This is a genomic window from uncultured Methylobacterium sp. (genome assembly GCF_964242245.1).
Classification (GTDB): Bacteria; Pseudomonadota; Alphaproteobacteria; order Rhizobiales; family Beijerinckiaceae; genus Methylobacterium.
The window spans coordinates 56,071-111,375 of record NZ_CAXTBY010000001.1 but is presented as its reverse complement, the minus strand read 5'-3'; the positions used below and the strand labels follow the sequence as shown (position 1 = coordinate 111,375).

Genomic DNA, 55,305 nt, shown 5'->3' with positions numbered 1-55,305 from the left:
TCGGCGGCCTGTTCCAGGACGGCGGCCGGAAGGCCGCCGAGCAGAACGCCTTCGCCTGCTTGGCCGACACGGCCGTGGCACCGCTCGCCGCCCTCGCGCCCGGCACGGTGCTGGCGCCGATCTTCATGGGCCCCGCGATCCTGATGCTGACCCCGCACGCGGTGGTCGCGGCGCCCTACCACCGGGCGATTCCGGGTCTCACCGCAGCGCTCGAAGGCCTCGGCGGCATCGAGGCGGATCTGCGCCGGCAGGTCGAGGCCCACGGCGTCCGCTACCTCGTCGCCTGCCTCTCGCAGCCGGCGGCCGACCTCCGCGGCGAGACCGCCTTCGCGACGCGCCTCGCGCGGGGCGAGACGCGCGCGGACTGGCTGGAGCCGCTCCCGCTCGACGGAAGTGTCCTGAAGGTCTGGCGCGTGCGATAGGGCGCAGGTCCCACGAGGCGCCCTCACCATGACCCGGTGCGGGCGAGATGCGAGGACGGGCCGAGCGGTTACTTCACGATCCGGTCGAGCCGGCCGTTCACGAAGAAGTACAGCTCCTTGGCGCCGGGCTCGGTGTAGAGCACCTGGACCTCGCGGCCGGAGCGCCCTTCGCCGACGAGCACGTCGGTCGGCGGCCGGCCCTTCAACCGAACGAGCTCGCACTCGCCGATGCCGGGCGCGATCGCCGCCGCGCCGGTCGGGACAGGGCCGGTGCAGGACCCGTCCGGCGCGAGCACCGGACCGATGAGGCTCTGCGCCGCCGGGCGCGGCGGGATCGGCACGATCCCGGACGGAGCCGGCGGGGCGCGCTCGGTCGCGGTGCAGCCGGCAAGCAGCCCGGCGATGAGCAGGGCTGGAAGCGGACGCAGCGTCAAGGCGTCCCCCTCGGACGTTCGGGCTGCGGTGCGGGCGGCCCGGCGCCAGCCTCGCGCGCCTTCAGGGCCGCCGCGTAGAGCGCGGCCACGTCGCGGTGGAACGCGAGGCGGGCGTCGGGGCGGGAGTAGAACATGTGGCCGCCGGGGTACACGGCCAGGCTCAGCCGCTTCTCCGGCCCGTAGGCCGGGATCTGGTCGATCAGGAGCTTCGAGGCGAAGTACGGCGTGACGAGGTCGGTGAAGCCGTGCGCCACCAGCACGCGGACGTTGCCGTCGAGCGCCAGCACGCCGCGCAGCGCGCCGACCGCCTCCGGGGCCGAGCGTCCCGACCCCCAGCTCCAGCTTCGATTCACTGCGGCGTTGAGCAGTTCGTAGCGCAGGTTCGTCACCCGCCAGTTCAGCGTCCGCGCGTAGAGGTCGATCATCGCGCTCGTCAGCGGCGCCTGGAGGGCGGTGAGCAGCGGGTCCTCGAAGCCCGAGAACGCAGCGGTGGGGTCGGGGTCCCAGCCGGTCACGCCGGTGTCGTAGGCGCTGGCGACCCGGCCCGAGCCGCGATCGACCTCGCGCTGGACGCTGTTGGACGAGAGCCGGCCGGCCTGCTGGCGCACGAAGGCCGGGTCGAGCCCGGTCAGCGCCGCGACGCGCTCGGCGAGCCGCGCGACGGCCCCCGCGTCGCCCGGTCCCTTGAGCAGGTCGGCGAGGTAGGGGCCGGTCGCGTAGGCCTCGGTCTCGGCCATCGTCTCGCGGGTCGGGGGCTTGCCGGCGCGCTCCAGGGCACCCGCCGCGTAGGAGGGCAGGCGGATCACGTTGCCCCACGGGTTGGCGCGGGATTGCTGCAGCGTGGCGAAGTCGAGCACCGGCGAGAGCAGGACCAAGCCCGACAGGCCGACGCCGATATCCTCCTGGAGCTTGCTCGCGATCAGCGGCCCGCGAAACCCGCCGTAGCTCTCGCCGACGTAGAACTTCGGGTCGGCCATGCGCGCGTTGACGCGCAGGTAGCGGGCGATTCCTGCCGCGAGCACCGCGGCGTCGGACTCGACGCTCCAGTACGTCTTGCCGTCCCCATCCGCCGCCCGGCTGTAGCCGGTGCCGACCGGATCGATGAAGACGAGGTCGGTGAAGTCGAGCCACGTGCCGTCGTTGGGCACCAGCGCCACGGGGCGCGACGGGCTGATGCTCGGGCCGTCCGCCGGCAGGCGCCAGGGTCCGATCGCGCCGATGTTCAGGTAGGCCGAGGCCGCGCCGGGGCCGCCGTTGATCGCAAAGGTGATCGGCCGCGACCTGCCGGCTTGCGCCGGTCTCGTGTAGGCGACGAAGGCGAGTTCGGCCTGGAGCTTGCCCGCCTCGTCGACGAGCGGCAGGCTACCGGCAGTCGCGGTGAAGTCGAGCGTCTGCCCGCTCGGCAGGGTGACGCTCTGCTCGGTGGCGGCGTCGGGCGGGAGCTTCCGGCCCTCCGCGCCGCGCGCCTCCGACGGGCTGCGCTGGGGCGCCTGAGCCATCGCCGGGAGGGGCACGAGGAGGGCGAGGAGCGCGAGGACGACCGCGCGCGCCCTCTCCCACCTGCGGGATAGGGTGGCCCTCGCGTGAGCGAGGGTCGGGTGAGGGGAGCGCCGGTTCCGGACAGCGCGCTCCCCTCCCCCGTAGAGGGGGGAGGAGGGCGCGTCGCGCGTGACTTCAGGCAAACCATCACTGACGTCGTCCGGCGTCGGTATCATGGCAGATCCCGGGTCCGAGTGTGTTGCGCGCAGGATGAAAGGCCTCACGCCTTCTTCTGCCAGCGGCCGGCCGCGTCCTGCTGCCAGTAGGCGACCGCGTGCCCGGCCTCCTTGGCCGCGCGCCACTGCTCGCGGGCGCGCAGGAGCGCGTCCTGGTCGGTGCCGTCGAACAGCACGCAGATGCGCTGGTATTCGCCCGCGTCCGGCGGCAGGTCGGCGCCCTCGACGAGGAAGCGGATCGAGGCGGTGTTGGGATTGGCGTCGCGCAAGGTCAGCACCACCGGCTGGCTCGCCGCGTCCGGGTCGCGGTCGGTGCCATGGGGCAGGAAGCTGTCCTCGCGAAACGTCCAGAGGTGATCGTCCAGCGCCTGGAGACGCTCCTCGCTCGCGGTCTGGATGGCCGCCTGCCAGCCGCGCTCCCGCGACTTCTCGACGAGGTTCGGCAGCACCGCTTCGAGCGGCTGGTTCTGGAGGTGGTAGAACAGGATTTCGGTCACGGCCGCTCACATAGGCCGGGGCCGCCGCGTTTGACAGCGCGGCATCCGGGCGCTCAGCCCGGCTCGATGACGTGGGGGACGAACAGGGCGGCGTCCGTGGTGATCGGCCCCGCCTCCTCGCGCAGGCAGATCCCGACCGATTCCGCTCCGACGATCCACGAGCCGACGAGGGCGTGGCGGCCGTCGAACTCCGGGAGCACCGCCAGCGCCTGCCGGACGTAGCCCTCGGCGCCGTAAGGCCCGTGATCCTGGGCGAGCACGGCCCCGTCGCGCACCATCAGGACGTTGGCGCCCTCTCGCGAGAACAGCGGCTTCTTGACGAAGGAGGTGCCGAGCCGCGCCTTCCGCGGATCGCTCTCGAAGTAGGCGGGCAGGAGGTTGGGGTGCCCCGGCTCCAGGGCGAAGAGGTGCGCCAGCAACCCCTTGTTGGACAGGATCGCCTTCCAGGGCGGTTCGAGGAAGCGCGTCCGGGTGCCCGCGAGCGCCGCGCCGAACGAATCCCGGAACGCCCACTCCCAGGGGTAGAGCTTGAACAGGGTCGCGATCGGCGCTCCCAGTCGGTCGACGAAGCCGCCATCAGCGCTGAGGCCGATGTCGCTCAGGTCGAGGAAGCGGGTGGACAGTCCCGCCTGGCGCGCGCAATCCTCGAGGTAGGCCACGGTGCCGCGATCCTCGGTCGCGTCGGCGTAGGCCGTCAGCGCCAGGGCGCCGTCGCCGACGATCTCCCGGAACTGGGCGATCAGGCGCTCGTGGACGGTGTTGAACTGGTCCGATCCCGTCGGCAGCCGGCCGGCCTTCAGCAGGTTCTCGAACCACAGCCACTGGAACACCGCGGTCTCGTAGAGGGCCGTCGGCGTGTCGGCGTTGTATTCCAGGAGCTTCGCCGGTCCCGTGCCGTCGCCACCGTAGGCGAGGTCGAGGCGTCCGTAGAGGGAGGGGTCGCCCCGCCGCCAACTGTCGCGCACCACGTCCCAGGCGGCTTCGGGAATCGCCAGCGAAGCCAGGATGCGCTCATCCTCGACGGCGCGGGCGACGAAGGCGAGGCACAGGGCGTGGAGCTCGGCGCTCGGGCCCTCGATGTCGCGCTCGATCTCTTCGAGCGTGAAGGCGTAGGCGTGGCTCTCGTCCCAGTAGGGCGCGCCGCCGATCGTGTGGAAGGTGAAGCCGCTGGCGCGCGCCCGCTCGCGCCAGTCCGGCCGCTCGCCGACGGCGATGCGGCGCATCAGCCGCCGCTCCCGTGACCCGACCCGCCATGCGCGGAGAAACCCCGACCCGTGCCGCCGAACCCGCCGAAGGAGGCCGTGCGCACCGCCGCGGAGGAGACGCGCGCGCTCGACGACGCGCCGCCGTGCGCGGTGACGATGCGGCCGCCCCAGCTCGTGCAGTAGCCGCCGCCCGAGCCGGAATACGCCGCGCTCGATGGGTTCGGCGCGTGGTCGTAGACCGGCTGCGGGTCGAGGTCCTGCTCGGCCCGGCGACCGATCACGTAGCCCGCCAATATCGGCACGAAGCGGCCGGTGGCGCTCTCGGCGACGACGGACCCGGTCAGGCAATGGCCGGCACCGTGATGGGCTTCGCAGCCGGCCTCGGACTCGTAGCGCGGCGCTGCCTCCGGGTAGGCCGCGCGGGCGCCGGCGTACGCGCTCCGGCACTCCGGCTCGGTGCGGATGCCGCCAGCGATGCAGGCGTCGGGATTGAGGTAGACGAGAACGTCCTCCTCGCGCTGCGAGGGATCGCACCGCCCGAGGGCCAGCGCCGTGGCGCCCGCTCCGGCGACGAGGACGAGGGTGACCGTGGTCGAGCGCTTCCGCGGCGGGTCGGGTTGCGAGGACATCGTCGTTCGGACCGTCGCGAACGGCCCGGCTCCCACACGGCAGCATGCCGCAGACGCGAGACTTAAGGACCCGCTCCATCGTTGAGAAGGTCGCCGATCGCGATGATCGGACGCTCAGTACGTCATCGACGCCGCGTCGATGACGCCGCCCGCGAGCGATGCGGCGGCGAGCAGGATCGCTGCGGACAGTTCCCCGGCCGCGATGCGGCGCGACAGGTCCGGCAGGACGAGGCGCACGGCGAAGTAGACCAAGATCTGCACGACGAGGGCGACGAGGCCCCAGATCACGCAGTCGAGGGCCGATTGCGCGTTGTAGATCGCCACCGCCAGCGGCAGCGAATAGCCGATCAGGCTGCCGCCGAGCGCGATCGCGGCGGCCACGTTGTCGGCCCGGATCAGCGCGATTTCCCGATGCGTCGTCGCCGTGAGGTAGACGGCGAGGTAGAGCGCCACGAGCCCGGAGGCGATCGCGCCGTAGCCTAGAAAGGCCGGCAGCCCGGAGATCGAGACCATGGCGACCGGTCCCCCTCAGACGAGCCGGCTCTGCTCGATCGCAGCCCCCACGAAGCCCCGGAACAGCGGGTGCGGCGCGAACGGCCGGGATTTCAGCTCCGGGTGGAACTGCACCCCGATGAACCACGGATGGCCGACGTGCTCCACCGTCTCCGGCAGCAGCCCATCCGGCGAGAGGCCGGAGAAGCGCAGGCCCTGCGCCTCCAGCCGGGCGCGATAGGCCATGTTGACCTCGTAGCGGTGCCGGTGGCGCTCGGAGATCGTCGTGGTTCCGTAGACCTGCGCGATCTTCGTATCGGGCGCGAGATGGGCGTCGTAGGCGCCGAGCCGCATGGTGCCGCCGAGGTCGCCCGCCGCCGCGCGCTGCTCCAGCGCGTTCCCGCGCAGCCACTCGGTGAGCAGGCCGACCACGGGCTCGGCCGTCTCCCCGAACTCGGTGGAGTTCGCCGCCTCGACGCCGGCGAGCGAGCGCGCCGCCTCGATCACCGCCATCTGCATCCCGAAGCAGATCCCGAAGTACGGGATCTTGCGCTCCCGGGCGAAGCGGGCTGCGCGGATCTTGCCCTCGGCGCCGCGCTGGCCGAAGCCGCCGGGCACGAGGATGCCGTGGATGCCCTCCAGGAACGGCGCCGGGTCCTCGCGCTCGAACACCTCGGACTCGATCCATTCGAGGTTGACGCGGCAGCGGTGCGCGATGCCGCCGTGGGTCAGCGCCTCGGTGAGCGACTTGTAGGCGTCCTTCAGCCCCGTGTACTTGCCGACGATGGCGATCGTGACCTCGCCCTCCGGGTTGCGCACGCGCTCGGAGATCGTGCGCCAGCGCGTCAGGTCCGGCTCGCCCTGCGCTTCGATCATGAAGTGCGCCAGCACCTCGCGGTCGAGGCCGGCCTCGCGGTAGGAGAGCGGCACGTCGTAGATCGAGGCGACGTCGCGGGCCTCGATCACCGCGGTCTCGCGCACGTTGCAGAACAGGCCGAGCTTGCGCCGCTCGTCGGCCGGGATCGGCCGGTCGCAGCGGCAGAGCAGGATGTCGGGCTGGATGCCGATCGAGCGCAGCTCCTTGACCGAGTGCTGTGTCGGCTTGGTCTTCAACTCGCCCGCCGACGGGATGAACGGCAGCAGCGTGAGGTGGACGTAGGCGCAGGTGCCGCGCGGCTGCTCCTGGCCGATCTGGCGGATCGCCTCGAAGAACGGCAGGCCCTCGATGTCGCCGACCGTGCCGCCGATCTCGACCAGCACGAAGTCGAAGCCGTCGTTGCCGTCGAGCACGAACGCCTTGATCGCGTTGGTGACGTGGGGGATCACCTGGATCGTCGCGCCGAGGTAGTCGCCGCGCCGTTCCTTGGCGATGATGTCCTGGTAGATCCGGCCCGTGGTGATGTTGTCGGCGCGCGTGGCCGGAACGCCGGTGAAGCGCTCGTAGTGGCCGAGATCCAGGTCGGTCTCGGCGCCGTCGTCGGTGACGAAGACCTCGCCGTGCTGGGTCGGGCTCATCGTGCCCGGATCGACGTTGAGGTAGGGGTCGAGTTTCCGCAGGCGGACCGCGTAGCCGCGGGCCTGAAGCAGCGCCGCCAGCGCTGCCGAGGCCAGACCCTTGCCGAGGGAGGAGACCACGCCGCCGGTGATGAAAACGTACCGCGTCATGGGCCTCGGTCCATAGAGAAGGCGGGGCGATTCGCCAAACCGCGCGCTCTACCGCGATCGCACGACGCCGGATGCGGCCGGCTTACGGCGCGCGCGTTAAGATTGCTTGCCGGAGGATGACGGAGGCTGCCGGGCCTCGGCGCGCAGGCCTCAGCGCGACTGCGGAGCCTCGGGCACGCCCGGCTGCGTCGGCGGTGCGGCGTTGTTCTGCTGGCGCAGGGTGTTGAGCAGGGTGTCGGCGCCCGCGGGCTGGCCCGCCGGCTGCGCCGGGCCGCCGGCGCCGTCGAGGATCGATTTCGGCGCGGCCGAGCGGTGCGATAGGACGGCCAGCGTCAGGCTGGTGGCGAAGAACAGGGCGGCCAGAATCGCGGTGGCCCGCGTCAGCGCGTTGGCTTGGCCCCGCCCGGTCATGAAGCCCGAGACGCCGCCGCCGCTGCTGCCCGCCCCGAGCCCGAGCCCGCCCTCGGAGCGCTGGAGCAGCACTACGCCGATCAGCGACAGCACGATGATGAGGTGGACGACGATCAGAACGGTCTGCATCGGGGTTCCGGACTTCTTTTCGTAGGCGCCGGACTCGCCGGGAACGCGCCCGCGTCGCGGCGGCGCGCGGGGCACGCCTGCTCATGGCGCCGGGCCTTACACCAGATGCCGCCTTGCGCCAAACGGATCGGCTTCGCCAAAGTGACAATTGGCTGGCCGTGGAGTGGCATGAACTACCTGGCTGCGCTGCCTGAGAGCCGAATTAAGCTGTGCAGAAATCAGGGTTTTCGCACGGGCCAAGGTGTCTTGGAAAGGTGTCTTGGGCAAGCACCGTTTTCCTGGTGCGTAAGTCTCATGCAAAGATCGTCAAGCCGAAAGGCTCACGCGTAGGCGGCGCAGATCCCCAGAAAGTCCTCCGCGACCAGACTGGCGCCGCCGACCAACGCCCCATCGACGTTCTCAACCGACATCAACTCGCGGGCGTTGCCGGGCTTGACCGAGCCGCCGTAGAGGATGCGGATCTTGGCCGCCTCCTCGCCGACGAGCTTGTCCAGCATCTCGCGCAAGCTCGCGTGGACCTCGGCGATGTCGCGGGGGGTCGGGGTGAGGCCGGAGCCGATCGCCCAGACCGGCTCGTAGGCGATCACCGTGTCGGCGGCCTTGGCGCCCTTCGGCGTGCCGATGGCGAGCTGCGCCCGGACGATGTCCAGGGCGCGACCCTGCTCGCGCTCCTCCATCGTCTCGCCGACGCAGATGATGCCGCACAGGCCCGCCCGCCGCGCGCCCAAGGCCTTGGCGTGGACGCCGTCGTCGGTCTCGTGGTGGTAGGCCCGGCGCTCGGAATGGCCGACGATCACGTAGGTCGCGCCGAGGTCGGCCAGCATCTCGGCGGAGATCGAGCCGGTGAAGGCGCCGCTCGCCTTGGCGTGGAGGTTCTGGCCGCCGATGGCGATGGGCGAGCCGTAGGCGGCGGCCACGCAGGTCGAGATCAGCGTCGAGGGGGGGCAGATCAGCAGGTCGAGCTTCTCGGACAAGGCCGGCGAGAGACCCTGGCGCACCGCCTCGACCACGGCGGCCGAGGCCCGCGTGCCGTTCATCTTCCAGTTGCCGGCGACCAGCGGCCGCCGTTCCGAACCCGTCATCGAAGTCCTCGTCGCCGCGCCGCACGCGGGTGCTCTGGGAGAGCGCCGGGGCTACCAGAGCAAGCTTGAGGGCGCAAATCGGCGCCGGTCCTCAGGGCGATCGCTTGAAAGCGATCACCCTGTTTTTCTTTTCGCCTCAAGCGCCGGCGACCGCATCCGCGGCCTTAGCTTGCGCTCGGAATGCGGAACGATCGCTCTTCGAGCGATCGTCCTGGCCGGTGCCGGTGCCTACCTTTGCCTGCACGCGCGGATGGGCTATCGCGGGCGGATTCGAGGGCGGCGGGTCTCCGGCGCCCGCCGGCAGCCCGACGCGCGTGAGACATGCTGCAGAACATCCGCAACGCCAGCCAGCACTGGCTCGGCAAGATCGTGCTCACCGTGATCTTCACCTTCCTGATCGCCGGCGTGGCGATCTTCGGGGTCGAGGAGTTCTTCCGCGGCGGGTCGAGCACGGCGGTCGCCACCGTCGGCAGCACGCCGATCACGGCGGACGCCGTGCGCACCGCCTACCAGAACCAGCTTCAGCGCTACCAGACGCAGATGCGCCGGACCCTGACGCCCGATCAGGCCCGCGCCCTCGGCGTCGACCGGCAGGTGCTGGCCCAGCTCGTGACCGAGGCGTCGCTGGACCAGAAGACGCGCGACCTCGGCCTCTCCGTGCCGGACGCCTCGGTGATCCGCGCGATCCACGACGAGAAGAGCTTCCAGAACGCGCAGGGGCAGTTCGAGCCGGCCCTGTTCTACCAGACTCTCCAGCGCGCCGGCCTGAACGAGCCGATGTTCGTGCGCGAGCAGCGCGCCGTCATCGCGCGGCTCCAGCTCGCGGAGGCGGTGTCGGCCGACCTGCACGTGCCCGAGGCGATGCGCGCGGGCGTGCACCGCTACAGTACCGAGCGGCGCAAGGCGGGATACCTGATGCTGACGCCCTCGGCCGCGGGCGAGATCGCGGCGCCGGACGAAGCGGCGCTGAAGAGCTACTACGAGGCCAACAAGGCCGCCTACCGCGCGCAGGAGTACCGGACCGCCAGCCTGCTGGTGCTCGATCCGGCCGCCATGGCCAAGCCCGACGCGGTCGGCGCCGACGCGGTGCAGGGCGCCTACGACGGCCAGAAGGGCCGCTTCGGTTCGCCCGAGCGCCGCACCATCCAGGAGATCGTCTTCCCCGACGCGGCCGCGGCCGAGGCCGCCCGCAAGACGATCGCGGACGGCGCGAAGACCTTCGAGGGTGTCGCGGCCGAGCGCGGCACCGACGGCCGGGACCTGACGCTCGGCACCCTGACGAAGCCTGAACTGTTCGATCCGGCGGTGGCCGACGCCGCCTTCGCGTTGGCGAAGGACGGCACCAGCGCTCCGGTCAAGGGCCGGTTCGGCACGGTGCTGCTGCACGTCACGGCCATCGAGCCGGAGACGGTCAAGCCCTACGCCGAGGTCGAGGGCGAGATCCGCAGGCAGATCGCGCTGGGGCAGGCCCGGGCGGACATCGACAAGCTCCACGACGCGATCGAGGACCAGCGCGCGGGCGCCAAGTCGCTCGCCGACATCGCCCGGGAGCGCGACTTGCCGCTCGCGACGGTGCCCGCCCTCGACGCGCAGGGCCGGGACGCTGCGGCCCAGCCGGTCGCCGGCATCCCCGACCCCGACACCACGCTGCCGGCGCTGTTCCGCGCCGAGGTCGGCGGCGACAACGAGCCGCTTCGCACCAAGGCGGGCGGCTACGTCTGGTACGACGTGACGCGGATCGATGCCGCCCACGACAAGCCCCTCGACGCGGTGCGCGAGGCGGTTGCGGCCGGCTGGCGGGCGGGCGAGGTCGCGCGCCTGCTCCAGGCCAAGGGCCGGGACTTGGCCGGGCGCCTCGACAAGGGCGAGACGATCGCCGCGCTCGGGGCCGAGGTCGGCGTGAATCCGCAAAGTGCCGAGGATCTCGCCCGCAACCAAGCCAAGGACGGCCTGACCGCGGACGTGGTCAACCGCATCTTCGCGACGAGCGTCGGCAAGGCCGGGTCCGCCGCGGCCGGCGAGGCGCGCGCCGTGTTCAAGGTCGAGGCCGCGACGATGCCGGCCTACGTGGCCGACGGCGCCGCCGACAGGACCATCACGGGCAACTTCCGCACCGCGATGGCCGACGACGTGCTCGGCGCCTACATCGCCGAGGTGCAGAAGACCGCCGGCGTCAGCGTCAACCAGGCGGCACTCCGGCGGGCGATCGGCGGCGAGTACTGAGGCCGATGCCGGAAGCCCCCGACTACGCCGCGTTCGCCGCCGCCTACGAGGCGGGACGGCCCACCCTCCTCGACCTGACGCTGGTGGCCGACCTCGAAACGCCGGTGGCGGCCTTCCTCAAGCTGCGCGCCCGCCATGCCGGGCCGGCCTTCCTGCTCGAATCGGTCGAGGGCGGCGCGGTACGCGGGCGCTACTCGATGATCGGCCTCGACCCCGACCTCGCGTGGCGCTGCCGCGACGGGCGAGCCGCACTCGCCGCCGGCAGCGACCTCTCGGACTTCGCGGCGGACGACCGGCCGCCCCTGGAGAGCCTGCGGGCGCTCATCGCCGAGAGCGCGATCGTGCCCGGCGAGGGCTCGGACCTGCCGCCGATGGCGGCGGGCCTGTTCGGCTACCTCGGCTACGACATGGTCCGCGCCATGGAGCGGCTGGCCGAGCCCAACCCCGACCCGCTGAACGTGCCGGACGCGATCCTGGTCCGCCCCCGGGTGATGGTGGTGTTCGATTCCGTGCGCGACCTGATCACGCTCGTGTGTCCCGTCCGGCCCGCCGCCGGAGTGAGGGCGAGGGCGGCCTACGAGGCCGCGCTGGAGCGGCTCGACCGGGTCGCCGAGGCGCTGGAGGGGCCGCTCCCGATCGAGGCGCGGATCGACCTCGCCGACGTCGCCCATCCCGAGCCCGTCTCGAACACGAGCCCGGACGCGTACCGCGCGATGGTGGCGCGCGCCAAGGCGTACATCGCCGCCGGGGACGTGTTCCAGGTGGTGCTGTCGCAGCGATTCGAGGCGCCGTTCACGCTGCCGGCGATCGCGCTCTACCGCTCGCTTCGGCGCACCAACCCGGCCCCGTTCCTGTGCTACCTCGATTTCGAGGATTTTCAGGTCGTCTGCTCCAGCCCCGAAATCCTGGTGCGGGTGCGCGACGACAGGGTCACGATCCGCCCGATCGCCGGCACGCGGCGGCGCGGGGCGACGCCCGCCGAGGACCGGGCGCTCGCCGACGAGCTGCTCGCCGACCCCAAGGAGCGCTCCGAGCACCTGATGCTGCTCGACCTCGGCCGCAACGACGTCGGCCGGGTGGCCCGCCTCGGCAGCGTGACGGTGACGGGCTCGTTCTTCCTCGAATACTACAGCCACGTGATGCACATCGTCTCGAACGTCGAGGGCGACCTCGACCCGCGCCACGACGCGCTGGCGGCGCTCGCCGCCGGGTTCCCGGCCGGCACGGTGTCGGGCGCCCCGAAGGTGCGGGCGATGGAGATCATCGACGAGCTGGAGCGGGAGAAGCGCGGCCCCTACGGCGGCTGCATCGGCTACTTCGGGGCGGGGGCCGAGATGGACACCTGCATCGTGCTGCGCACCGCGATCGTGAAGGAGGGGCGCATGCACGTGCAGGCCGGCGCCGGCATCGTCCACGATTCCGACCCGGCCTCCGAGCAGCAGGAATGCGTGAACAAGGCGCGCGCCCTGTTCCGGGCGGCGGAGGACGCGGTGATGTTCGCAAGTCGCGTCCGTCGGGGACAGTAGCGCCGGCCGGCGCCCGGTTCTCCACACGGGTTGGCATGGACCAGGGGCTCGCGCGCACCGCTTGGCCTGTTGCTTGCGTTGCTGCCGCGTATCGGTCTGCCCGCCGAGGGGCAGACCGTAGCGCTGGATCGGCATCCGGACTGAACGTCGCGTGCCCGGAGGTTCGAGCATGGGATCGCCGACGCGCCATCTCGACTTCCAGCTTCAGCGCAGCGACGGCAGCACCAGCCCCTACAGGTTCGAGGCCGAGCATCTGGTGATCGCCGGCTGGGCGGCCCGCGATCAGGCCGCGGTCCGGCACCATGTCGACGAGCTTGCCGCCCTCGGCGTCCCGCGCCCGAGCACCACGCCGCTGTTCTACAGGGCGGCGACGGCGCTGCTGACGCAGGCTCCGACCATCGAGGTGCTGGGGCCCGACAGTTCGGGCGAGGCCGAGCCGCTGCTGCTCACCACGCTCGAGGGGCCGCTCGTCGGGCTGGCCTCCGATCACACCGATCGGGCGGCCGAGACGTGGTCCGTCGCCCATTCCAAGCAGATCTGCGCCAAGCCCGTCGCCCCGATCCTGTGGCGCTTCGCCGAGGTGGAGCCGCACTGGGACAGCCTCATCCTGCGCGCCTGGATTCCTGACGGGGACGGCGGATGGGTCCCGTACCAGGAGGGGCCGGTATCGAGCCTGCGCCGGCCCGACGAACTGGCCGCCCTGGCCGGCGATCTCCCGGCGCGCACGGCGATGCTCTGCGGCACCCTGGGGACGATCGGCGGCGTCCGGCCTGCCGTGGGTTTCCGGATGGAGTTGCAGGACCCGACGCTCGGCCGCTCCATCACCCACGCCTACGCGGTGGAGCCGTTGCCCATCGTGACCTGAAGAGGACTGCCACGCGACGGCAAGGCGGGGCTCGGCCCTGCAATGCGGCGGACCTGGATTGAACGGGATCGGCCCGATTCCACCACGCGAGCACTGAGGGGGACATCGATGACGCAGAGCGCGACGATCACCGGCCCGTTGGGCGCCGATCTCGGCAAGGGCCAGTCCGCGCGCATCGCCGGGGCCAGCATGGTCGGGACGACGTTGGAGTGGTACGACTTCACGGTCTACAACACGATGGCGGCGCTGGCCTTCAACCGCCTGTTCTTCCCCTCCGTCGATCCCCTGGCCGGCGTGATCCTGGCCTTCTCGACCTACGCGGTGGGCTACCTCTCGCGCCCGCTCGGCGGCGTGGTGTTCGGCCGCCTCGGCGACCGCCTCGGGCGGCGGGCCGTGCTGGTGCTGACGCTCGTGCTCATGGGCCTGACCACCGCGGGGATGGGTCTGTTGCCGACCTACGAGACGGTCGGCGTCGCCGCCCCGATCCTGCTCGTCGCGCTGCGATTCGTGCAGGGCGTCGCGCTGGGCGGCGAATGGGCGGGCGCCGTCCTGCTCTCGATGGAGCACGGGCGGCAGGACCGGCGCGGCCTGAACGCCTCCTGGACGCAGATGGGTCCGGCGATGGGGATCATCCTCGCCACCACCGCCATCGCGCTGCTGACCACCACCTTGAGCGATGCGCAGTTCATCGCCTGGGGCTGGCGGACGCCGTTCGTCGCCAGCCTCGCGCTGGTCGTCTTCGGGCTCTGGATCCGGCGCGGCGTCGAGGAATCGCCGATGTTCGAGGCTTTGGAGGCCGGGCACCAGAAGGCCGAGGCTCCCGTCGGCGAGGTGTTGACCCACCACTGGCGCCGCCTGCTGATCGCGGGCGCATGCCGCGTCGGCACGGACGTGCATTACACGCTGCCGGCCGTCTTCTCGCTGACCTACATCACCACGGTGCTGAAGCTGCCGAGCACCACCGGGCTGGTCGCCGTGCTGGCCGGTGCGGTGGTGAACGCCGTCTGCGTCCCGCTCTGCGGCCTGCTCTCCGACCGGTTCGGCCGCCGCCCGGTCTACGGGCTCGGCGTTCTCGGCAGCGCGCTCTGGGCGTTCCCGTTCTTCGCGCTGCTCGACACGAAGTCGACGAGCCTGATCGTCCTCGCCATCGTCGTCGGATACGCCTGTCACGCCGCGATGTACGGGCCGCAGGGCGCGTTCATCACGGAGCAGTTCCCCACGCCCGTGCGCTACACCGGGTCCTCGCTCGCCTACACCTTCGCAGGCGTCGTGGGCGGCGGGTTCGCGCCCCTGATCATCGCGGCGCTGTTCCAGTATTACGGCTCGACCGCGGCGGTGTCGGTCTACGTGCTGGCCGCGCTCCTCGTCACGACCGCTTCGCTGGTCGCGGCGCGGGAGACGGCCGGCAAGCCCCTCGAAGCCTGACGCGGCGGCGAGGCGGGTGCGGGCCGGGTTGACCGCCGCCCGCCCCGTGGTCACACACGCGCATCCGAGACCGTGCGCGACGCCATGACCTCCGTCCTCGTCATCGACAACTACGACTCCTTCACCTGGAACCTCGTCCACCTGATCGGCCCGCTCTGTGGCGCGATCGACGTGGTGCGCAACGATGCGGTGACGGTGGACGACATCCGCGCCCGCGCCCCCGACGCGCTCGTGCTGTCGCCCGGCCCCTGCACGCCGAACGAGGCTGGGATCTGCCTCGATGCGGTGAAGCAGTTGAGCGGCGAGATCCCGATCTTCGGCGTCTGCCTCGGCCTCCAGGCGATCGGGCAGGCCTTCGGCGGCGACGTGGTGCGGGCGCCGGCTCCCATGCACGGCAAGGTCTCGACCATCCGACACGACGCGCGGGGCGTCTTCCGCGGGCTGAACGACGCGTTCGAGGCGACCCGCTACCACTCGCTCGTGGTCGACCGTGCCGCCTGCCCCGAAGTGCTGACGGTGACGGCCGAGGCCGACGGCCTGATCATGGGGCTGGAGCACGCCCACCTGCCGGTGCACGGGGTGCAGTTCCATCCCGAGAGCATCCGGTCGCAGCACGGTGCGCAGATCCTGCGGAACTTCCTCGACATCGCGGCCGCGTGGAACGCGGCGCGTGACAAGGCCCGCGCTGGGGTGCATTGACGGGGCGCCCTCCGCCGCCGGACGGTCCGATCGCAGCCTTGAGACGCCGGTCCCGGCCCCGCCAAACGCCATGGACGCCTTCAAGCCCCACCTCGCGAAGGTCGCCGCCGGCCTGAGCCTGAGCCGCGCCGAGGCGCGCGCCGCCTTCGACGATCTCCTGTCGGGCGAGGTGACGCCGGTTCAGGCCGGGGCTTTCCTGATCGCCCTGAAGGTGCGCGGCGAGAGTCGCGAAGAAATCGTCGGCGCCGTCGCGGCGATGCGCGCGCGCATGGTGCGGGTCGCTCCGGTCGCGGGCGCCATCGACGTGGTCGGCACCGGCGGCGATCATTCCGGCAGCTACAACGTCTCGACGCTCGCCGCGATCCTCACCGCCGCCTGCGGCGTACCGGTGGCCAAGCACGGCAACCGCGCCGCGACTTCGCGCTCGGGCGCCGCCGACGTGCTGGCCGCCCTCGGCGTCAAGCTCGGGCTCGACCCGGCGGCCTTGAGCCGATGCCTGCGCGAGGCCGGCCTGTGCTTCATGTTCGCGCAGGTTCATCACGGCGCGATGCGCCACGTCGCGGCCGTGCGCGCGGAACTGCCGGCGCGGACGATCTTCAACCTGCTCGGGCCCCTCTCGAACCCGGCCGGCGTCGAGCGCCAGTTGCTCGGCGTCTCGCAGGGCGCCTGGGCCGAGCCCCTGACGCGGGTGCTCGCCGACCTCGGCAGCCGCCGGGTCTGGACCGTCCACGGCTCGGACGGGCTCGACGAGATCACCGTCACCGGCGCGACGCAGGTGGTGGCGCTCGACGACGGCCGCATCTCGACGTTCACGATCGACCCGCGCGAGGTCGGCCTGCCCCTCCATGACCTCGACGACCTTCGCGGAGGCGACCCGGAGCACAACGCCCGGGCGCTCGGTGCGGTGTTGGGCGGGGAACGCAACGCCTACCGGGACATCGCGGTTCTCAATGCGGGTGCCGCGCTCGTCGTCGCAGGCAGGACGGACACCCTCGCCGACGGTGTCGCGCGGGCGCAGGATGCGATCGATTCGGGGGCGGCCCAGGCCACCCTCGCCCGCCTCGTCGCGGTCTCGAACGGATAGGGACACCGATGGCCACGACGATCGACACTCTGGCCGCAGCGCCCGCCGCCGAGCGCCCGAGCGTGCTCGCGCGGATCGAGGCCTACAAGCGCCGCGAGATCGCCGAGGCGAAGCTGCGCGTGCCGCTCGCCAAGCTGGAGACCCGCGCCGCGAAGGCCGCCCCGCCGCGGGGCTTCGCCGACGCGATCCGCGCCCATATCGCGGACGGACGGCCGGCGCTGATCGCCGAGGTCAAGAAGGCCTCGCCGTCCAAGGGGCTCATCCGCGCCGAGTTCGACCCGGCGATCTTGGCCGCCGCTTACGCGCGCGGCGGCGCCACCTGCCTCTCGGTGCTGACCGACGAGCCCTCCTTCCAGGGCCGCCCGGACCACCTCACCCAGGCCCGCGATGCCTGCGCGCTCCCGGTGCTGCGCAAGGACTTCCTGTTCGAGCCCTACCAAGTCTACGAGGCGCGCGCCTGGGGGGCCGACTGCATCCTGGCGATCATGGCCTGCCTCGACGACGACGAGGCCGAGGCCCTGGTCGAGGCCGCCCACGACCTCGGCATGGACGTGCTGGTCGAGGTCCACGACGCGGCCGAGCTCGCCCGCGCGATCCCGCTCGGCACCGCGCTGATCGGCGTGAACAACCGCGACCTCAGGACCTTCGAGGTCTCGTTCGAGACCGCGATCCGCCTCGGCGCCGACATCCCGGCCGACCGCATCGCGGTGGCCGAGAGCGGCATCGCGGATCACGCCGACGTGGCGCGGCTCTCCGCCCACGGCCTCAACGTGGTGCTCGTCGGCGAGAGCCTGATGCGGCAGGCCGACGTGACGGCGGCGACCCGCGCGCTGCTGTTCGGCGAGAAGGCCGCGAAGCAGGCGAAGGGCTGACGTGGACGACACCGCACCCCGCCTCACCCACCTCGACGCCGCGGGCGCGGCCAACATGGTCGATGTCGGCGACAAGCCGGCGACCACGCGCACCGCCCGCGCGGAGGGGCACGTGGTGATGCTGCCCGCGACCCTGGCGCTGATCCGCGAGGGCGACGCCAAGAAGGGCGACGTGATCGGCACGGCGCGGCTCGCCGGCATCATGGCGGCCAAGCGCACCCACGAGCTGATCCCGCTCTGCCACCCGCTGCTGCTCGCGAAGGTCCGGGTGGATTGCGAGGCCGACGACGCGCTGCCGGGCCTGCGGCTGACCGCGGAGGTGCGGGTCCACGGGCCGACCGGGGTCGAGATGGAGGCCCTGACCGCCGTCTCGGTCGCCTGCCTCACGGTCTACGACATGGTGAAGGCGGTCGATCGCGGCATGCGGATCGAGGGCATCCGCCTGCTCGCCAAGGACGGCGGAAGCTCCGGCGCCTACCGGGCGGACGCGCGATGAGGGCTTTGGCGTGAGCGGCCTGATCTCCGTCGCGGAGGCGCTGGCGCGCATCCTCGCGAGCGTGCCCGGCCCGGTCGCGGCCGAAGACGTACCGCTGTCGCTTGCCGCCGGGCGGACGCTCGCGGCCGACATCGCGGCGCTGCGCACCCAGCCGCCGTTCCCGGCCTCGGCCATGGACGGCTACGCCGTCCGCAGCACCGACGCCGCGGAAGCGGGCGCCCCCTTGCGCCTCGTCGGCACGAGTGCGGCCGGCCACGGCTTCTCCGGCACCATCGGCCCGGGCGAGACCGTGCGGATCTTCACGGGCGCGCCGGTCCCCGAGGGCGCCGACGCCATCCTGATCCAGGAGAACGCCGAGGCGCGGGCCGAGATCATCGTCGCCCTGGAGCCGGTGGCGCCCCAAAAGTTCATCCGCCGGGCCGGCCTGGATTTTACCGCGGGCGAGGCCCTGCTCGCGGCCGGCGACACCCTGGACGCGCGCCGCCTCGCGCTTGCCGCCGCCGCGGGCCACGCCCGTGTCCCCGTGCGGCGCAAGCCCCGCGTGGCGATCCTCGCCACCGGCGACGAGCTGGTCCAGCCGGGGCAAACCCCGGCCTGGGACCAGATCGTCGCCTCGAACGCGCTGGCGCTCGCCGCCCTCGTGAACGCCGCCGGCGGCGAGGCGATCGACCTCGGCATCGCCGGCGACACGCTTCCCGCGCTGGAGGCCGCGTTCGGGCAGGCGCGCGACGCGCGCGCCGACCTCCTCGTGACGCTCGGCGGCGCCTCGGTCGGCGACCACGACCTCGTCCAGGCGGCGCTCGCCCGCGAGGGACTGGAACTCGGCTTCTGGCGGGTGGCCCTGCGCCCCGGCAAGCCGCTGATGCACGGCCACCTCGGCGGCATGCTGGTGATCGGACTTCCCGGAAACCCGGTCTCCTCGATCGTCTGCGGGCTGCTGTTCGTGGTGCCGGCGATCCGCGCGCTGCTGGGCGATCCGCGGGCCGGCGAGGACCGCAGCGAGCCCGCCCGCCTCGGCCGCGACCTTCCGGCCAACGACGGCCGCCAGGACTACATGCGCGCCGCCCTCGACACCGCGCCGGACCGGCTGCCGGTGGCCCACCCGGAATCGCGCCAGGATTCCTCGATGCTGGCTGTGCTCGGCCGCGCCGAGGCCCTGCTGATCCGCGAGCCCGACGCCCCGGCGGCGCGCGCGGGCGACCCCTGCCGCATCATCCGCCTCGATCGACACCTCCTCTGAGCGCGGCCCAAGCCCGAGACCCTGACCACGAGACGGTCCGAGACTTCGGGAAGACACGGAGATGACCATGCGCCTGAACGCATCCGAACGCGGCGTCTTCCCGATCGCCCCGACGCCCTTCGCCGCCGACGGCGCGATCGACCTCGCCTCGATCGACCGGCTGACCGACTTCTACGCGCAGGGCGGCGCCACCGGCCTGACCGTCCTCGGCGTGATGGGCGAGGCGCCCAAGCTGGACCCGGCCGAGGCGCTCGTCGTCGCCCGGCGCTTCATCGCGCGCGCCGGAAAGCTCCCGGTGATCGTCGGCGTCTCGGCACCGGGCTTCGCCGCCATGGCGGCGCTTGCCCGCAGCGCCATGGATGCGGGCGCGGCCGGCGTGATGATCGCGCCGCCGAGCAGCCTGCGCACCGACGATCAGATCGTGGCCTACTACGCTCAGGCCTCCGAGGCGATCGGCGCGGACGTGCCGTTCGTGATCCAGGATTATCCGCTGACCTTCACGGTGGTGATGACGCCCGGCGTGATCCGCCGGATCGTGACCGACAATCCGTCCTGCATGATGCTCAAGCACGAGGACTGGCCGGGTCTAGAGAAAATCTCGGCGCTCCGCGCCTTCGAGGCCGACGGCACGATGCGGCCCATTTCGATCCTGTGCGGCAACGGCGGCCTGTTCCTCGATTTCGAGTGCGAACGCGGCGCCGACGGGGCGATGACCGGCTACGCGTTTCCCGACATGCTCGTCGACGTGGTCCGGCTCTCGGCCGCCGGCGCGCGCGAGGCCGCCCACGACCTGTTCGACGCTCACCTGCCGCTGCTGCGCTACGAGCAGCAGCCCGGCATCGGCTTGGCGGTGCGCAAGTACGTGATGGCGCGGCGCGGCCTGATCGGTTCGGACGTGCAGCGCAGGCCCGCGGGCGCACTGAGCGCGACGGCGGTGGCCGAGGTCGAGTACCTGCTCGGGCGGCTCGCCCGCCACGATCCCCGCGCCGCGCTGCCGCCGCGCTGAACCCAGCCATCGCATCCCGATGCGGGCCTGCCACGAGACGCGCGACGATGACCTACCGCTACGATCACCTGCACCTGCGCAGCCGCGACGCGGTCTCGGCCGCGAGCTTCTACGTCGAGACCTTCGGCGCGCGGGAGGTCCGCCGCGAGGGCGCGCCCGCGGTGAGCCGGGTGGTGCTCGACCTCGGCGGCCTGACCGTGTTCATCGAGCAGGCGCCCGCCGGGACCGCACCGACGGCGCAGGCGCCCCACCTCGGCATCGAGCATCTCGGCCTCGGCTGCGCCGACCTCGACGCGGCGCTCGCCGACATGCGCGCCCGCGGCGTGCGCATCCTCGCGGACGCGCAGCAACGCCATCCGGGCCTGCGCGTGGCCTTCGTCGCAGGCCCGGACGACGTGCGGATCGAGCTGCTGGAACGCCGCGACGCGGCGTCCTGAGGCAAGCCACTGCGGGCGGCGGTCTCGTGAGAGGCGCTCAGCCCATCTTCTTCCGGGTCTGCTCGTAGAGGCCGCGGTAGTCGTAGGTCGGGTAGAACTGCGTGCCGTAGCCGCCCCAGGCCTTGCTCTCGACGAGGACGTTGATCTCCCGCAGCCGCTCCGGCGGGAAGCGGAGGGTCACCACCTGACCGACGCCCATCATCACGTACCAACTCACGACCTCGACGCCGGGCGGCGGAAAGGCCTTGAACCATCCGGTCTCCTTCAGGTGCGCGTTGATCTGGTCGAGGGTCTTGGTCTCGTCGTGCTTGAGGAAGATCGTCAGCATGGTGGTGCCGGGCGGACCGGTCGGCGCGGGATCGGCCGCGGTGGTCGGACCTTCCTGCGCGTGCCCTGCCCGCGTACCGAGGGCGGCGAGCGCCGGCAGGCCGGCGAGAAGCGACCAGAACGTACGTCGGGTGGTCATGGTTGGGCCTCGCGCCGCACGCTCCGTGCAGGTTGCCGATCGCCGGAGCGCGTCAGGACTGAGAATGCCCTCGGAATGCATCCTTCCGCAATCTGAGCGCCCGCGTCGGCTCCGCCTCGCGCCTCGGTTTCGACGCGCTCGTCCGCCAACGATCGCGCGTGCACGGCGCGAACCGCGGCGACGGCGCAGGAGAGTCCGGTGATCTGGGATCGGATGGGAGACGCGAACGCCGTCGGCTGCCCCGGCCGAGCCGGCTTCACGCTCATCGAGGTGACGCTGATGCTGGCCATCGTCAGCCTGACGGCCGTGCTGGCGCTGCCGCGCAGTTCGGTCTCGGGCGGCAGCGCAAGCCTGCGGATCAAGGCGTTCGAGATCGTGGCGGTCCTGCGCGCCGACCGCGACGAGGCCGTCCGGAGCGGCCGTCCGGTCACGAGCCTCGTCGATCTCGTCGCCGGGCAGGTTCGCAGCGCGACCAACGGCGCGGTCTCCATCCCGGCGAGCCTGTTCCTGCGGGTGTCCGGACCGGCGCTCGACGGCATCCGCTTCATGCCGGACGGCAGCGCGTCCGGCGGCGAGATCTTCCTGATGCGGGCGGACCGATCCGGCATCCTGTCCGTCCGGGTGAACCCGCTCACCGCCGCGATCGGGATCGACCGGGGGGCGCACCTTGACGAGTGACGCGCCGGCCCGGTCGGCCTCCCGCCGGCGGCGCGTCCGGGGTGCGCGCATGCCCAGCGCCGGGTTCCTGCTCGTGGAGGCGCTCGCCACGATGGCGATCAGCGCCGTGATCCTCGTCGCCCTCGGGTCGCTGCTCGGGCTGATGTCGCGGCAGGCCGACCTGACGGCCCAGCGCACCGAGCGCATGGATGCCGCCGGCCACGCGCTCGCGGCCGTCGCCCGCGACCTCGGCTCCGTCGCCCGCGCCCGCTGGGGCGGGCCGGGACCGAGGGCCTTCGTCTTCCTAGGATTGCCCGACCGGGTCCTGTTCGCCATCGACAGGTCCGGCGAGGACCGGCCTGTCCGGACGGTCGCGGTCCTCCTCCAGAGCGCACCGGCGGAGGGACGCAGCCTCGTGCTGCGCGGCGAGGCGGCCCTGTCGCCCCTGGATCGGGGACAGGACAGCCTCGATTTCGGGGTCTCGCGCACGCTCTACGCCGGTGAGGCGGAGATGCGCTTCGCCTACGTCGCGGCACCCGTTGCCGGCGGTCCGGAGATCCTGCTCGACGCGTGGCCCGCGGGCGAGACCCTGCCCATCGCCGTGCGCGTGGCGTTCACCGATCCGGCGAGCGGGGACATCCTGTCGAGCCTGCGCGTGCCGCTTCGCATCGAGGCGGAGCCCGGCTGCGCCGCGCCGCGCAAGGCCTTCTGCAGCCGGGTCGACGAGCGGTCGCTGGCGGACGGCTCGGGCGAGCCGGCGCCCGAGCCGGTGGGCGCCGTCGCCGCGCAGCAGGCACGCTGACGTGCGCCGCGGCAGGCAGGACGGCTTCATCCTGGTCGCCGTGCTCGGCATCATGGTGCTGATGATGAGCCTCGCAGGCGGGGCGGCGCTTCTGGTCCGCTCCGCGCTCAGCGGGGTTCGCGGAACGGCCGACGACCTGAAGCTCGACGGCCTGATCCGGGCCGGCACCGAGTTGGCGGCCTACGAGCTCTTCGATCTGAAGCTGCCGACCGCCCGGCTGCGCGAACAGCAGATCAACCTCGACAGCGGCTCGATCACGCTGACGGCCGGCGACGAGTCCGGCCGGATCGACCTGAACTGGTCCGATCCGGTCCTGCTGGCCGGCGCCTATCGCGTCGCGGGACTGACGGCCTTGAAGCCGGACGATTTTGCCGCCCGCGTCGTGCAGTGGCGGGACCGCTACGACGAGAGACCGGCCAAGGACGTCGATCCGGCCAAGATCAATCTTGCGGCGAAGCCGGTGGGCCGCGGGAAGGACGGCTTCCGCACGGTGGCCGAGTTGCGCTGGCTGCCGGACGTCTCGGAGGAGGATGCCGCGGTGCTCGCGCGCCTCGTCACCGTCGACAACGTGCAGGGACGGGTGAATGCGGCCGAGGCGTCCGCCGACGTTCTTCGGTCCCTTCCCGACATGACGGCCAGCCTCGTCGCGCAGGTGATGGCCCTGCGCGCGCGACCGGACCCGACGCTCGGGGACCGGATCAAGACGGTCCTGCAGAGGCAGCAGGCGCTGCTCACCACCACGCGCGGCCCCTCGTTCCGGGTCAGGATCACGGCCAGGACCGGCGCGGCGGCGACGCGAAGCGTCGCCCTCACGCTGACCCGCGCGCCGACGCGGGACGCGCCCTACTTCGTCACGGCCTGGAATCGATGATGCGCCCGCGTGTTCAGATCCGGTTGGACGGCCGCACCACGAAGTAGAGGTCGTCCGAGGCGATCATGCGCGTCTCGATCGCGAGGCGCTCGATCATCATGGTCAGGTTCAGGATCGCCATGTCGTCCTCGCTGCGGAAATTGCCGGCCCGGTCGGCCAGCAGGTTGCGCAGCAGCGTACCGCCCATCGGCAGGATCTCGACCACGTCGAAGGCCGAGAACAGCATCGACCGGAGGTCCGCGCTGCGCGGCGCCTCGCTAGGGTCGTAGCTGGCCACCGCCGGAATCGTCGGCAGCACGAGGCGCTCGTCGACGCGGCCGGACTGCTCCTCCTTCAGGTTGAGCCGCAGGTGCGCGGGCAGGTAGGCGAAGATCTCGTCCGCGAGCCGGCGGGCGTCGCGGTCCATCTGGAGGCGCGGCGGCCCGAAATAGTCGAGCCCCACAATGAGCCCGTCCGGCGACACGATCCGGTTGAGGAACGGCAGGAAGCGTTCGAGGTCCATGCAGTGATGCAGCGCGTGGCAGAAGAACACCACGTCGAAGCTGCGGTCGACGACGGGCGGATGGTTGAAGTCGAAGGACAGGAACTCGGCCTCGACGGGATAGGGCGCGATCCGGGTCCGGGCTTCCGCGAGCAGGGCCTCGTCGTACTCGTAGAGCGTGATCTTCGCGAGCGGCCAGTGTCCCTCCCGCAGGATCACCTCCTCGATCGCGCCCGGACCGCAGCCGAAGGAGGCGAGGCTGAGGTCCCGGCCGAGCCGCTGCCGCAGGGGCGCGAGGTGATGGTCGAGCGTCCAGGCGAGCCACGAGCCGCGGTTCGCCATAGACCGGCCGGTCATCAGGCGGGAGACGTACTCGTGGACGGCCGGGATGCCCTTCCAGTCGAGCACGCGGCGGCGCTCGGTCCAGTCCGCATCGAGGACTTGGCGCCACGTCGTCTCGCCCTCCTTATGCGGCTCGCCCGGGGCCGCATCGCTCTCGACGGGACGTGGGCGTTCGGGCTCGGCCTCCGGCATCGGAGGTGGAGGCTCGGCCTCGGCCTCCGGCGGAGGCGCGACCGATGCCTCGCGCACCGGCTCGGACGCGCGCCTGCGGGGTGAGAAGCGCTTGAGCATCGTCTCGACACGCATCACATCGGTCACTTCCTGCCGGGGCGTGCGATCGGGCATCGCAGCCGCGGCGCTTGTAGCACGGTGCGGCGTGCCTCGACGCGCGCAGCCTCATGGACGCCCGATCCGCGGGGGCTACCGCGCCCGGGCATCGGTCGAGGGGACCTGCCCGAGGCGGATGGTCTCGACGGTGACCGACGGGCCGCGCAGGGTCGCGACCTCGATGTCCTGCCGAAGCGGCTGCCAGCGGGCGGGCGGCGCGGGATCGCCGGCGCGGCCCGGATCGCACGGGCCGGCGGTCGGCGGACATGCGCCCTGCGCCGCACGCTCCGCCTCGGGCAGCGGGAGGTCGAGGACCGCGAGCCGGATCGCGAAGCGGTAGCCGTCCAGGATTCCCGCGCGGCCGCCGCTGGCGACGTCCGAGGGACGCACGGGTTCGGCGAGCAGCGAGCGCGCGACTCGCTCGGCGGCGAGCCGATCCTCCACCGCCGCGAGCCCCAGGCGCGACTGGACCAGTCCGCGCTGCACGACGAGGCTGAGGACGGCGACGATCGCGAAGGCGGCCAGCGCCTCGATCAGGGTGAAGCCCGCCGCGCCGCCGGCCCCGCGGTGCGGGACCGGGCCTGATCGAGGGTGTCGCCGCATCCCCGTCCTCATTCCTTGCCGATCACGCCGTTGCCATTCTTCACCCCGTCGGCGCCCAGCGACAGGATCGCGTAGGGCGCGGTCTTGCCCGGCGTCCGGTACTCGTAGGGATGGCCCCACGGGTCGGGCGGCACGGTCCCCTGCTTGAGGTAGGGCCCGCTCCAGCCCTCCGCCGCCGGCGGACGCTGGACCAGGGATTGCAGGCCCTCGCCCGTGGACGGGTAGCGCCCGTTGTCGAGGTAGAACAGGTCGAGAGCCGAGGCGAAGGACTCGATCTGAAGCTTGGCCGCCTTCTCGCGGGAACTCGACAGGTAGCCGAGGACGCGCGGCCCGGCCAGCCCCATCACGAGGCCGAGGATGACCAGCACGACGAGCAATTCGACCAGGGTGAACCCGGCCTGCGCGTCGCGGCCGGCCTGACGGAGTGGGAGGGAACGCGGGAGAACGATCATCGGACACGACACCTCAGACGAGAAGATCGTTGATGCTCATCAGCGCCGTCATCACGGAGATGATGAGCCACGCGATCAGGATGCTGACCAGGACCATGACCGCCGGCCCGACCACGGCGATGACGCGGCCGAGCGCCGCGTCGAGCTTGGCCTCGTAGAACACCGCGACGCGGCTCGCGCTGTCGGCGAGGTCGCCGGATTCCTCCCCGACGCGGATCATCTGCACCACGTGCCGCGGGAAGAGCTTGCCGCGGAACAGGGTCTCGGACAGGCGCTGGCCCTGGCGCACGTCGGCTATCACCCGGTCGATCTCCGGCCCCGCGCCGGGCAGGCGCACCACGCCGCGGATCAGCCGCAGGGCCGTGGAGATGTCGACGCGGTTGCGCACCAGGATGGCCAGCGTCCGGCAGAACGTGACGGTGAGTTCGTTGGCGAGCACCGCCCGCGTGAAGGGCAGGCGGGCGAAGAGGGCGAGCCACAGCCCGCGCTCGCGCCCGAGGCGGTTGAGCAGCACGACGGCGCCGAGCAGGCCCGCGAGCGTGAGCACGACGAGGTCCAGGTTGCGGTTGAGGAAGCCGGACATCTCGAACACGATGAGCGCCGACGGGTCGATCTTGTCGCGGAAGCCCTGGAGCGCGACCTCGAACTTCGGGATGAGGTAGATCAGGATGAAGAACAGCACCGCGACGGCCGCGACCACGAGGAACGACGGGTAGGCGATCGCCGAGACGAAGCGCTTGCGCAGGCGCTCGCCGCGCTGGCGCTCGACGGCCAGCCCGCTCAGGGCCTCCTCCAGCCGCCCCGAGGTCTCGGCCACCTCGACCATCTTCACGTAGATCGGCGGGAACAGCTTCGGGTGCTGCCCGATCGCCTGGGACAGGCTGCGGCCGTTGCTCAAGGCCGCGTGCAGGTCGCGCAGCACGCGCGAGAGCCAGCTCCGACCCTCCATCTGGGCGAGGATCACCAGCGCCTCGTCGAGGGCGACGCCGCCCTTGAGCAGCATGGCGAGGTCGAGGGTCAGGCCGGTGATGTCCTCCGGCCGAGGGTCGGGCGTGAGCCAGTCGCGCAGGGTCCGGGTCTGCTTGGGAGCGCCGGCCTGAGCCTTGACGGAGATCGGCGTGCAGCCGACCCGGTCGAGGTGGGTGAGGACGTCGCCGCTCGCCTCGGCCTCCATCGTACCCTTGAGGATCTTGCCCCCGGCGTCGAGGGCCATGTACGCGAAGACCGACATCAGAAACCGCCCAGCCAGGATTCGCTCAGCCCGGTCGGCGCGATCTGACCGAGGAGCCACGTCGCCCACAGGGAAGGGGCGAGGACGGCGCCGAACGCGATCCGGTCGGTCACCGGAAACCATCGCAGCGCACCGGGCCACGCCCGGGCGGCCAGCACCGCGGCGAGGCCCGCCAGACTCGCGCCGAGGATCGCCCAGGAGAGGCCATTGGTGCCGAGGAGCAGGCCGCCGACGGCCGCGAGCTTCACGTCCCCGAGACCGACGCCGTCGCGGCCGCGCGTCCGGTAGTAGAGTTCGCGCAGGGCCAGGAGCACGCCGCCGCACAGGGCGGCGTCGAGGAGCGCCAGCCCGAGGACCGTGCCCATCGGCTCGGCCAGGACCGCGCCCTCGCTGATCCGGGAGGTCAGCCCGAGCAGCCCGAGGGCGAGGGTGGCCGCGTCGGGGATCGTGAAGTCGGTGAGATCCTGCCAGACGATCCGCGCCCCGACGAGGCCGAGGGCGACGGTCATGGCAGCGGTCGCGGCCGGGCCGGGCCCGAGCCAGGCCGCCAGGGCCGAGCCCGCGGCGGCGACCCCGATGACAGGCCCGGCGAAGGCGTTCGTGCTGACGCTCGGCAGGATCATGTGGCGACGGTTCAGGGCTTCGTGACCGGGTGGCGCGGGGTGGCGCCGCGCCGCACGCCGGCATCGAGGAGCTTGCCGCGGTAATCCTCCGCGACCCGCTGCGCGTCCCGGCCGGAGCGCACCACCACGGGCCGGATGAAGACCACGAGTTCGGTCCGCTGGGCCGCGTTGTCGGTGGAGCTGAACAGGTCGCCGACGGCGGGGATCCGGTCGAGGAACGGGATGCCGTCGCGGGACCGCTGCCGCTTCTCGCTGATCAGGCCTGCCAGCAGCACGGTCTGGCCGCTGGCCACCGAGATCGTGCTCGCCACCCGCCGCTTCGAGATGGTCGGGGTGAGCGTGTTCGTGTCCCCCACCACCGCCGAGATCTCCTGCTCGATCTGCATGGTCACGGCGTCGTTCTGCCCGATGCGCGGGACCACGTTCAGGATGATGCCGGTGTCGCGAAACTCGACTTGGCTCACGAGGGGCGCGCCGGGCACGGTGATGCCCTGCGCCTGCGTCGTGGTGATCGGCACGGAGTCGCCGACCTGGAGCGAGGCGGGCTGGTTCTCGAGCACCACCAGCGAGGGCGAGGACAGGATCTTGACGTCGGTGAAGCCGTCCAGTGCCGAGAGCACGATGTCCGGCCCCGAGTACCCGCCGACCAGGAAGTTGAAGCCGCCGCCGGAGGCGGGCGTGAGCAGGTTGCTCGCGCCGCCCGCCGTCGCCGCCGCGGCGCTGAGCAGGCCGATCGAGCCCTTGTTCTTGCCGAGCCCGAGGTTCTTCGAATCGAGGAAGTACTGGACGCCGTACTTGAGCTGGTCGGTCAGCGTGACCTCGGCGATGGTCACGTTGACCGCGACCTGGGCCGGCGTCGCGTCGAGCTGGCGCAGCGCGGCGTTGATCTTCCGGTAGGTCTCGCCGTCGGCGTAGGTGATGACGGAGTTGTTCGACGGGTCCGCGCTGATCGACACCCGCCGCGCGCCGTTGCCGCGCCGCGTCAGGTCGAGGCTGTCGCCCCCGCCGCCGAGCGCGGTGATCCCTCCACCGTCGGCCATGCCGTTGCCCGGCGCGCCGTCGCCGTAGGCCGAGGCGAAGCGCGCCCGCAGCAGGTCGGCACCGGTGTTGCCGTTCTGCTGGCCGCCGCTGCCCGCGCCGCCCGAATTGCCCGTGCCCGTCCCGCCGTAGCCGGAATTGCCGCCGCTCAGCCCGCCGGAACCCTGGTTCGAACCGGAAAAGCCGCGACCCTGGCCCTGGCCGTTTCCGCCGAAGGCCCCCTGGCCCGCGCCCTGCGTCCCGGTGGCCGCGTTGGCGTTGCCGGTCCCGAACAGGCCGTTGATGACCCGCGCCAGCTCCTTCGCGTCGCGGTAGCGCGCCTTGTAGATGAACACCGTCTCCTCGGCGGCCTCCACCGTCCCGTCGAGCTTGCGCACGAAGGTTTCGGCCCGGCGGATCAGGGCGGGGTTCTTCGACATCGCCATCACGGCCCGCAGGCGCGCGATCGGCTTGAACTGGATCAGGCCGGAGCTGGCCCCGTTCTCGCCCGTGTCGAACAGTTGCGCGAGCTCGGCCACCACCGCCTCGGGCCGCGCGCGGCGCAGCTCGAACAGGCTCACCGACTGGCCCCGCATCCAGTCCGCGTCGAAGGCCAGGATCGCGCTCACCGCCTCCTGCCGCCGGGGGCCGGGGCCCTTGACGATGATCGTGTTGCGCCCCGTATCGAAGCGCAGGCCGTCGGCCTCGGTGACGAAGCCCGAGACGAGCTTCGACATCACGGCGGCCGAGACGTAGCGCAGCGGGACCACGGAGACGCCGTAGCCCGGCTGCTGGTTCGATCCGAAGTTGACGTTGCCGATGCTGGTGGCCGCCGCCGTGATCCGGTAGCCGGCGGCGTTGCGGGTCATGGTGTAGCCCTGGCCCGACAGCACGGTCTCCAGCGCCGACAGCAGTTCGACGCGGTTCATCGGGCGCGGCGACGAGATGGTGATCTGGCCCGCCACCTCCGCGCCCATCGTGTAGTTGAGGCCGAGCGTCTCGTTCAGGATGGCGTGGATCACGTCCTTGACCTCGGCCCGCTCGAAGTTCAGCCGGTAGCTGCCGGACTCGGACGGCTGGCTGCCGATCTCCACCGGCTCGTTGCCGAGGCCCGCGGTCGCCTCCACGTCCTCCGGCTTGAAGTGGTACGTGCGGCCCTCGCTCCGATCCGGACCCACCACCGCATCGCCGGCGGCCTTCCGAACCGGGACCGGCCGCAGGGGGCGGGCCGTCAGATCGATCTCGGATTCCGGCCCGGTGAGGCTGGCCCGGGGCGGGCCGGCCTCGCGCGCCGGGGCGACACCTGAATAAAGTCCTGCGCAGCAGGCGAAAACCAGGGGCAGCCGCATCAAAGACATGAGACGATTTTCCAATCCCGGCGAGTGGTCATCCTAGCCCCCATTCGTCGGATTGCCCACCGGCCCGGCATCATATAGTCCGCTTCTGGCCGCGAAGTGCCAGATTAGACACACGCAGCAAAAATACTCAAAGGTTAAGACAGTTTTAGCAAGTTCGTCATTGCCGCAATTGTCTTGGCCGATAAGTTGCCGCCAGCGCTGAAAATTTAGCGTCCGACCCGTTGGGAGACACAAATCATGGCTCATAAGCAGACCGCCCCCGAGGGCGAGATGTCGGATCTCGATGCCACCGCGCGCCCCATCAACCTCGCGAAGGGCCGCCGCGCCTTCCTGCAGACCCTGGGCCTCGGCGTGGCCGGCGCGGCCGTGCTTGGCGCCGGGACGGGTTCGGCCCGGGCGCAGGCGCTTCCGCCGAACGTCACCGACGCCGATATCCTGAACTTCGCCCTCAACCTCGAGTACCTCGAGGCCGAGTTCTACCTGAACGCCGCCAACGGCTCGGGGCTGAAGGCGGGCGACCTCCAGGGCGTCGGCGCGATCGGTGCCGTCAGCGGCGGCGGCCGCGCGGTTCCGTTCTCCGACCCGAACGTCCGCAAGTACGCCTTCGAGATCGCCTCCGACGAGGAGAACCACGTCCGCTTCCTCCGCTCCGCCCTGGGAAGTGCCGCCGTCAGCCGTCCCCGGCTCGACATCGACTTCGCCTTCACCGCCGCCGCCCGCGCCGCCGGCCTGATCGGTCCCAACGACCGGTTCGACGCCTACGCCAACGACACGAACTTCCTGCTCGCGTCGTTCATCTTCGAGGACGTCGGGGTCACGGCCTACAACGGTGCGGCCGGCGCCATCCAGAGCAAGGCCTACCTGAGCGCGGCCGCCAGCATCCTCGCGGTCGAGGCCTACCACGCCGGCATCATCCGGACGACCCTCTACGCCAAGGGCCTGATCAACCAAGCGAACGCGATCTCCAACGCCCGCGATTCGCTCGACGGCACCACCGACCTCGACCAAGGCATCAGCGGCGATCAGTCCGCCACCCGGGGCTTCTCCCAGACCGATGCCAACATCGTGCCCACGGACGCCAACGGCCTCGTCTTCGCCCGGACGCCCGGTCAGGTCCTGGACATCGTCTACCTCAACACGACCCAGAGCCCGGGCGGCTTCTTCCCCGGCGGCCTCAACGGCACCCTGCGCTGAGCGCGCGGTCGATGCATCCCGGCGCCCAGCGGTGCCGGGATGGGCGGCCCCTGAAGCCGTCCCCGACCCGACAGGGTCGGGGACGGCTTTTTGCGTTGGTCTCGCGATCACCGATCCCGTGCTTGATCCCGCGGTCCGGCAACCGGTCGCGGACGCGTGCCGGTGCCGGAAGGGTCACTCCTCGAGGTCGGCCCCGCGGGGCCCAGCCGTCACGGCAGGCCGCGCGGGCCGGGCTGCGGGACACCGGAGGTGAGCAGCGGCGGTGCTGAGGGTGCCGATCCGCCGACGGTGAAGAGGCGGTAGGTCTGCGCCCGCTCGCCGTCGCGCAGGGTCACGCGATCGGGCGCGATCGTGTCCACGCGCCATGCGTCCACGCTGTCGCCGATCTTCAGGTTCAGGGACGCCCCGCCGGCCGCGCGGCGCAGGATCGCCACCGCCTTGTCGAGCCCTGCGACGACGCCGACGAGGCGCAGGTCCGGCGGCGGGCTGAGGACCGCCACGGCCTGCGGCGGCGCGACTTCGACCGGCCGCGCCGGGGGCGGGCGCCGCGACGGCGCGAAGAGCGGCCGGCCCCGGAACGCGCCGAGGCCGGCCGGATCAAGCGCGCTCAGCGGGTTGAGGGTGCGCGCCGCCGCCGTCGCGGGCGGAACGGCGGTCGGCGCCGCGACCGGCGACTGGGCGCAGGCGCGCTCGATCCCCGGCGCGCAGGTCAGGATCAGGAGAACCGCGCAGGCCGCCGCGATCGGGCGCGCGATCACCGGAGCGGGCGTCCCGATCACGGCGCCTCCTCCCGTCGGTAGCCGCGGACCGCCAGGGCGACGCGGAGCGTCGGATCGGCCTCGTCGCCCGCGCCGCGACCCGACGCCGCGCGGACGTTCAGCGCCTCGACGGTCAGGATCGGCAGGCCCGCCTCGATGCCCGACAGCAGGTCGAACAGGCCGTCGTTGCCGATGTCCAGGCTCACGCGCAGCAGGATGCTGCGCTGGGCCGCAGCCTCCGGCGCCTCGTCGCCGCGGACCTCGATCAACCGGCCGCCGGCCCGCTCGACGAGGCCGACGAGGCGCTGCTGCAACTCGGCATGGGCGAGGCTGCCGGTGCCGGCGGTCAGGTACAGGGTCGACATGTCGCCCCGGACCGGCGCGGCCCGCCCGGCCTCGGCGCGGATGCGGTCCTCGAGCTGCGCGAGGTGGCCCCGGGTCTCGGCCGCGGCCGCGCCGGCTTCCGACCAGCGCACGAGGTTGGACAGGGTGAGCGCGACGAGGAGGAGCGGTGCGCCGACGAAGAGGGCGACGGCCAGCGGCCCGAACCAGCGCGCCTCGCGCGCCTGCGACAGGGTCACCGGACCGCCTCCGCCGCCGGCCCACGGGCCGCGACGAGATCGAACGCGTCCCGCCGGTCGGCGTCGCGGATCACGGGGGCGGCAAAGCGCAGGTTGCGCAACTGCGCCTCGGCTTCGAGCCGGGCGATCAGGGCGGGCGCGTCGGCCGAGCGGCCGACCAGGCGAATCCGGGCGGGATCGATGTCGAGTTCGCGCAGGACCGTGTTGTCCGGCAACGCCCGGCTCAGCCGGTCGATCAGGACGAGGGCCGCGCTCTCCGGCCGCTTGGCCTCGATCAGGGCCCGTTCGCGCGACGTGCCGGGCCCGCTCCGCGCACTGAGCTTGGCCCGCAGGCTCGCGAGGCTCTCCTCCGCCTCGCGCAGGTCGGTCGCGGCCGAGGAGGCAAGCGCGAACGAGATCAGGCAGGCCGGGCCGAGGGCGGCCAGCACGATCGCGAGCGCACGGGCGGTGCGGGCCCGCAGGCGGCCGTCGGTCTGCTCGGCCCGGCCCCGGTAGAGATCGAAGCGCAGCGGCGCGTCGAGCGGCTCGGCCGCACTGCCCAGCGCCGTGGGGGTGAGCCCGGAATCCGCGAGGCGCTTCAGGAACGGCGCCGCGAGGTCGAGGGAGGTCGCGAGCAACTCGACGCCGATGGTGCCGTCCTCGGCGACGCCCTCGACCACGCTGAACCCGTACAGAACCTTGTCCGCCCGCCAGGGCGTCAGCCGCTCCAGGCGGTGGGCGATGATCGGTTGGAGGTACCCGCGCCCGGCGTCGGGAAGGCGGAGCGCCCGCGTCAGGAACTGCTCGGGCGGCAGGCGCAGTTCCAGGTCGCCCGAGCGGAACGCGTCCGGGGCCCGCTCCCCGTCGCGCAGGTGGAGCGGGGCCGCGGCGCGGCCCTTGTGGCGGCCACCGTGGAAGGTGTGGAGCGCGAGGCCGCCCGGCTCGACCACGGCGACGTGCCGAGGCCCGGCCGAGACGCGCGCGGCGAGCGGCGCGAGGCGGGCGACGAACGCGTCGAGCAGGGCCGAGAGCGCCCGCCCGCCCGCCCGCGCCACCGCCCGGACCGGATCGGGAATCCTCACCCCGGCAAGCCCTTCCTCCAGCCCCAGCATTCGTCCTCGCTTCCGCTCCGCCGCGCTCACCCGGAGATGCGCAGGACCTCGTCGAGGGAGGTCAATCCCAGGCCCGCCTTCGTGATGCCGTCGTCGAGCATCGTCGTCATCCCGGCAGCCCGCGCCGCCCGCAGGATGACCCGCGGATCGGGCTGGCCGCGGATCAGGTCGCGCAGGTCGTCGTCGACCGCCAGGGCCTCGAAGACGCCGACGCGCCCGCGATAGCCGCTGTCGTTGCAGTGGGGGCAGCCGGCCGCCGCGTGGAAGTCCCGGCGCGCTGGCTCGGGCCCGCCGCGGCGGGCGCGGACCTCGCAGGCGATCTCCCAGCCCTTCGGGTCGGGCACGCGGCAGCGCTCACACAGCCGGCGCACCAGCCGCTGACCGATCACGCCGCGCAGGCTGGAGGCGATCAGGTACGGCTCGACGCCCATGTCGACGAGGCGCACGACGGCGTCGACCGCGCTGTTGGTGTGCAGCGTCGTCAGCACGAGGTGGCCGGTGAGCGCGGCCTGGATGCCGATGGCCGCCGTTTCCCGGTCGCGCATCTCGCCGACCATGATCACGTCGGGGTCGTGGCGCAGGAACGAGCGCAGGGCGGTGGCGAAGGTCAGGCCGATCGACGGCTTGATCTGGGTCTGGTGGATGCCCGGGATCTGGTACTCGACCGGGTCCTCGACGGTCACGATCTTGCGGGCGGGATCGTTGAGCAGGGAGATCGCGGTGGCCAGCGTCGTCGTCTTGCCGCTGCCGGTCGGGCCGGTGACGATGATGATGCCGTGGGGCTCGGCCAGCAGGCGGACGACGGCGTCGCGGTCGTGGTCCGACAGGCCGATGCGCTTGAAGTCCAGGAGCCGCGTGTCCTTGAGCAGGATGCGCAGCACCGCCGTCTCGCCGTAGAGGGTCGGCATGACGGCCACGCGCAGGTCCGCCTCGGTGTTGCCGACCTTGACGTTGGTCCGCCCGTCCTGCGGCAGCCGGCGCTCGGCGATGTCGAGGCCGGCCAGGATCTTCACGCGCGAGATCACCGCCGCCGCCATGTGGCGCGGCAGGGTCTGCTGCGCGCGCAGGTGGCCGTCGATGCGGAAGCGGACCTTCAGGTCCTCGCGCCCGGTCTCCAGGTGGATGTCGGTGGCGCCGGCCTGGATCGCGCGCTCGAGCAGGCCGTCGATGACGCGCACGATCGGGGCGCCGCGGGCCAGGTCCTGCAGGGTCTCGATGTCGTCGGAGAGGGCGTAGTCGGTCCCCGCCTCCGGGTCCGCGGCCTCGCCCCTGGGCGCGTCGCGCGCGTGGTTGCGCTCGAACAGGTCCTCGATCTCCTCGAAGGACAGGACCGCGAGGGGAACGGGACCGCCGAGCGCGAGGGCCACCGCCCGGATCGGATCGAGGTTGCCCGGATCGGCCACCACGAGGAGCGGACGCCCGTCCCGCTCGACCGGGTAGAGGTAGGCCTCCCGCAGGAAGTCGCGCGACAGGTCGTTGAGGGCGTGCGGCAGGGCGGCAATGGCGTCGCGGTCCGCCCGCGCAACGCCGTGATAGGCCGCGACCGCGTCGGCGAGATCGACCGCCGAGACGCTCCCCTCCCGCCAGATCGCCTCGGCCGCGCCGCCGCTGGCGCGGGCTGCGGCGGATTTCGGGACGGCCGCGAGGCCGCGGCGGCGCTGGAGGAAGTCGGCGAGCGTCTCCGCCCTGCCGCCGATCGCCTCGCTGCTGGTCTGCACCGCTCGCCCTCCGCCGCGCCCCTAGAGCGCCTTCCATGATGATCCTTGGATCATCATGGAAGGCGCTCTAAGTCTCTGGGTTGACCGCATTTTTCCTCACGCGAGCCGGCATACACCTCGCCTGAGAATGCTCCAACGGCGCGATGCGCCCGCGGAGCGAACGCGCCTCGATACCCGGGAGGCCTGAGTACTACACGCTTTCCGCAGCCGGGATCGCTGCGGCACGAACGTGTCCTGCAAATGCCGCGGCTGTGTCAGCTTTACGACATCGGCCGCAACGGATGGTGAATCCGCCTTATGACGGTTGCCACGCGCACCGGGCCCGTGCGCCGGACGAACGATCGGCGGCACGGGCAGGATCGGGAGGCACCCGCCCGCGGCCCGGCTTGCGCCCGCGGCCACGCTGACCTAGCAAGCGCGGGCCGTGACCCGGTGGAATCGCGCAGCCGGTCGGCGCGGCGTTCGGAGGGCGAGCCCGCGACCGCCGGAGCGGTCCGCTGCCCGGGCGCGTGGCGCCGCAAGCCGAGGAATGGGGTGGATGGCCCGGTCGGTCGAGGATGAAGGCCGCGCCCCCGGCATCGACGGTCGGACGATCCGCCTCGGCCCGGGCTGGTACCTGTGCAAGTTCCGCCTGCCGACCGCGATGCCGATCCCGCTCGGCATCGCGCGGCCCGAGCATCTCGACCTCGTGACCTGGGCGTTTGCCGGGATGAGCGCGGCCGCGAGCCGGCCGACCTGCCTGCTGGTCGCGCGGCCCCGCGGGCGGGAGGCCGAGGCGGCGCTGGAGGGCGGGGGCGCGCTGGTCGTCGCGACGCATTTCCGCGACCTCCACGTGTCGTCGTCCCCGGCGCGACCGCCGGACGAGCTGCCGCCGGACGAACGCGCCGTCCTCGCGCGGGCCGTGCTCTCGGCCGTGACGGCGCGGACCGTGGGGCCGCTCGCCGCGCTGTTTCCGCTGCTCGCGCCGGCCCTGCGCGCGATGCCGCTCGCGAAGGACGCGCCCGAACTCGCGCTCGACCCGGAGCGGCCGGGCTCCTGCAGCGTCTCGGGCGCGGACGTGCCGAACTACCTCGTGCTCGATGGCCCCGCCGGCGCGAGCTGCGCTCGGGTCGGGACCGCGCGCCTGACCTTCGCGCCGCGGCCGCGGATGGATCTGGACCTCGATCCGGTCTGGGGACCGGCGCCGGACCGCGGGCCCGAGCGCGCCTACCTCGTCGGCACCGGCCGGTTCACCCCGGCACGCCTGCGGGCGGGTGCGTGATGGGCGACGACGCCCCGACCGGACGCCCGGCGATCCTCGTCGTCGCGCCGATGCCGGCAGCGCCCGCGAGCGCGGGCAACCGGCGCCGGCTCGCGCTGACCTGCCAAGCGCTCCAGCGGGCGGGCTTCGCCCTCGACTTCGCCTACTTCGCCCACGAGGATCAGATTTACCGGCGCTTCGGCCAGCGTCCGCCGACGGATTTCGCGGCCATGGCGGCGGCCTTCCGGCGCACCTTCCTGATCGAGGCGGACGAGACGATCCCGCTGAAGTCCCGCTCGGGGCCCTTCGGCATCGACGACTGGGCCTCGGCGGCCCTCGACCGGTTCGTGGCGTGGTACGCCGAGGCCCATCCGGGCACGGTCGCGGTCCTCGTGAACTACGTCTTCCTGTCGCGGTGCCTCGAACGCGTCCCGGCGGGCATCCTCAAGCTCATCGACACGCACGACCGCTTCACCGACCGGCACCTGCAGTACAGGCCGTTCCGCGCGGAGCCGAACTTCTTCTACACCGATCGCGCGGGCGAGGCCGCGGGCCTCGCCCGGGCCGACGTCGTGCTCGCGATCCAGGCGGAGGAGGCGGCCCACTTCGCGGACCTGACCGATCGGCGCGTCCTGCTGCTGCCGCCCGCCTTCCCGGTGCACGCCCCGTTCGCGGCACCGGCCGGAATCGCGCGGATCGGCTTCGTCGGGCATGGCAACGATCCGAACCTGTTCTCGATCAGCAAGTTCGCCCACGCGTGGACCATGGGCTGGACGCCGGATCGGCCCGAACTGCTGATCGCGGGCGAGATCTGCAACGCGCTCGGCGGCCTCAGCCTGCCGGGCGTCCGGCTGCTGGGCTACGTCGAGGACCTGCGCGGGTTCTACGCGCAGACCGACGTGATCGTGGCCCCGATGCTGATGGGCAGCGGCCTCAAGATGAAGGTCGCCGAGGCGCTCTCCCACGGCGTCCCGGTGGTCGGCACCGGGATCGGCTTCGAGGGGTTCGGTGCCGAGGCGCCGGCCCATCGCTGCGCGGGGGTGGAGGCGGTCAAGGCCACGATCCTGGCGCTGCACCGGGACGAGGCCGGCCTCGCGGCGCTGACGCGGGCCTGCGCCGCCCTGCTCGACCGCTACAACGACCACGCGCGCCGGTCGGAGGCGGAACTCGCGGCGTTGATCGGCGCGGCAGCGCGCGGCAAGGCGGAAGCGCGCGGCAAACCCGACGAAGGAGCGCCGGTCGCCGCCCCATCCCCGTCGACCGACGCGGAGGAGGCCGGGCTCGCCTGCGCGCGCGCGCTGGACTCGCCCGTCCTCGACGATCCCGAACGCGGCCGCCTCGTGGCGACCGAGCGCCTGAGCGAGGACGCGGCGCGGGCTCTCCGGTACGCGCCCGAACGGCGGCGCTGGTTCGCTGCGCCGGCCGTGGCGGCGGGCCGGAGCCTCGGGCCGGTCCGCGTCGCGTTCTCGCCCGAGTGGGTGCGCGACCGGCGGCTTCCCGGAGCGGCACGCGAGGCCGCGATCCTCGCGTTCCGCGACGCGGTGGCGGACTGGACGACGGACGGACGCCGCGTCGGCGCGGGCGGGGCCGGCTTCGACCTCGCCCTGCGCGTCCCGAGCCATTTCCTGACCGGGCCGCGCAGTGTGGCGGCCTTCCTCGTCGAGGCCGCGGGCGGGCGGGCGCATGAACTGACCCTCGACGGCCTCGCGCCGCTGCACGGGGCGCCGGGTCTCGCCTTCGACGCCGCGCGGCCCGACCTGACGCCCGTGCCGGCGCTGGCGAGCTTCCGGCACGCGGGACCGGGCCCGCTGCCGGCGGAGGGAACGGTGCTGGTGCTGAGCGACGACCTGATCGGCCGCGTCCGGATCGTCGCGGATCGGCCATCGGCCGAATCGGTGGGGCTGTCATGAGCGAGGCCTTCGACGCCGTCGATACCGAGGCCGGCCGCAGGGTCGTGAGCGCCGAGGCCCGGCTGGTCTGGGATGCCCTGTTCCTGAACGACGTGCGGATCGGCTTCCGGCCCGAAGCGGCGCCCGTCGTCTCGATCGTGATGGTGTCGCTCAACGCCCGCCACATCCTGGCGCTGACGCTCTACCGCCTCGCCGCGCAGCAGGCCTGCGCCGGCATCAGTTTCGAGGTCATCCTCGTCGACAACGCGTCCACGCCCGAGACCCGTGCCCTGTTCGACCGGATCGACGGGGCCACCATCGTCCTGAACCGGACGAATGCCGGGTTCGGGCCGGCCTGCAACGCGGGGGCGGCGCGCGCGCGCGGGCGCTACGTCCTGTTCCTCAACCCCGACGTCGACCTGATGCCCGGGGCGCTGCGCGCAATGGCGGCCACGTTCACGGAGCTCGACACCGTCGGCATCGTCGGAGCCCGCCTCGTCTTTCCCGGCGGCATCCTCCAGGAGGCGGGCGCCACCTTCCGGGAGGACGCCCAGCTCACCCATCCGTACATGAGGGGTGTCGGCGACCCGTTCGCGCCGGAGGGCGCCTTTACGCGCGAGGTGGGCTACGTGTCCGGCGCCGCCCTGATGATCGAGCGGACGTTCTTCCGAGCCCTGAACGGGTTCGACGACGCCTTCGCCCCGGCCTACTTCGAGGACACCGACCTGTGCGTGCGCTGCCACCAGGCGGGCCGGCGCGTCGTCTACCAGGCGCGCGCCGCCGCGGTGCATTTCGAGAACGCCACGAGCACCAAGCGCGCCGACGTGGAGGCCCGCCTCGATCGCAACCGGGCGCTCTTCCTCGAACGCCACCGCGGCTGGCTGTTCCATCAGGGACCGCCCCGGGAGGGGTTCGGCGCGCGCGACCACGACCCCTGGCAGCTTCGCATCCTCTTCATCGACGACACCGTGCCCCACCGCGACATGGGCGCCGGCTACCCGCGCGCCAACCACATCGTCAACACGATGGCCGGGCTCGGCTACGGCGTGACGCTGTACCCGATCTACCGGGCGGATTCCGAGCAGGCGCAGCGCTGCCGCGACATCGACCAGCGGGTCGAGATCCTCGCCGCCGACGGACCCGAGGGCCTCGCGCGCCTCATCGCGGAGCGGCCGGCCTACTTCGACGTGCTCTGGGTCAGCCGGCCGCACAACATCAACCTCACGGTCCAGACCCTGCAGGATCGCGGATCGAGCCTGCGCGCCTTCGCGAAATCGCGGGTGGTGTTCGATTCCGAGGCCCTGTTCGCCTCGCGCGCCTTCGTGACGGCGGTGACGCGCGACGGCTCCGGCACCGGCGCCGACCTCGCGCGGGACGCCGTGGCCGAGACCCGCAACTACGCGGCGGCCGATCAGGTCGTCTGCGTGTCGGAGGCGGAGGCGCGGCTGCTGGCCAGCTACACCCGCGTCAACGCGACGGTGCTCGGCCATGCGATGGCGCTCCCGGACGTCGCCCCGCCGGACTTCTCCGCGCGCCGGGGCTTCCTGTTCATCGGCGCGCTCTCCGAGGAGGGCCAGCCGAACGTCGATTCGCTGGACTGGTTCTTCGAGGCGGTGTGGCCGCGCCTGCGCGCCGGGATGCCGGAGGCGGCCCTGCGGATCGTCGGCACGGTCGCCCCCGAGATCCGCGCCCGCTTCGCGCGGCCCGGCGTCACGGTCATGGGCCGCGTTCCCGACGCCGGGCCGCTCTTCGACGCGGCCCGGGTCTGCATCGCGCCGACGCGCTTCGCGGCCGGCATCCCGCACAAGGTCCACGAGGCGATCCGGCACGGGCTGCCGAGCTTCATCACGCCCATCCTCGCCGAGCAGATCGGCTGGGAGGAAGGCGTCGGCTACCGGGCCTGCGACTGGCAGGACCCCGACGGCTTCGCCGAGGGGCTGATCCGGCTCCACGACGGGGCCGACCTGTGGCGGCGCGTCCAGGGCGCCGGCCTCGACCGGATTCGGACGGAATGCGCACCGCACGCCTACCGCGAACGCCTCCGGCAGATCTGCGAAGCCTCGACCTTCGCATGAGCGCGACGCTGGGCCGACCCCGCCTCACCCGCACCGTCACCGGCCTCCTGCGCCGGCTGACGCTGGGCCGGGTGCCGACGCTGTTCGACACCGCCTACTACCTGCGCACCTACCCGGACGCGGCGGCGTCCAGCCTCGATCCGTTCCTGCACTACGTCCTGCTCGGCGCGCGCAGGGACTACGACCCGAACGCCGACTTCGACACGCCGTTCTACCGCGCGCAGGGCATCCGGACGCGCCTCGATCCCCTGCGGCACTATCTCACGATCGGGGCGGCGGCGGGCTACGACCCGCACCCGCGCTTCAGCACCCGGTCCTACCTCAACCGCTACCCGGACGTGGTCGCCGTCAAGGCCAATCCGCTCCAGCACTATCGCGAGCACGGCCGGCCGGAGAAGCGCGCTGCCGAGCCGTCCAAGCTCGTGCCCCGCTCCATCGTCGCGCTGGCGGGCGTGCCGTCCGCCCATCACTGGACGCTGCCGGACAGGGATGGCGGCGGCATCCGCCTCGCCCTGCTGCGCGGCGCGCCCGAGGCGCCCGGCGCCGAGCGCGTCGAGCGCCTCTGCCTGTCGCTGTGCCTGACCTTCGAGGCGGTCGACGACGTCGTCCAGGTGCTCGCCCACTTCCCGACGGGCGTGCAGGACGCGGTCCGCCTCGACGTCGCCGCCGACCCGGGGACGGCCCACCTCGCTCCGAGCCTGCTCGTGGCGCTCGACCACTGCTACCTTCAGCCGGCCGCCCCCGACGGCGCGCGGACGGTGAGCTACGCGCAGGCCGTGCTGTGGGACCTTCGGCCGGAGGTTCCGCGCGTGATCACGAACGTCCCTCACGGCGCGCTGCGGGTGCGAGCGAGCGGCGGCCAGGGCCTCACGAGGCGGCACCGATGATCCGTGAGGGCCAGCGGCGCACCGGGTCCGGACGCGCGGACAACGACGGGAGGACCTCCGTGTGAGCACGAACGCATTCGACTTCCGGACCGTGCCGTCCCTGCGCGTGGAGTGGGGCGGGGCCGCCCGGCTCGGCCAGCGGATCGCCGCGCGCTTCTCGGCGCGCAGAGCCCTGCTCGTGACCGATGCCGGCCTCGTAAGGACCGGGCTGGTGGCGCCGGTGGCCGACGACCTGCGGGCGAACGGCGTCTCCGTCGCGATCTTCGACGCGGTGGTCGCCGATCCCCCGGAGCACGTCCTGCTGGCCTGCGCGGCGCAGGGCCGAGCGCACGGCGCCGACCTCGTGATCGGGCTCGGCGGCGGCTCGTCGCTCGACGTGGCCAAGCTCGCGGCGGTGCTCCTGACGGGTACCCGCCAGACGCTGGCCGAGATGTACGGCGTCGACCGGGTCGTCGGCGGCCGCCTCCCCCTCGTCCTCGTCCCGACCACCGCCGGAACCGGATCGGAGGTGACGAACATCGCCATCCTCACCACCGGGCAGACGACCAAGATGGGCGTGGTGTCGTCCCGGCTCTACGCCGACGACGTGCTGCTGGACGCCGCGCTGACGGTCGGCCTGCCGGCGATCCACACCGCCGCCACCGGCATCGACGCGATGGTGCACGCCATCGAGGCCTACACCAGCCGCCACCGGAAGAACCCGCTCTCGGACGCGCTCGCGCGCGAAGCCCTCCGGCTCCTGTCGGCCAACCTCATCACCGCATGCCGCGACGGCGCCGACCGCGCGGGCCGGGAGGGCATGCTGCTCGGCGCCATGCTGGCGGGACAGGCCTTCTCCAACGCGCCGGTGGCGGCCGTCCACGCCCTCGCCTACCCGCTGGGCGGCCACCACCACGTGCCGCACGGCCTCGCGAACGCGCTGATGCTCGAGCCGGTCCTGCGGTTCAACGCACGGGCGGCCGCCCCGCTCTACGCCGAGCTCGCCGACGTCATCGGCGCGCCGGATGCGGGCGGCACCCGCGCGGACGCGTTCGTCGCGGGCATGCGCGCGCTCCTCGACGCGAGCGGCGCGCCGCGCCGCCTGCGCGAGGTCGGCGTCACCGCCGACACGCTGCCGCGGCTCGCCGCCGACGCGATGCGCCAGACCCGGCTGCTGGTCAACAACCCGGTCGACGTGAGCGAGGCGGACGCGCTGGCGCTGTACCGCCAAGCGTTCTGACGATCCGGTCGTGTCTCGGTTCGAAACTCGACCCCCGTTCGGCCGACTGCTTCCGACGCAACTCGGACGCGGATTTGAGTCTGCCATCGTGTCCGGATCTGGCCGGGAGCAGGCTGACCGCGTTCGGGCGAGCATGGCAGGTAAGCGGACATAGCTATCCCGCCACTCTCGATCCAGGCAGACTATTCACATCGACGTTGCTGCACTTGAAAGCGCTATCATTCTCCACGCCGACTACAGCGCGGGCATGGCACCGCCATCGATATGCAAGTCGACGCCCGTGATGTACCCGGCAAGTGGGCTGCACAGGAAGGCGACGGCTTTCCCAATGTCCTCCGGCAGGCCGACCCTGCCTGAGGGGACGTCGAACACGTGCGGCAGGACGGCGCGTTCGATCTCTGCCCACGGGGCATCCGCAGCGGCCCAGCCCTTCTCGCCTGCCATCTTGCGAAAGGCGGCTTCGAGCTTCGGCGTCAGGATCGTGCCGGGCGAGATGGCGTTCACCGTGATTCCGTCTCCGGCCGCCGCCTTGGACAAAGACTTCGTGAGATTGTTCATGGCGGCCTTGCACGCCGAATAGTCCGGCCCAGTCGATGGCGGCAGGACTCCGGCAAGGCTGGAGACGTTCACGACGCGGCCCCAGCCTGCGGCACGCATCTTCGGCAACAGGTGGTTGGTCAACCGCACCGCCGCCACGACGTTTCGGTCGAACGCTGCGGTCCACGCCTCGACCGGCGTCTCCTCCCAGAGGTGCTTCTCGCCAGACCCGCCCGCGTTGTTGACGAGGATATCGATCCCACCGAGCAGGCGTTCGCTGTCCGTGATGATGTTCGCGATAGCCTCATCATCCGTCAGGTCGCCTGTCACACAGACGGCTGTACCGCCTTGAGTCGTGATCGACGCCGCCACAGCCTGCGCTCGACCAGCGTCGCGTCCATGAATCACGACGGCAACTCCCTCGTGCGCCAGATTGCGCGCGATGTCTCGCCGATGCCGATGCTGCTGCCGCTGATGAGCGCGCGTTTCCCGTTGAGCTGTAAATTCATGATCTCACGGTAACCGTGTGGCGGCCGTATCTACCAACACCTCAATAGATGGCCGACAGACCGCTCTCCACCCGTTAACGCCGCAGCGGCCCTGTTCGTGCACGTCCGCTTCGGAGTAGCCGGCTAAGCAGGTTTCGGAAAAGTGCCCCGCGGTTTTCCGACAAAAACCTGCGGCAAAACAAGGATCTAAGCGGACTAAGCGTTGGCCTGCCAACGCAAGTCTGCTTAGGTCGTTGAATGGCCACCATGGGCGCTCGTCGGAAATCAGCAGGAGCGCGGATGGACGTACGCTCGCCACCGAGGCTGTGTGAAAACGCAGTCGCGGGCCGAGCGGGTAGAACAGCCTTCTACGCATCGAATCGTCCGGCGTGTCCAAGGGCGGTTTTTACACCGGAGACCGCTGGCCGATGGTGCTGTCAGGGCCGCTCCAAAGAAGATCCTTCTTTACTCAGCAATGACCTCGGCGTTTTCACACAGCCTCCACCCATTGCGGACCTTCTCAGCCGAACTTCAAACCGAGACACGATCGACGATCCGAGCCGCTACGCGGCGGCCCCCAGCGCCGAGAGGATGCGCGCCCACGAGCGCGTGCCCTTGTGGAAGCTGGCGAGGTCGTACTTCTCGTTGGGGGAATGGATGCGGTCGTCGTCCAGCCCGAAGCCGATCAGCAGGGTGTTGCGGTCGAGGAGGCGCTTGAAGTCGCCCACGATCGGGATCGAGCCGCCGGCGCCGACCGTCACCGCGGGCACGCCCCACTCGTCCCGGAGCGCGGCCCGTGCCGTCTCCAATTCGGGCATGTCGAAGGGCAGCGCGATCGCCCGCGAGCCCTTGTAGCAGACCACCTCCACCGAGCAGTCGGCCGGGATGCGTTCGCGCACGAAGGCCTCGAACGTCGTGGCCAGCACCGCCGGGTCCTGGTCGTCGACGAGGCGGAACGAGACCTTGGCGCTGGCCGTGCCGGCGATGACCGTCTTCGTCCCCTCCCCCGTGTAGCCGCCGATGATGCCGTTGACGTCGCAGGCGGGGCGCGACTGCACCAGCTCGATCAGCATCCGCCCGCGCTCGCCGGCGGGCTCCGACAGGCCGATCGGGCCGAGGAACGTCTCCGGGCTGAGGTCGAGGCCGCGCCACTGCTCCAGCACCGCGGGCGGGGTCTCGCGCACCCCGTCGTAGAAGCCGGGCAGCGTCACGCGGCCGTCGGCATCGTGCAGGTCGGCGAGGATGCGCGCCAGCACGTGGATCGGGTTGCGGGCAGCCCCCCCGAAGAAGCCGGAGTGCAGGTCGCGGTCGGCGCAGCGGACCTTCACCTCGAAGTAGGCGAGCCCGCGCAAGGAGGAGGTGATCGCGGGCGTCGCCCGATTCCACATGGTGGTGTCGCACACGAGCACGATGTCGGCAGCGAGCCGGTCCTTGTTCCGGGCGACCCACTCGGGCAACCCCTGCGAGCCGTTCTCCTCCGCGCCCTCGATCAGCAGGGTGACGCCGCAGGGCAGTTCGCCGTTCATGGCCAGGTGCGCCCGGCAGGCCTCGACGAAGGTCATCACCTGGCCCTTGTCGTCCGAGGCGCCGCGCCCGACGATCACCTTGCGGCCCTGGGCATCCGTGGCGATGCGCGGCTCGAAGGGCGGCGTCTCCCACAGCTCCAGCGGGTCGACCGGCTGCACGTCGTAGTGGCCGTAGAACAACACGTGCGGCGCGCCCGGCTTCGGCCGGTGGGCCAGCACCACCGGATGGAGCGCGGTCTCCTCCACCGAGGTCGCGAAGCCCAGCGCCGTGAGGTCGGCGGCCAGCCACGCCGCCGCCTCGCGGCACGGGCCGGCATAGGCCGGATCGGTCGAGATCGAGGGGATCTTCAGGAACGCGAACAGGCGCTCCAGGGCGTTGTCGAGGTCCTTGTCGATGTCGTTGAGGACGGGATCGAGCGCGCTGAGTTCAGGCATGAATGATCCTCCGAGGGCGATGTCGTGTCTTCCGATTGGCGGAGCGTTAGCTGAGCGGGTGTTCGAACGGAACCCTGCCCCCGGGCTGCGGTCCGATGGGACGACCGCATCGGCATCGGGCTGACGATCAACGGGCAGCCCCGCGCGCTCCGGGGAGCCGCGCGCGAGGCGCGCGGCTCGTCGCCTGGGGCATGGCCGCGGGCGTCCGGGAATCGATGACCATGAAGACGGGCGCCCGCGCGATCCTGACGCCGACCTCGGCGCGGTGAGGGTGCGGGCGCTGCTTGCCGCGGTGCCGGTGCGTGCCCCTCATGCCCCGGTTGAGGGCGGGTGAAACGCCTTCGATCGCGTTGGCACGGCTCGTACGGCCGACGTCGTCACCCCGGGCCGGGCGGTGCGCCATCGTCTTTGCCCGGGGATGGAGGGACGTGACCGCGAGCGAGGCGCGGTTTATCCGGGGGCGCCCTCTGCATGGGCCGGCGCGAGACCCGCGAAACGCATGAACCTCCTCCTCGTCCTCATCGGCGGCGGCCTCGGCAGCCTCGCGCGCTACGGCGTCGGCGTCGCGTCCCTGCGGCTCGGGTCGGACTTTCCCTACGGGACGCTGGCGATCAACGTCGTCGGCTCGGTCCTGATGGGGCTGTTCACCGGCTGGTTCACGATGCGCGGCGGCGCCCCGGCGCTGCGCCTGTTCGTGGCCACCGGCCTGCTCGGCGGCTTCACCACCTTCTCCTCCTACGCGCTGGAGGGCGTGCTGCTGCTGGAGCGGGGCGCGACCGGGGCGGCCGCGGCCTACATCGTCGGCTCGGTGGCGCTGGGTCTCGCCGGGCTGTTTGCCGGCCTGCTGCTGATGCGCGCGCTCCTGTGACGGGCCCGCCTCAGGCATCGTGACCGGCCCCGGCGCCGCGCCCGGCGGCCTCGCGCGCGGGAACCGGGGCGGGGCTCGCGGCCTTCCCCAGGACGCGGCGGGCGCCCCTCGGCCGCGACGCGTCCGGGAGCCCCATGCCGCATCCGCACCGACGCGCCGTCCTCGGCGCCGGCCTCGGCCTGATGGCCGCCGCGACGGCGCGGGCGGACGCGCTCGTGGTGCGCGTCGATGATGCGCGCCTAGAGACCTTGATCGATCCGGCGGCCGAACTCCGGACGCTCGTCCGGGACGGGCGCTGGTGCGAGGGGCCATGCTGGGCACCCGCGCTCGGTGGCTTGGTGTTCAGCGACACCAAGGCCAACCGCATCCGGGTGCTGGCCGCGGACGGCGCGGTGCGGACCTTCCGCGACCCGGCCGACAACTCCAACGGCAACGCGCTCGACGGGCAGGGCCGGCTCGTCACCTGCGAGCACCGGACGCGCCGTGTCGTGCGCCGCGAGCCCGACGGCGCGCTGACGGTGCTGGCCGATTCCTACGGCGGCAGGCCGCTGAATTCGCCGAACGACGCCGTGCTCGGGCCGGACGGCGCGATCTGGTTCACCGACCCGGTCTTCGGCATCACGCAGCCCGAGGAGGGCATCCTGGCCGAGCCCGCGCAGGCGGCGCGGCGGGTCTACCGGATCGCGGCGCCGGGCGCGGTCCAGGCGATGACCGAGGCCGTCGACCAGCCCAACGGCCTCGCCTTCGCCCCGGACGGGCGCCGGCTCTACGTCAGCGACTCGGGGGCCGCCCTGAACCCGGAGGGCGCCCGCGCGATCCTCGCCTTCCCCGTCGCCGCGGACGGCGCCCTGGGCCCGCCCGCGACCTTCGCCGAGATCGAGGCCGGGGTGCCGGACGGGCTCAAGGTCGACGCCGCGGGCCGGGTCTACGCGGCCTGCGTGGACGGGGTCCGCATCTTCCTGCCCGACGGGACCCGGCTCGGCCGGATCGCGACGCCGACGGCGGCCGCCAACCTCGCCTTCGGCGGCAGCGACGGGCGCCGGCTGTTCATCACCGCCGCCGGCAACGTCCACGCCTTCGACCTGCGCGGCTGAACCCCCTCGAACACGCATCCGGGACCGAGCCCCATGGACCTTGCCCGCCGTCACCTCCTCGCAGGCGGCCTCGCCGCAGCCGGCCTGCCCCGCGCCGCCGCCGCGGACGCGGTCGGATCGCCCGCGCCCGGCGGGCACGCGGTGGCGGGCCGCACCGCCGACGCGATGGAGCTGGCGCTCGCCGTCCACGCGCCGTCCTCGCCGACGGGGCTCGCGATCTCGCGGACCGGCCGCGTCTTCGTGATGATGCCGCGCTTCACCGGCAAGGAGCCGATCACGCTGGGCGAGGCGCTGCCCGACGGCGCGGTGAAGGCCTACCCGGACGCGGCGACCAACCGGCCCGATCCGGGCCGGCCGCAGGCCACCCTGTTCCACGTGCCGAACGGCGTGTTCGCCCCGGACGACACCCTGTGGCTGCTCGACGCGGGCATCCCCGAGGGCAAGGGGCCGCCGGTGCCGGGCGGGGCGAAGCTGGTGCAGGTGGATCTCTCCGAGAACCGCATCCGCCGGGTGATCCCGCTGGAGGCCGGAATCGCGCCGACCTCGTCGCTGAACGACCTGCGCGTCGACATCCGCGCCGGGCGCCAGCGCGCCTACGTCACCGACCAGGGCCAGGGCGAGGACGGGGCGATCCTCGCCGTCGACCTCGCCACCGGCCAAGTGGCGCGGCGGCTCGCCGGGCACGCCAGCACCAAGTCGCAGAAGGGGGTGGTGAAGTTCGTCGAGGGCCGCCCGGTGATGCAGACCCTGGGCGACGCCCCGCCGCAATTCCCGAAGGGCGGCGCCAACGGGATCGCGCTCAGCCCCGACGGCGCCCGCCTGTACTACGCGCCGCTGATGGGCCGGCGGCTCTACGCCGTCGACACCGGAAACCTCCTCGACCCGGCGGTCTCGGACGCCGCGGTCGCCGCCCGCGTGCAGGACCTCGGCGAGAAGGGCCTGACCGGCGGGCTGACCACGGACGCGCGGGACCGGGTGTACCTCAGCCTGCAGGAGCACAACGCCGTCGGGCGCCGCGACCCGGACGGCACCATCACGGTGATCGCCGCCGATCCCCGGCTGATCTGGGCCGACACGTTCTGGATCACCGCCGATCGCTGGCTCTACGTCTCGGCCTCCCAGGTCAACCGGCGGCCGGAGTTCAACCACGGCCGCGACCTGACGGAGCCGCCCTACGCGATCCTGCGGGTGCGGATCGACGCCGATCCGGCGTGATCAGAACCGCGCGCGGGTGCGCCGGGCATCGAGGCTGAGCGCGCCGGAGCCAGCGACGCAGAGGTACAGGAACACGAAGCAGAGCAGGATCGCCGCATCGCCCCCATTCACGGCCGGAAAGGGCGACTTCGGCAGGTGGAACAGGAAGTAGCCGACGGCCATCTGCCCGGAGAGCAGGAAGGCCGTCGGCCGGGTGAACAACCCGAGGATGATCAGCACGCCGCCCACGAGTTCGAGCAGGCCGGCGGCGCCGAGGAGCGAGAGCAACTCCGGTGCGGGGGCGGTCCGCGGCGGAAGGGCGAAGAACTTCTGCGTGCCGTGCTGGAGGAAGACCAAGCCGGTCACGATCCGCAGAAGCGCCAGGGCGTGCGGCGCGTAGCCGTTCAATCGTCCGAACAGGGCATCCATCGACGGCGGTTCTCTGGGACCGGGAGACCCCATCGCCGTGGATGCCGCCCGGCTGTCAAGCCTGTGCCGCGATGAAACCCTCGGTTTAAGCGAAAACGAACCGTTGCGTGCAAAGGATGGTCGCACGCAGACAGCCGCGCTCGGGGGAATGATGCCGCTGGTTCCGGTGGGGACGATGGCGGCGCTGTCCGCGGCCATGATCGTGAAGCACTACCTCGCTGATTTCGTGCTCCAGAACGACTGGATGGCGCGCGGCAAGGAGCAGGCGACCGGCTGGCTGCGTCCTCTGCTGGCCCATGCCGGATGCCACGCGCTGACGACGCTGCTCGTCGCGCTGGTGGTCGCGCCCCGGCTGTGGTGGCTCGCGCTGATCGATTACGCGATCCACTTCGCCATCGACCGCGCGAAGTCGGTCGTCGGCCGTCTCACGGGATGGAACCCGGCCAACGTGCGGTTCTGGTGGCTGCTCGGGTTCGACCAGATGCTGCACGGGCTGACCGATATCGGCCTCGTCGCGGCGCTCCTGAGCCTGTGATGCGCCGACGGGACTCGCCCGCATCCAGGTCGGGATGCGTCGAAGCGGCGCGACGGCGCGATCGCGGAAGCCGGCGGTTTTCAAGGTCGCCGAGACGGTTCACAAGGAGCGGTTGGCGCTGCCCGGACCGGATTCCCGGGACGCCCGGCGAGCCGTGAGGTCCCAGACGTGTCCCTGTCCCGCGTCGTCGCGTTCTCGGCGAGCATCAACCGGCCCTCGCGCACCCGCAGCCTCGTCGAGGCGATCGCGGCGGAGCTGCGCGCGCACCGGCGCATCGACCTGACGGTGCTCGACCTGATCGATGCCGGGCCGGGCCTCGGCGCGACCACGCGCGGGGCCCTGTCGCGTCCGGCGGCGGAGTTGATCGCGGCGATCGAGGGCGCCGATGCCCTGATCGTCGGCACGCCGGTCTACAAGGGTGCCTATTCCGGCCTGTTCAAGCACGTGTTCGACTTCGTCGAGCCCGAGGCCTTGGCCGGGATACCCGTGGCGCTCGCGGCCACCGGCGGGGGCCTGCGCCACGCGCTGGTGGTCGAGCACGCGCTGCGGCCGCTGTTCGGGTTCTTCTCCGCCCACGTCGCGCCGACCTCGGTCTATGCCGGCGGCGACGAGATCGAGGACGGCACCGTGTCCGACCCGGTGGTGGCCGGTCGCGTCGCGGCGGCCGGGCGGGAACTCGATGCCCTGATGAGGATGGCGCGCGGCGTCGGCGGGCTCAGGGTGCCAGCCGCCTGAGCCTCACGCCTTGTCAAGTTCGGCGGCGATCGCGCTGATCACCCGCGGATCGGTCGGCTCGACCTGCGTCGCGAAGGCCGCGGCAAGCGCGCCATCGCGGGCGACGAGGTACTTGTGGAAGTTCCAGCGCGGCGTCTCGCCGGGCTTCTCGGCGGCCGCCCACTGGTAGAACGGATGGGCGCCGGGCATCTTCACGCGGGTCTTGGCGGTGAGCGGAAACGTCACGCCGTGATTCTTGCGCGCGGCCTCGGCGATGGCGGGGCCATCCAGCGGCTCCTGGTTGCCGAAATCCGGCGAGGGCACGCCGATCACCGTCAGCCCGCGCTCCTGGAACCGCGTCCACAGCGTCTGCAGGCCGGCGAGCTGGCCGGCAAATCCGCAGGCGGTGGCCGTGTTGACCACCAGGACCGGGCGCCCGGCATAGGCCGAGAGCGGCATCGTTCCGCCCTCGGGACGATCGAAGGCGAAGGCGCCCGCCCGCCCTTGGCTCGACGCGGCGCGGGCGCCGCCGGCGAAGGCGGCGCCGAGGAGAACCAGGGCCTCGCGGCGGAGAAGCGTCATGGCGTGCGGTCCCGGCGCCATCCCGCGGCGCCTCCCCGTAACTGGCGTCCGAATCGGTGCCGTCCAGCATCGCCGGAGCGGAACCTTATGCCGCGGGCCGTCCTTCCTGCCGGAGCACCACGGCCCGGAATGGAAGACGACACCCGATGCGCAGCCTGCTTGCCGGAACGGTCCTCCTCGCGATGGGGAGCCTCGCCCTCGCCCAGACGGCCGATCCCGGCCCCGCCGCGCCGGGGACCCAGGCCGTGCCGCCCGAGAAGCCCGCGACGGTCTCGCCCGATGCGCCCAAGCCCGATCTCGGAAAGTCCGATCTTGGAAAGCCCGACATCAAGCCCGACGCGACGCAGCCCGCCGCGGCCGAGCCGGTGAAGCCGGTCGAGCCCGTGCCGGGCCAGCCGGCGACGTTCACGGACACCCTGCGTCCGACCTTCGTGGCGCAGTCGCCCGAGGACATGGTGACCTCCAAGCTCGTCGGCCTGACGATCTCGAACGCGGCGAACGAGAGCATCGGCGAGATCGCCGACGTCGTGCTCGGCTTCGACGGGCGGGTGAAGTCCTGGGTCGTGGGCGTCGGCGGCTTCCTCGGCATCGGCACCAAGTACGTCGCCGTCGATCCGAGCGCGATGCGGCTCGACCGCAGCGACGGCAAGACCCTGAAGGCGATGATCAACACCGACAAGGACCAGCTCCGCGCCGCGCCGGAATACATCTACCTCGGCAAGGAGCGGCCGAAGGACGAGGCGGGCAAGGGGGGCGGCGCGAAGTAGGGCCGCGCACGGGCTGGTTTGGCGTTCACGGGGCCGCGTGGGCTTGCGATGTCCCGGACTGGGCCGGGGATGCGCGAGGGCTCATGGCCGCTCTCATGGCCGCCGATGCAATGCCGGCTTCCTCGGCTGCCCGGCCGATCGTTCAGGCCCGCCGACCGCCCTACGGCGGGGTCGCGCAGGCCCCGCACCGGCCGGGCCCCTCGCCGTCGCGGTGCGGAGTTGCCGCCCAGGACAGCCGCTGATCGCCCTACGGCTCGATCCGGCGCAGGACGAAGGTGGTGCCGGTCTCGGGGTCGCGGCGCCACGTGCCGTCGCCCGCGGGGACGAGGTTGACCGTGTGGCCGCGCTTGGCGCTGAGCGTCAGGCGGCCCTTCGCGTAGCGCCAGGACACCGGATCGAACACCTCGATCCCGCCGTCGCGGCAGCCCGCGGCGAGGCGCACCGGGGCGCCCGGGCCGCCGCCGAGGTCGAGCCGGCAGACGTCCCGGTCGCGGTAGCGGTCGAGCGCGTAGAGGCCGGGGGCCGGGCCGGGACCGACGGGTGCGTCGACGGAGGCCGCCGCGGGCTTGGCCTCGTCCGGAGGCACGGCGGACATCGCGGCGATTGGTTCGGCCGCCGCCGAACGCATTGCCGCGATCTCCAGGGGCACGAGGCTGTAGACCTCCCCCGTCTCGACCCGCGCGATCAGGCTGCGCTGGTCCGGGCGGCGGGCAAACAGCAGCACCGGGCGCACGTTGCGGTCGACGAGGCGCACGACGCCGTCCGCGAACAGCCAGCCCGCGATGCCGCCCATCACCGGCAGCGAGCGACGGCAGCCGGCCGGGAACCGCACCGTCTGCCCAGCCTCGCCGGCCTCCGCGGCGAGCGTAAGCACGCAGCGCCGGTTCGTGCCGTCGCGCGACAGGTCCCAGGTGCCCGGCACGCCGGCCCGCATCTCCGGCAGGCTGGCCGCGTAGGGCTCGGCCGGCGCGGGCGAGACCGCGGCCGGCGTCTCGGAGGCTGCCGGCGCCGGTTCCTGCACGGCGGCGCCCTCTGCGCGGACGCAAGCGAGCAGGCAGGCCGCGATCCAGGACGGGCTGATCCGCGACCGCCTCATGCGCCCGCCCGCACAGGTCCGGCCCAGGGCGTCTCGGCCACCGGCGTCAGCGGCCCGCGGCCCGAGAACCACGCGGTCAGGTTGTCGACGACGAGCCGGCCCATCGCCGCGCGGGTGTCGTGCGTCCCCGAGCCGACATGCGGCAGCAGCACCACGTGGTCGAGGGCGGACAGGCGCTCCGGCACGTGCGGCTCGGCCGCGAACACGTCGAGGCCCGCTCCGTGGATCGTGCCGGCCTCCAGCGCCGCGATCAGCGCCGCCTCGTCGACGACGCTGCCGCGGGCGACGTTGACGAGGATGCCCTCCGGCCCCAATGCCGCGAGCACCTCGACCCCGACGAGGCCGTCGGTGCCGGGACCGCCCGGCGCAACCACGATCAGCACGTGGACGGCCTCTGCCAGCCCGATGAGCGTCGGGTGGTACTGGTAAGCGACGTCCGCCTGCGGCCGGCGCCCGTGATAGGCGATCGCGACCCCGAATCCTTCGAGCCGCCGCGCGATCGCCCGGCCGATCCGCCCGAGCCCCAGAATGCCGACCCGGCGCCCGCGCAGCGACGCGGTGAGCGGGAACGGTTTCTGCGGCCAGTGCCCGGCCCGGAGGTACCGGTCGGCCTGCGGGATTCTCCGCACCGTCGCGAGGAGCAGGCCGATGGCCAGATCCGCGACCTCGTCGGTGAGCACGTCCGGCGTGTTGGTGACGACGATCCCGCGGCGCCCGGCCTCGCCTGCATCGATCGTGTCGTAGCCGACGCCGAAATTGGCCACGATCTCCAGCCGCGGCAGACGGTCCATCAGCGCGCCGTCCACCACCGCCTGCGCGTTGACCGCGAGCCCGCGGATGCGTGGACCGACCTCGGCGAGGAAGGCGTCCCGGTCCGGCGCGGCGTCGAGGCGGTGCAGGGTGAAGCCGGATGCGAGCGCGTCCGGCACGCTCGCCAGCATCGGCTTCAGCATGAGAAGGTCGGGCGGATCGGCAGCGGTCAAACGCAGGCTCCTGGCGCCCGGCACGATCGGGACGCGTCGTCATGGCCGGATGATGATCGCCCGGCCGGATGACGGCAAGGTCCGGCGCCAGGGCGGTTTCAAGCGAAGCGTGCGCGGTTTGCTCGAAACCGCGACCACACAGAAGCTCAGAGCAAGTGTGGTGAGCGCGAGCGAACCAAGATTGCTCTGAGCTGGGCGCCTTCCTGCGGTCGGTGCGGGTCGGCCATCCGCCCGTGCGGACCGGTTCCCACTTCCGAAAACCGCTTCCGAACCTTACTAAGGAGCCTCATGCCGGCCTGTGGCCGGCGACTGACCGTTTGAAGCGAACCGCAGACCCATGACGAGCCCGCGCACCCTCTACGACAAGATCTGGGACGACCACGTCGTCGCCGTCCAGGCCGATGGCTCGAGCCTGCTCTACGTCGACCGGCACCTCGTCCACGAGGTCACGAGCCCCCAGGCCTTCGAGGGGCTTCGCGTGGCCGGCCGCAGGGTGCGCTGCCCGGAGAAGACGCTGGCGGTGGTCGACCACAACGTCCAGACCTCGGACCGGAGCAAGGGCATCGAGGACCCGGAGAGCCGCATCCAGTTGGAGGCGCTGGCCGAGAACGTGCGCGACTTCGGCATCGAGTTCTACGACGCCCTCGACCGGCGCCAGGGCATCGTCCACATCATCGGCCCCGAGCAGGGTTTCACCCTGCCGGGCCAGACCATCGTCTGCGGCGACTCGCACACCTCGACGCACGGGGCGTTCGGGGCGCTCGCCCACGGCATCGGCACGTCGGAGGTCGAGCACGTGCTCGCCACGCAGACGCTGGTGCAGACCAAGGCGAAGAACATGCGCGTGACCGTCGACGGCATCCTGCCGGCGGGCGTCAGCGCCAAGGACATCGTGCTCGCGATCATCGGCGAGATCGGCACCGCGGGCGGCACCGGCCACGTCATCGAGTACGCCGGCGCGGCGATCCGGGCCCTGTCGATGGAGGGCCGGATGACGGTCTGCAACATGTCGATCGAGGGCGGCGCGCGGGCCGGCCTCGTCGCGCCCGACGCCACCACCTACGCCTACGTCGAGGGCCGGCCGATGGCGCCGAAGGGCGAGGCCTTCGCCCGCGCCAGGGCGTACTGGGAGAGCCTCGTCACCGACGAAGGGGCACATTTCGACCGCGAGGTCCGGCTCGACGCCGCGAGCCTGCCGCCGATCGTGAGCTGGGGCACGAGCCCGGAGGACGTCATCTCCATCCTCGGCACCGTTCCCGATCCGGCGGCGATCCCGGACGAGAACAAGCGGCACTCGAAGGAGAAGGCCCTGTCCTACATGGGCCTGACGCCGGGCACGAAGATCACCGACATCACCCTCGACCGGGTGTTCATCGGCTCCTGCACCAACGGGCGCATCGAGGACCTGCGGATCGTCGCCGGCATGGTCGCGGGACGGAAGGTCCACGACGGCGTCTCGGCGATGGTGGTGCCGGGCTCCGGGCTGGTGAAGGCGCAGGCCGAGGCCGAGGGCATCGACCGGGTCCTGAAGGAGGCCGGCTTCGACTGGCGCGAGCCCGGCTGCTCCATGTGCCTCGGGATGAACGCGGATCGCCTGAGCCCGAACGAGCGCTGTGCCTCG

The 55,305-nt window shown here is 72.3% G+C and carries 54 protein-coding genes (2 of these 54 cut by a window edge); 28 read left to right on the top strand and 26 right to left on the bottom strand.

Annotated features, from left to right (window positions below):
• Positions 1–422, top strand: the 3' end of a protein-coding gene (locus ACFE8Y_RS00535) for a hypothetical protein (RefSeq protein WP_375462422.1). Its footprint begins 1,375 nt before the window's first position; the window shows 422 of its 1,797 coding nt (coding positions 1,376–1,797); the start codon falls outside the window, past its left edge; the stop codon is at positions 420–422.
• 68 nt (positions 423–490) lie between these two features.
• Here ACFE8Y_RS00535 and ACFE8Y_RS00530 read toward each other — a convergent pair whose 3' ends face one another.
• From ACFE8Y_RS00530 to tpiA, 9 genes are all read right to left on the bottom strand, one after another.
• Positions 491–850, bottom strand: coding sequence for a hypothetical protein (locus tag ACFE8Y_RS00530; RefSeq protein WP_375462440.1), 360 nt, complete (start codon positions 848–850; stop codon positions 491–493).
• A 2-nt stretch (positions 851–852) separates the two neighbouring features.
• Positions 853–2,355 carry a S10 family peptidase gene (locus ACFE8Y_RS00525; protein ID WP_375462421.1) on the bottom strand — a complete coding sequence of 501 codons (1,503 nt, stop codon included), beginning with the start codon at positions 2,353–2,355 and terminating at the stop codon, positions 853–855.
• A gap of 260 nt (positions 2,356–2,615) precedes the next feature.
• Entirely contained in the window at positions 2,616–3,068 is a 453-nt protein-coding gene (locus ACFE8Y_RS00520; protein ID WP_375462420.1) for a DNA polymerase III subunit chi, read from the bottom strand.
• Positions 3,069–3,121: 53 nt separating this feature from the next.
• Positions 3,122–4,291 carry a glutathionylspermidine synthase family protein gene (locus ACFE8Y_RS00515; protein ID WP_375462419.1) on the bottom strand — a complete coding sequence of 390 codons (1,170 nt, stop codon included), beginning with the start codon at positions 4,289–4,291 and terminating at the stop codon, positions 3,122–3,124.
• On the bottom strand, positions 4,291–4,902 hold the full coding sequence (locus tag ACFE8Y_RS00510; protein WP_375462418.1) for a DUF1190 domain-containing protein: 612 nt from the start codon (positions 4,900–4,902) through the stop codon (positions 4,291–4,293). The genes ACFE8Y_RS00515 and ACFE8Y_RS00510 overlap by 1 nt, the downstream gene beginning before the upstream one ends.
• A gap of 114 nt (positions 4,903–5,016) precedes the next feature.
• Positions 5,017–5,415, bottom strand: coding sequence for a DUF350 domain-containing protein (locus tag ACFE8Y_RS00505; RefSeq protein ID WP_375462417.1), 399 nt, complete (start codon positions 5,413–5,415; stop codon positions 5,017–5,019).
• A gap of 15 nt (positions 5,416–5,430) precedes the next feature.
• Positions 5,431–7,059 carry a CTP synthase gene (locus ACFE8Y_RS00500; RefSeq protein ID WP_375462416.1) on the bottom strand — a complete coding sequence of 543 codons (1,629 nt, stop codon included), beginning with the start codon at positions 7,057–7,059 and terminating at the stop codon, positions 5,431–5,433.
• Positions 7,060–7,209: 150 nt separating this feature from the next.
• Positions 7,210–7,599: a preprotein translocase subunit SecG gene (gene secG, locus ACFE8Y_RS00495; RefSeq protein ID WP_375462415.1), complete on the bottom strand. Its 390-nt coding sequence runs from the start codon at positions 7,597–7,599 to the stop codon at positions 7,210–7,212.
• 320 nt (positions 7,600–7,919) lie between these two features.
• Positions 7,920–8,681 (bottom strand): triose-phosphate isomerase, encoded by a 762-nt coding sequence (gene tpiA, locus ACFE8Y_RS00490; protein WP_375462414.1) that lies wholly within the window; start codon positions 8,679–8,681, stop codon positions 7,920–7,922.
• A gap of 321 nt (positions 8,682–9,002) precedes the next feature.
• On the opposite strand from tpiA, the gene ACFE8Y_RS00485 reads away from it, so the two are divergent.
• The 11 genes from ACFE8Y_RS00485 (at position 9,003) to ACFE8Y_RS00435 (ending at position 20,554) form a co-directional block, all read left to right on the top strand.
• Positions 9,003–10,904, top strand: a complete 1,902-nt coding sequence (locus tag ACFE8Y_RS00485; RefSeq protein ID WP_375462413.1) for a SurA N-terminal domain-containing protein — start codon at positions 9,003–9,005, stop codon at positions 10,902–10,904.
• 5 nt (positions 10,905–10,909) lie between these two features.
• Positions 10,910–12,430 carry an anthranilate synthase component I gene (gene trpE / locus ACFE8Y_RS00480; RefSeq protein ID WP_375462412.1) on the top strand — a complete coding sequence of 507 codons (1,521 nt, stop codon included), beginning with the start codon at positions 10,910–10,912 and terminating at the stop codon, positions 12,428–12,430.
• A gap of 169 nt (positions 12,431–12,599) precedes the next feature.
• Positions 12,600–13,295: a DUF2848 domain-containing protein gene (locus ACFE8Y_RS00475; RefSeq protein WP_375462411.1), complete on the top strand. Its 696-nt coding sequence runs from the start codon at positions 12,600–12,602 to the stop codon at positions 13,293–13,295.
• Between the two features lie 108 nt (positions 13,296–13,403).
• Positions 13,404–14,720 carry an MFS transporter gene (locus ACFE8Y_RS00470; protein WP_375462410.1) on the top strand — a complete coding sequence of 439 codons (1,317 nt, stop codon included), beginning with the start codon at positions 13,404–13,406 and terminating at the stop codon, positions 14,718–14,720.
• 84 nt (positions 14,721–14,804) lie between these two features.
• Positions 14,805–15,419, top strand: coding sequence for an anthranilate synthase component II (locus tag ACFE8Y_RS00465; RefSeq protein WP_375462409.1), 615 nt, complete (start codon positions 14,805–14,807; stop codon positions 15,417–15,419).
• Positions 15,420–15,489: 70 nt separating this feature from the next.
• Positions 15,490–16,503 carry an anthranilate phosphoribosyltransferase gene (gene trpD, locus ACFE8Y_RS00460; RefSeq protein WP_375462408.1) on the top strand — a complete coding sequence of 338 codons (1,014 nt, stop codon included), beginning with the start codon at positions 15,490–15,492 and terminating at the stop codon, positions 16,501–16,503.
• Positions 16,504–16,511: 8 nt separating this feature from the next.
• The gene (trpC, locus tag ACFE8Y_RS00455) at positions 16,512–17,375 is read left to right on the top strand and encodes an indole-3-glycerol phosphate synthase TrpC (RefSeq protein ID WP_375462407.1); all 864 of its coding nucleotides are present in this window, start codon (positions 16,512–16,514) and stop codon (positions 17,373–17,375) included.
• A gap of 1 nt (position 17,376) precedes the next feature.
• Positions 17,377–17,871 (top strand): cyclic pyranopterin monophosphate synthase MoaC, encoded by a 495-nt coding sequence (gene moaC, locus ACFE8Y_RS00450; protein WP_375462406.1) that lies wholly within the window; start codon positions 17,377–17,379, stop codon positions 17,869–17,871.
• A 10-nt stretch (positions 17,872–17,881) separates the two neighbouring features.
• On the top strand, positions 17,882–19,111 hold the full coding sequence (gene glp / locus ACFE8Y_RS00445; protein WP_375462405.1) for a gephyrin-like molybdotransferase Glp: 1,230 nt from the start codon (positions 17,882–17,884) through the stop codon (positions 19,109–19,111).
• A gap of 67 nt (positions 19,112–19,178) precedes the next feature.
• Complete coding sequence (locus tag ACFE8Y_RS00440) at positions 19,179–20,117, top strand: dihydrodipicolinate synthase family protein (protein ID WP_375462404.1); 939 nt, start codon at positions 19,179–19,181, stop codon at positions 20,115–20,117.
• Between the two features lie 47 nt (positions 20,118–20,164).
• A complete protein-coding gene (locus ACFE8Y_RS00435; protein WP_375462403.1) occupies positions 20,165–20,554 on the top strand; it encodes a VOC family protein in 390 nt (129 codons plus the stop codon).
• A 37-nt stretch (positions 20,555–20,591) separates the two neighbouring features.
• On the opposite strand, the gene ACFE8Y_RS00430 is transcribed toward ACFE8Y_RS00435, so the two are convergent.
• Positions 20,592–21,020, bottom strand: a complete 429-nt coding sequence (locus ACFE8Y_RS00430) for a hypothetical protein (RefSeq protein ID WP_375462402.1) — start codon at positions 21,018–21,020, stop codon at positions 20,592–20,594.
• 198 nt (positions 21,021–21,218) lie between these two features.
• Here ACFE8Y_RS00430 and ACFE8Y_RS00425 point away from each other — a divergent pair, with 198 nt between their 5' ends.
• The 3 genes from ACFE8Y_RS00425 to ACFE8Y_RS00415 are packed head-to-tail and all read left to right on the top strand — an operon-like array spanning position 21,219 to position 23,350.
• Positions 21,219–21,698: a GspH/FimT family pseudopilin gene (locus ACFE8Y_RS00425; protein WP_375462401.1), complete on the top strand. Its 480-nt coding sequence runs from the start codon at positions 21,219–21,221 to the stop codon at positions 21,696–21,698.
• A gap of 49 nt (positions 21,699–21,747) precedes the next feature.
• Complete coding sequence (locus tag ACFE8Y_RS00420) at positions 21,748–22,479, top strand: type II secretion system protein J (protein ID WP_375462400.1); 732 nt, start codon at positions 21,748–21,750, stop codon at positions 22,477–22,479.
• Between the two features lies 1 nt (position 22,480).
• Positions 22,481–23,350, top strand: coding sequence for a general secretion pathway protein GspK (locus ACFE8Y_RS00415; RefSeq protein WP_375462399.1), 870 nt, complete (start codon positions 22,481–22,483; stop codon positions 23,348–23,350).
• Between the two features lie 13 nt (positions 23,351–23,363).
• Here the strand turns inward: ACFE8Y_RS00415 and ACFE8Y_RS00410 are convergent, their stop codons facing one another.
• The 6 genes from ACFE8Y_RS00410 to gspD form a co-directional block, all read right to left on the bottom strand.
• Positions 23,364–24,479: a class I SAM-dependent methyltransferase gene (locus tag ACFE8Y_RS00410; RefSeq protein ID WP_375462398.1), complete on the bottom strand. Its 1,116-nt coding sequence runs from the start codon at positions 24,477–24,479 to the stop codon at positions 23,364–23,366.
• Positions 24,480–24,593: 114 nt separating this feature from the next.
• Positions 24,594–25,103: a type II secretion system protein J gene (locus tag ACFE8Y_RS00405; protein WP_375462397.1), complete on the bottom strand. Its 510-nt coding sequence runs from the start codon at positions 25,101–25,103 to the stop codon at positions 24,594–24,596.
• A gap of 8 nt (positions 25,104–25,111) precedes the next feature.
• Positions 25,112–25,555, bottom strand: coding sequence for a type II secretion system major pseudopilin GspG (gene gspG / locus ACFE8Y_RS00400; protein ID WP_375462396.1), 444 nt, complete (start codon positions 25,553–25,555; stop codon positions 25,112–25,114).
• Between the two features lie 13 nt (positions 25,556–25,568).
• Entirely contained in the window at positions 25,569–26,786 is a 1,218-nt protein-coding gene (locus tag ACFE8Y_RS00395) for a type II secretion system F family protein (RefSeq protein ID WP_375462395.1), read from the bottom strand.
• Entirely contained in the window at positions 26,786–27,409 is a 624-nt protein-coding gene (locus tag ACFE8Y_RS00390) for a prepilin peptidase (protein WP_375462394.1), read from the bottom strand. The genes ACFE8Y_RS00395 and ACFE8Y_RS00390 overlap by 1 nt, the downstream gene beginning before the upstream one ends.
• A gap of 11 nt (positions 27,410–27,420) precedes the next feature.
• Positions 27,421–29,784, bottom strand: a complete 2,364-nt coding sequence (gene gspD / locus ACFE8Y_RS00385; protein WP_375462393.1) for a type II secretion system secretin GspD — start codon at positions 29,782–29,784, stop codon at positions 27,421–27,423.
• 237 nt (positions 29,785–30,021) lie between these two features.
• Here gspD and ACFE8Y_RS00380 point away from each other — a divergent pair, with 237 nt between their 5' ends.
• Positions 30,022–30,978, top strand: a complete 957-nt coding sequence (locus tag ACFE8Y_RS00380) for a ferritin-like domain-containing protein (protein WP_375462392.1) — start codon at positions 30,022–30,024, stop codon at positions 30,976–30,978.
• A 209-nt stretch (positions 30,979–31,187) separates the two neighbouring features.
• Here ACFE8Y_RS00380 and ACFE8Y_RS00375 read toward each other — a convergent pair whose 3' ends face one another.
• From ACFE8Y_RS00375 to ACFE8Y_RS00360, 4 genes are read right to left on the bottom strand one after another with little or no spacing between them, the layout of a single operon-like run.
• The gene (locus tag ACFE8Y_RS00375; protein WP_375462391.1) at positions 31,188–31,757 is read right to left on the bottom strand and encodes a hypothetical protein; all 570 of its coding nucleotides are present in this window, start codon (positions 31,755–31,757) and stop codon (positions 31,188–31,190) included.
• The gene (gspM, locus tag ACFE8Y_RS00370; RefSeq protein WP_375462390.1) at positions 31,754–32,317 is read right to left on the bottom strand and encodes a type II secretion system protein GspM; all 564 of its coding nucleotides are present in this window, start codon (positions 32,315–32,317) and stop codon (positions 31,754–31,756) included. The genes ACFE8Y_RS00375 and gspM overlap by 4 nt, the downstream gene beginning before the upstream one ends.
• The gene (locus tag ACFE8Y_RS00365; protein ID WP_375462389.1) at positions 32,314–33,408 is read right to left on the bottom strand and encodes a PilN domain-containing protein; all 1,095 of its coding nucleotides are present in this window, start codon (positions 33,406–33,408) and stop codon (positions 32,314–32,316) included. Before ACFE8Y_RS00365 ends, gspM begins: the two co-directional genes overlap by 4 nt.
• A gap of 26 nt (positions 33,409–33,434) precedes the next feature.
• On the bottom strand, positions 33,435–35,126 hold the full coding sequence (locus ACFE8Y_RS00360; protein WP_375462388.1) for a GspE/PulE family protein: 1,692 nt from the start codon (positions 35,124–35,126) through the stop codon (positions 33,435–33,437).
• A 538-nt stretch (positions 35,127–35,664) separates the two neighbouring features.
• On the opposite strand from ACFE8Y_RS00360, the gene ACFE8Y_RS00355 reads away from it, so the two are divergent.
• The 5 genes from ACFE8Y_RS00355 (at position 35,665) to ACFE8Y_RS00335 (ending at position 42,436) form a co-directional block, all read left to right on the top strand.
• Positions 35,665–36,387 carry a hypothetical protein gene (locus ACFE8Y_RS00355; protein ID WP_375462387.1) on the top strand — a complete coding sequence of 241 codons (723 nt, stop codon included), beginning with the start codon at positions 35,665–35,667 and terminating at the stop codon, positions 36,385–36,387.
• A complete protein-coding gene (locus ACFE8Y_RS00350) occupies positions 36,387–38,276 on the top strand; it encodes a glycosyltransferase (protein ID WP_375462386.1) in 1,890 nt (629 codons plus the stop codon). Before ACFE8Y_RS00355 ends, ACFE8Y_RS00350 begins: the two co-directional genes overlap by 1 nt.
• Complete coding sequence (locus tag ACFE8Y_RS00345; RefSeq protein ID WP_375462385.1) at positions 38,273–40,330, top strand: glycosyltransferase; 2,058 nt, start codon at positions 38,273–38,275, stop codon at positions 40,328–40,330. Before ACFE8Y_RS00350 ends, ACFE8Y_RS00345 begins: the two co-directional genes overlap by 4 nt.
• Positions 40,327–41,217, top strand: coding sequence for a hypothetical protein (locus ACFE8Y_RS00340; RefSeq protein ID WP_375462384.1), 891 nt, complete (start codon positions 40,327–40,329; stop codon positions 41,215–41,217). Before ACFE8Y_RS00345 ends, ACFE8Y_RS00340 begins: the two co-directional genes overlap by 4 nt.
• Positions 41,218–41,278: 61 nt before the next feature.
• Positions 41,279–42,436, top strand: a complete 1,158-nt coding sequence (locus tag ACFE8Y_RS00335; protein WP_375462383.1) for an iron-containing alcohol dehydrogenase — start codon at positions 41,279–41,281, stop codon at positions 42,434–42,436.
• Between the two features lie 234 nt (positions 42,437–42,670).
• Here the strand turns inward: ACFE8Y_RS00335 and ACFE8Y_RS00330 are convergent, their stop codons facing one another.
• Together ACFE8Y_RS00330 and ACFE8Y_RS00325 are read right to left on the bottom strand one after the other, a co-directional pair.
• Positions 42,671–43,381 (bottom strand): SDR family NAD(P)-dependent oxidoreductase, encoded by a 711-nt coding sequence (locus tag ACFE8Y_RS00330; RefSeq protein WP_375462382.1) that lies wholly within the window; start codon positions 43,379–43,381, stop codon positions 42,671–42,673.
• 643 nt (positions 43,382–44,024) lie between these two features.
• Positions 44,025–45,422: a M20/M25/M40 family metallo-hydrolase gene (locus tag ACFE8Y_RS00325; protein ID WP_375462381.1), complete on the bottom strand. Its 1,398-nt coding sequence runs from the start codon at positions 45,420–45,422 to the stop codon at positions 44,025–44,027.
• Positions 45,423–45,921: 499 nt separating this feature from the next.
• Between ACFE8Y_RS00325 and crcB the strand changes: the two genes are divergently transcribed.
• The 3 genes from crcB (at position 45,922) to ACFE8Y_RS00310 (ending at position 48,599) form a co-directional block, all read left to right on the top strand.
• Positions 45,922–46,290: a fluoride efflux transporter CrcB gene (gene crcB / locus ACFE8Y_RS00320; protein ID WP_375462380.1), complete on the top strand. Its 369-nt coding sequence runs from the start codon at positions 45,922–45,924 to the stop codon at positions 46,288–46,290.
• Between the two features lie 134 nt (positions 46,291–46,424).
• Positions 46,425–47,384, top strand: coding sequence for an SMP-30/gluconolactonase/LRE family protein (locus ACFE8Y_RS00315; protein ID WP_375462379.1), 960 nt, complete (start codon positions 46,425–46,427; stop codon positions 47,382–47,384).
• A gap of 33 nt (positions 47,385–47,417) precedes the next feature.
• Positions 47,418–48,599 carry an SMP-30/gluconolactonase/LRE family protein gene (locus ACFE8Y_RS00310; protein WP_375462378.1) on the top strand — a complete coding sequence of 394 codons (1,182 nt, stop codon included), beginning with the start codon at positions 47,418–47,420 and terminating at the stop codon, positions 48,597–48,599.
• Here the strand turns inward: ACFE8Y_RS00310 and ACFE8Y_RS00305 are convergent, their stop codons facing one another.
• Positions 48,600–49,007 (bottom strand): DoxX family protein, encoded by a 408-nt coding sequence (locus ACFE8Y_RS00305; protein WP_375462377.1) that lies wholly within the window; start codon positions 49,005–49,007, stop codon positions 48,600–48,602.
• A 37-nt stretch (positions 49,008–49,044) separates the two neighbouring features.
• On the opposite strand from ACFE8Y_RS00305, the gene ACFE8Y_RS00300 reads away from it, so the two are divergent.
• Positions 49,045–49,542, top strand: coding sequence for a DUF3307 domain-containing protein (locus ACFE8Y_RS00300; protein ID WP_375462376.1), 498 nt, complete (start codon positions 49,045–49,047; stop codon positions 49,540–49,542).
• 168 nt (positions 49,543–49,710) lie between these two features.
• Positions 49,711–50,277 (top strand): NAD(P)H-dependent oxidoreductase, encoded by a 567-nt coding sequence (locus ACFE8Y_RS00295; protein ID WP_375462375.1) that lies wholly within the window; start codon positions 49,711–49,713, stop codon positions 50,275–50,277.
• 3 nt (positions 50,278–50,280) lie between these two features.
• Here the strand turns inward: ACFE8Y_RS00295 and ACFE8Y_RS00290 are convergent, their stop codons facing one another.
• Entirely contained in the window at positions 50,281–50,838 is a 558-nt protein-coding gene (locus ACFE8Y_RS00290; protein WP_375462374.1) for a glutathione peroxidase, read from the bottom strand.
• Between the two features lie 146 nt (positions 50,839–50,984).
• Here ACFE8Y_RS00290 and ACFE8Y_RS00285 point away from each other — a divergent pair, with 146 nt between their 5' ends.
• Positions 50,985–51,605: a PRC-barrel domain-containing protein gene (locus tag ACFE8Y_RS00285; protein WP_375462373.1), complete on the top strand. Its 621-nt coding sequence runs from the start codon at positions 50,985–50,987 to the stop codon at positions 51,603–51,605.
• 247 nt (positions 51,606–51,852) lie between these two features.
• Here the strand turns inward: ACFE8Y_RS00285 and ACFE8Y_RS00280 are convergent, their stop codons facing one another.
• Positions 51,853–52,701, bottom strand: a complete 849-nt coding sequence (locus ACFE8Y_RS00280; RefSeq protein WP_375462372.1) for an AprI/Inh family metalloprotease inhibitor — start codon at positions 52,699–52,701, stop codon at positions 51,853–51,855.
• Positions 52,698–53,654 (bottom strand): 2-hydroxyacid dehydrogenase, encoded by a 957-nt coding sequence (locus tag ACFE8Y_RS00275; RefSeq protein WP_375462439.1) that lies wholly within the window; start codon positions 53,652–53,654, stop codon positions 52,698–52,700. The genes ACFE8Y_RS00280 and ACFE8Y_RS00275 overlap by 4 nt, the downstream gene beginning before the upstream one ends.
• A gap of 367 nt (positions 53,655–54,021) precedes the next feature.
• Between ACFE8Y_RS00275 and leuC the strand changes: the two genes are divergently transcribed.
• On the top strand, positions 54,022–55,305 hold the 5' portion of the coding sequence (gene leuC, locus ACFE8Y_RS00270) for a 3-isopropylmalate dehydratase large subunit (RefSeq protein WP_375462371.1). 135 nt of this gene lie beyond the right edge of the window; 1,284 of the gene's 1,419 nt are visible here — the first part of the coding sequence; it begins with the start codon at positions 54,022–54,024; its stop codon lies off the right edge, out of view.

Excerpts from the sequence above, each read along its gene's own strand:
- ACFE8Y_RS00525 (WP_375462421.1), bottom strand. The coding sequence starts at position 2,355 with ATGGCTCAGGCGCCCCAGCGCAGCCCGTCGGAGGCGCGCGGCGCGGAG.
- ACFE8Y_RS00515 (WP_375462419.1), bottom strand. The coding sequence starts at position 4,291 with ATGCGCCGCATCGCCGTCGGCGAGCGGCCGGACTGGCGCGAGCGGGCG.
- ACFE8Y_RS00510 (WP_375462418.1), bottom strand. The coding sequence starts at position 4,902 with ATGTCCTCGCAACCCGACCCGCCGCGGAAGCGCTCGACCACGGTCACC.
- ACFE8Y_RS00505 (WP_375462417.1), bottom strand. The coding sequence starts at position 5,415 with ATGGTCTCGATCTCCGGGCTGCCGGCCTTTCTAGGCTACGGCGCGATC.
- ACFE8Y_RS00500 (WP_375462416.1), bottom strand. The coding sequence starts at position 7,059 with ATGACGCGGTACGTTTTCATCACCGGCGGCGTGGTCTCCTCCCTCGGC.
- secG (WP_375462415.1), bottom strand. The coding sequence starts at position 7,599 with ATGCAGACCGTTCTGATCGTCGTCCACCTCATCATCGTGCTGTCGCTG.
- tpiA (WP_375462414.1), bottom strand. The coding sequence starts at position 8,681 with ATGACGGGTTCGGAACGGCGGCCGCTGGTCGCCGGCAACTGGAAGATG.
- ACFE8Y_RS00485 (WP_375462413.1), top strand. The coding sequence starts at position 9,003 with ATGCTGCAGAACATCCGCAACGCCAGCCAGCACTGGCTCGGCAAGATC.
- trpE (WP_375462412.1), top strand. The coding sequence starts at position 10,910 with ATGCCGGAAGCCCCCGACTACGCCGCGTTCGCCGCCGCCTACGAGGCG.
- ACFE8Y_RS00475 (WP_375462411.1), top strand. The coding sequence starts at position 12,600 with ATGGGATCGCCGACGCGCCATCTCGACTTCCAGCTTCAGCGCAGCGAC.
- ACFE8Y_RS00470 (WP_375462410.1), top strand. The coding sequence starts at position 13,404 with ATGACGCAGAGCGCGACGATCACCGGCCCGTTGGGCGCCGATCTCGGC.
- ACFE8Y_RS00465 (WP_375462409.1), top strand. The coding sequence starts at position 14,805 with ATGACCTCCGTCCTCGTCATCGACAACTACGACTCCTTCACCTGGAAC.
- trpD (WP_375462408.1), top strand. The coding sequence starts at position 15,490 with ATGGACGCCTTCAAGCCCCACCTCGCGAAGGTCGCCGCCGGCCTGAGC.
- trpC (WP_375462407.1), top strand. The coding sequence starts at position 16,512 with ATGGCCACGACGATCGACACTCTGGCCGCAGCGCCCGCCGCCGAGCGC.
- ACFE8Y_RS00440 (WP_375462404.1), top strand. The coding sequence starts at position 19,179 with ATGCGCCTGAACGCATCCGAACGCGGCGTCTTCCCGATCGCCCCGACG.
- ACFE8Y_RS00435 (WP_375462403.1), top strand. The coding sequence starts at position 20,165 with ATGACCTACCGCTACGATCACCTGCACCTGCGCAGCCGCGACGCGGTC.
- ACFE8Y_RS00430 (WP_375462402.1), bottom strand. The coding sequence starts at position 21,020 with ATGACCACCCGACGTACGTTCTGGTCGCTTCTCGCCGGCCTGCCGGCG.
- ACFE8Y_RS00420 (WP_375462400.1), top strand. The coding sequence starts at position 21,748 with ATGCCCAGCGCCGGGTTCCTGCTCGTGGAGGCGCTCGCCACGATGGCG.
- ACFE8Y_RS00410 (WP_375462398.1), bottom strand. The coding sequence starts at position 24,479 with ATGCGTGTCGAGACGATGCTCAAGCGCTTCTCACCCCGCAGGCGCGCG.
- ACFE8Y_RS00405 (WP_375462397.1), bottom strand. The coding sequence starts at position 25,103 with ATGCGGCGACACCCTCGATCAGGCCCGGTCCCGCACCGCGGGGCCGGC.
- gspG (WP_375462396.1), bottom strand. The coding sequence starts at position 25,555 with ATGATCGTTCTCCCGCGTTCCCTCCCACTCCGTCAGGCCGGCCGCGAC.
- ACFE8Y_RS00395 (WP_375462395.1), bottom strand. The coding sequence starts at position 26,786 with ATGTCGGTCTTCGCGTACATGGCCCTCGACGCCGGGGGCAAGATCCTC.
- ACFE8Y_RS00390 (WP_375462394.1), bottom strand. The coding sequence starts at position 27,409 with ATGATCCTGCCGAGCGTCAGCACGAACGCCTTCGCCGGGCCTGTCATC.
- gspD (WP_375462393.1), bottom strand. The coding sequence starts at position 29,784 with ATGTCTTTGATGCGGCTGCCCCTGGTTTTCGCCTGCTGCGCAGGACTT.
- ACFE8Y_RS00380 (WP_375462392.1), top strand. The coding sequence starts at position 30,022 with ATGGCTCATAAGCAGACCGCCCCCGAGGGCGAGATGTCGGATCTCGAT.
- ACFE8Y_RS00365 (WP_375462389.1), bottom strand. The coding sequence starts at position 33,408 with ATGCTGGGGCTGGAGGAAGGGCTTGCCGGGGTGAGGATTCCCGATCCG.
- ACFE8Y_RS00355 (WP_375462387.1), top strand. The coding sequence starts at position 35,665 with ATGGCCCGGTCGGTCGAGGATGAAGGCCGCGCCCCCGGCATCGACGGT.
- ACFE8Y_RS00350 (WP_375462386.1), top strand. The coding sequence starts at position 36,387 with ATGGGCGACGACGCCCCGACCGGACGCCCGGCGATCCTCGTCGTCGCG.
- ACFE8Y_RS00345 (WP_375462385.1), top strand. The coding sequence starts at position 38,273 with ATGAGCGAGGCCTTCGACGCCGTCGATACCGAGGCCGGCCGCAGGGTC.
- ACFE8Y_RS00340 (WP_375462384.1), top strand. The coding sequence starts at position 40,327 with ATGAGCGCGACGCTGGGCCGACCCCGCCTCACCCGCACCGTCACCGGC.
- ACFE8Y_RS00325 (WP_375462381.1), bottom strand. The coding sequence starts at position 45,422 with ATGCCTGAACTCAGCGCGCTCGATCCCGTCCTCAACGACATCGACAAG.
- crcB (WP_375462380.1), top strand. The coding sequence starts at position 45,922 with ATGAACCTCCTCCTCGTCCTCATCGGCGGCGGCCTCGGCAGCCTCGCG.
- ACFE8Y_RS00315 (WP_375462379.1), top strand. The coding sequence starts at position 46,425 with ATGCCGCATCCGCACCGACGCGCCGTCCTCGGCGCCGGCCTCGGCCTG.
- ACFE8Y_RS00310 (WP_375462378.1), top strand. The coding sequence starts at position 47,418 with ATGGACCTTGCCCGCCGTCACCTCCTCGCAGGCGGCCTCGCCGCAGCC.
- ACFE8Y_RS00305 (WP_375462377.1), bottom strand. The coding sequence starts at position 49,007 with ATGGATGCCCTGTTCGGACGATTGAACGGCTACGCGCCGCACGCCCTG.
- ACFE8Y_RS00290 (WP_375462374.1), bottom strand. The coding sequence starts at position 50,838 with ATGACGCTTCTCCGCCGCGAGGCCCTGGTTCTCCTCGGCGCCGCCTTC.
- ACFE8Y_RS00285 (WP_375462373.1), top strand. The coding sequence starts at position 50,985 with ATGCGCAGCCTGCTTGCCGGAACGGTCCTCCTCGCGATGGGGAGCCTC.
- ACFE8Y_RS00280 (WP_375462372.1), bottom strand. The coding sequence starts at position 52,701 with ATGAGGCGGTCGCGGATCAGCCCGTCCTGGATCGCGGCCTGCCTGCTC.
- ACFE8Y_RS00275 (WP_375462439.1), bottom strand. The coding sequence starts at position 53,654 with ATGCTGAAGCCGATGCTGGCGAGCGTGCCGGACGCGCTCGCATCCGGC.